The organism is Parabacteroides sp. 52, assembly GCF_010500925.1.
GTDB lineage: Bacteria > Bacteroidota > Bacteroidia > Bacteroidales > Tannerellaceae > QVMG01.
Window position 1 is genome coordinate 1 of sequence record NZ_QVMG01000013.1, and the last position, 57,671, is coordinate 57,671.

Annotated in this window: 42 protein-coding genes, 1 tRNA gene and 1 pseudogene (1 of these 44 running past the window's edge); 30 read left to right on the plus strand and 14 right to left on the minus strand. The window is 44.1% G+C overall.

All coding sequences use genetic code 11. From position 1 onward, the window contains the following. Together D0T51_RS12415 and D0T51_RS08685 are read right to left on the minus strand one after the other, a co-directional pair. Positions 1-157: pseudogene (locus tag D0T51_RS12415) on the minus strand (hypothetical protein); the annotation flags it as partial. A gap of 286 nt (positions 158-443) precedes the next feature. After that, positions 444-528 (minus strand) — tRNA-Ser (locus D0T51_RS08685). 220 nt (positions 529-748) lie between these two features. Between D0T51_RS08685 and trxA the strand changes: the two genes are divergently transcribed. Continuing rightward, complete coding sequence (trxA, locus tag D0T51_RS08690) at positions 749-1,222, plus strand: thioredoxin (protein ID WP_163728036.1); 474 nt, start codon at positions 749-751, stop codon at positions 1,220-1,222. Positions 1,223-1,301: 79 nt separating this feature from the next. Here the strand turns inward: trxA and D0T51_RS08695 are convergent, their stop codons facing one another. After that, positions 1,302-3,191 (minus strand): TonB-dependent siderophore receptor, encoded by a 1,890-nt coding sequence (locus tag D0T51_RS08695; RefSeq protein WP_163728039.1) that lies wholly within the window; start codon positions 3,189-3,191, stop codon positions 1,302-1,304. Between the two features lie 144 nt (positions 3,192-3,335). On the opposite strand from D0T51_RS08695, the gene D0T51_RS08700 reads away from it, so the two are divergent. Both D0T51_RS08700 and D0T51_RS08705 read left to right on the plus strand, forming a co-directional pair. Then, positions 3,336-3,716, plus strand: coding sequence for a CidA/LrgA family protein (locus D0T51_RS08700; RefSeq protein WP_163728042.1), 381 nt, complete (start codon positions 3,336-3,338; stop codon positions 3,714-3,716). Continuing rightward, positions 3,713-4,405 (plus strand): LrgB family protein, encoded by a 693-nt coding sequence (locus D0T51_RS08705; protein ID WP_373457014.1) that lies wholly within the window; start codon positions 3,713-3,715, stop codon positions 4,403-4,405. The genes D0T51_RS08700 and D0T51_RS08705 overlap by 4 nt, the downstream gene beginning before the upstream one ends. Positions 4,406-4,432: 27 nt before the next feature. Here the strand turns inward: D0T51_RS08705 and D0T51_RS08710 are convergent, their stop codons facing one another. Then, positions 4,433-5,014, minus strand: a complete 582-nt coding sequence (locus tag D0T51_RS08710; protein WP_163728047.1) for an HU family DNA-binding protein — start codon at positions 5,012-5,014, stop codon at positions 4,433-4,435. A gap of 447 nt (positions 5,015-5,461) precedes the next feature. Here D0T51_RS08710 and D0T51_RS08715 point away from each other — a divergent pair, with 447 nt between their 5' ends. The 16 genes from D0T51_RS08715 to D0T51_RS08790 all read left to right on the plus strand — a co-directional run bounded on the left by D0T51_RS08715 (position 5,462) and on the right by D0T51_RS08790 (position 30,303). Then, on the plus strand, positions 5,462-6,664 hold the full coding sequence (locus tag D0T51_RS08715) for a glycoside hydrolase family 88 protein (protein ID WP_163728050.1): 1,203 nt from the start codon (positions 5,462-5,464) through the stop codon (positions 6,662-6,664). Positions 6,665-6,927: 263 nt separating this feature from the next. Continuing rightward, complete coding sequence (locus D0T51_RS08720) at positions 6,928-7,818, plus strand: ABC transporter ATP-binding protein (protein WP_163728053.1); 891 nt, start codon at positions 6,928-6,930, stop codon at positions 7,816-7,818. Positions 7,819-7,834: 16 nt separating this feature from the next. Then, positions 7,835-11,146, plus strand: a complete 3,312-nt coding sequence (locus tag D0T51_RS08725) for a xanthan lyase (protein ID WP_163728057.1) — start codon at positions 7,835-7,837, stop codon at positions 11,144-11,146. Between the two features lie 18 nt (positions 11,147-11,164). Beyond that, a complete protein-coding gene (locus D0T51_RS08730) occupies positions 11,165-12,661 on the plus strand; it encodes a TolC family protein (RefSeq protein WP_163728060.1) in 1,497 nt (498 codons plus the stop codon). Positions 12,662-12,668: 7 nt separating this feature from the next. Further along, a complete protein-coding gene (locus tag D0T51_RS08735; protein WP_163728063.1) occupies positions 12,669-13,730 on the plus strand; it encodes an efflux RND transporter periplasmic adaptor subunit in 1,062 nt (353 codons plus the stop codon). A 30-nt stretch (positions 13,731-13,760) separates the two neighbouring features. After that, complete coding sequence (locus D0T51_RS08740; RefSeq protein WP_163728066.1) at positions 13,761-16,889, plus strand: efflux RND transporter permease subunit; 3,129 nt, start codon at positions 13,761-13,763, stop codon at positions 16,887-16,889. 59 nt (positions 16,890-16,948) lie between these two features. Then, positions 16,949-21,658 carry an efflux RND transporter permease subunit gene (locus D0T51_RS08745; RefSeq protein WP_163728069.1) on the plus strand — a complete coding sequence of 1,570 codons (4,710 nt, stop codon included), beginning with the start codon at positions 16,949-16,951 and terminating at the stop codon, positions 21,656-21,658. A 13-nt stretch (positions 21,659-21,671) separates the two neighbouring features. Beyond that, positions 21,672-22,388, plus strand: coding sequence for a hypothetical protein (locus D0T51_RS08750; protein WP_163728072.1), 717 nt, complete (start codon positions 21,672-21,674; stop codon positions 22,386-22,388). 304 nt (positions 22,389-22,692) lie between these two features. Next, positions 22,693-23,889, plus strand: a complete 1,197-nt coding sequence (gene trpB / locus D0T51_RS08755; protein WP_163728075.1) for a tryptophan synthase subunit beta — start codon at positions 22,693-22,695, stop codon at positions 23,887-23,889. 97 nt (positions 23,890-23,986) lie between these two features. Beyond that, on the plus strand, positions 23,987-25,372 hold the full coding sequence (locus tag D0T51_RS08760) for an anthranilate synthase component I family protein (protein WP_203583358.1): 1,386 nt from the start codon (positions 23,987-23,989) through the stop codon (positions 25,370-25,372). Positions 25,373-25,383: 11 nt separating this feature from the next. Next, positions 25,384-25,962 (plus strand): aminodeoxychorismate/anthranilate synthase component II, encoded by a 579-nt coding sequence (locus D0T51_RS08765; protein WP_163728078.1) that lies wholly within the window; start codon positions 25,384-25,386, stop codon positions 25,960-25,962. Beyond that, entirely contained in the window at positions 25,959-26,954 is a 996-nt protein-coding gene (gene trpD, locus D0T51_RS08770) for an anthranilate phosphoribosyltransferase (RefSeq protein WP_163728081.1), read from the plus strand. The genes D0T51_RS08765 and trpD overlap by 4 nt, the downstream gene beginning before the upstream one ends. A 17-nt stretch (positions 26,955-26,971) precedes the next feature. Next, positions 26,972-27,787 (plus strand): indole-3-glycerol phosphate synthase TrpC, encoded by an 816-nt coding sequence (trpC, locus tag D0T51_RS08775; protein WP_163728084.1) that lies wholly within the window; start codon positions 26,972-26,974, stop codon positions 27,785-27,787. Beyond that, positions 27,784-28,428, plus strand: a complete 645-nt coding sequence (locus D0T51_RS08780; RefSeq protein WP_163728087.1) for a phosphoribosylanthranilate isomerase — start codon at positions 27,784-27,786, stop codon at positions 28,426-28,428. The genes trpC and D0T51_RS08780 overlap by 4 nt, the downstream gene beginning before the upstream one ends. A gap of 65 nt (positions 28,429-28,493) precedes the next feature. Then, a complete protein-coding gene (gene trpA / locus D0T51_RS08785) occupies positions 28,494-29,273 on the plus strand; it encodes a tryptophan synthase subunit alpha (protein ID WP_163728090.1) in 780 nt (259 codons plus the stop codon). A 592-nt stretch (positions 29,274-29,865) separates the two neighbouring features. Beyond that, the gene (locus D0T51_RS08790; protein WP_163728093.1) at positions 29,866-30,303 is read left to right on the plus strand and encodes a DNA-binding protein; all 438 of its coding nucleotides are present in this window, start codon (positions 29,866-29,868) and stop codon (positions 30,301-30,303) included. Positions 30,304-30,432: 129 nt separating this feature from the next. On the opposite strand, the gene uxuA is transcribed toward D0T51_RS08790, so the two are convergent. After that, entirely contained in the window at positions 30,433-31,605 is a 1,173-nt protein-coding gene (gene uxuA, locus D0T51_RS08795; protein WP_163728096.1) for a mannonate dehydratase, read from the minus strand. A gap of 194 nt (positions 31,606-31,799) precedes the next feature. Between uxuA and aspT the strand changes: the two genes are divergently transcribed. From aspT to D0T51_RS08820, 5 genes are all read left to right on the plus strand, one after another. After that, positions 31,800-33,500 carry an aspartate-alanine antiporter gene (gene aspT, locus D0T51_RS08800; RefSeq protein ID WP_163728100.1) on the plus strand — a complete coding sequence of 567 codons (1,701 nt, stop codon included), beginning with the start codon at positions 31,800-31,802 and terminating at the stop codon, positions 33,498-33,500. 36 nt (positions 33,501-33,536) lie between these two features. After that, complete coding sequence (locus D0T51_RS08805) at positions 33,537-35,180, plus strand: bifunctional aspartate transaminase/aspartate 4-decarboxylase (RefSeq protein WP_163728101.1); 1,644 nt, start codon at positions 33,537-33,539, stop codon at positions 35,178-35,180. A 44-nt stretch (positions 35,181-35,224) separates the two neighbouring features. Continuing rightward, the gene (locus tag D0T51_RS08810) at positions 35,225-36,283 is read left to right on the plus strand and encodes a type II asparaginase (RefSeq protein WP_163728166.1); all 1,059 of its coding nucleotides are present in this window, start codon (positions 35,225-35,227) and stop codon (positions 36,281-36,283) included. A 17-nt stretch (positions 36,284-36,300) separates the two neighbouring features. Further along, entirely contained in the window at positions 36,301-37,386 is a 1,086-nt protein-coding gene (locus D0T51_RS08815) for a porin (RefSeq protein ID WP_163728104.1), read from the plus strand. Positions 37,387-37,557: 171 nt separating this feature from the next. Beyond that, complete coding sequence (locus D0T51_RS08820) at positions 37,558-38,442, plus strand: NAD(P)-dependent oxidoreductase (protein ID WP_163728107.1); 885 nt, start codon at positions 37,558-37,560, stop codon at positions 38,440-38,442. On the opposite strand, the gene D0T51_RS08825 is transcribed toward D0T51_RS08820, so the two are convergent. After that, the gene (locus tag D0T51_RS08825; RefSeq protein WP_163728109.1) at positions 38,425-39,213 is read right to left on the minus strand and encodes an aspartate dehydrogenase domain-containing protein; all 789 of its coding nucleotides are present in this window, start codon (positions 39,211-39,213) and stop codon (positions 38,425-38,427) included. The two genes, D0T51_RS08820 and D0T51_RS08825, sit on opposite strands and share 18 nt — an antisense overlap. Before the next feature lie 127 nt (positions 39,214-39,340). On the opposite strand from D0T51_RS08825, the gene D0T51_RS08830 reads away from it, so the two are divergent. From D0T51_RS08830 to D0T51_RS08845, 4 genes are all read left to right on the plus strand, one after another. After that, positions 39,341-40,243, plus strand: a complete 903-nt coding sequence (locus D0T51_RS08830; protein WP_163728111.1) for a nucleotidyltransferase — start codon at positions 39,341-39,343, stop codon at positions 40,241-40,243. 18 nt (positions 40,244-40,261) lie between these two features. After that, positions 40,262-41,542 carry a serine hydroxymethyltransferase gene (glyA, locus tag D0T51_RS08835; RefSeq protein ID WP_163728114.1) on the plus strand — a complete coding sequence of 427 codons (1,281 nt, stop codon included), beginning with the start codon at positions 40,262-40,264 and terminating at the stop codon, positions 41,540-41,542. A gap of 89 nt (positions 41,543-41,631) precedes the next feature. Then, a complete protein-coding gene (locus D0T51_RS08840; protein WP_163728115.1) occupies positions 41,632-43,983 on the plus strand; it encodes a family 20 glycosylhydrolase in 2,352 nt (783 codons plus the stop codon). 251 nt (positions 43,984-44,234) lie between these two features. Further along, positions 44,235-45,356 carry a hybrid sensor histidine kinase/response regulator gene (locus D0T51_RS08845; protein WP_163728117.1) on the plus strand — a complete coding sequence of 374 codons (1,122 nt, stop codon included), beginning with the start codon at positions 44,235-44,237 and terminating at the stop codon, positions 45,354-45,356. Between the two features lie 50 nt (positions 45,357-45,406). Here D0T51_RS08845 and nhaA read toward each other — a convergent pair whose 3' ends face one another. From nhaA to D0T51_RS08875, 6 genes are all read right to left on the minus strand, one after another. Beyond that, positions 45,407-46,756 (minus strand): Na+/H+ antiporter NhaA, encoded by a 1,350-nt coding sequence (gene nhaA, locus D0T51_RS08850; RefSeq protein WP_163728119.1) that lies wholly within the window; start codon positions 46,754-46,756, stop codon positions 45,407-45,409. 182 nt (positions 46,757-46,938) lie between these two features. Further along, positions 46,939-47,553, minus strand: a complete 615-nt coding sequence (locus D0T51_RS08855; protein WP_163728121.1) for a YigZ family protein — start codon at positions 47,551-47,553, stop codon at positions 46,939-46,941. Between the two features lie 5 nt (positions 47,554-47,558). Continuing rightward, complete coding sequence (locus D0T51_RS08860; protein ID WP_163728123.1) at positions 47,559-47,780, minus strand: hypothetical protein; 222 nt, start codon at positions 47,778-47,780, stop codon at positions 47,559-47,561. Between the two features lie 27 nt (positions 47,781-47,807). Next, a complete protein-coding gene (gene uvrA / locus D0T51_RS08865) occupies positions 47,808-50,657 on the minus strand; it encodes an excinuclease ABC subunit UvrA (RefSeq protein WP_163728125.1) in 2,850 nt (949 codons plus the stop codon). A gap of 58 nt (positions 50,658-50,715) precedes the next feature. Next, positions 50,716-51,687, minus strand: coding sequence for a lytic transglycosylase domain-containing protein (locus D0T51_RS08870; protein ID WP_163728127.1), 972 nt, complete (start codon positions 51,685-51,687; stop codon positions 50,716-50,718). Next, the gene (locus D0T51_RS08875) at positions 51,674-53,017 is read right to left on the minus strand and encodes a gliding motility-associated C-terminal domain-containing protein (RefSeq protein ID WP_163728130.1); all 1,344 of its coding nucleotides are present in this window, start codon (positions 53,015-53,017) and stop codon (positions 51,674-51,676) included. Before D0T51_RS08875 ends, D0T51_RS08870 begins: the two co-directional genes overlap by 14 nt. An 80-nt stretch (positions 53,018-53,097) precedes the next feature. Here D0T51_RS08875 and D0T51_RS08880 point away from each other — a divergent pair, with 80 nt between their 5' ends. Both D0T51_RS08880 and D0T51_RS08885 read left to right on the plus strand, forming a co-directional pair. After that, positions 53,098-54,900 (plus strand): LysM peptidoglycan-binding domain-containing protein, encoded by a 1,803-nt coding sequence (locus D0T51_RS08880; RefSeq protein WP_163728133.1) that lies wholly within the window; start codon positions 53,098-53,100, stop codon positions 54,898-54,900. Then, positions 54,897-55,619 (plus strand): porin family protein, encoded by a 723-nt coding sequence (locus tag D0T51_RS08885; protein WP_163728137.1) that lies wholly within the window; start codon positions 54,897-54,899, stop codon positions 55,617-55,619. The genes D0T51_RS08880 and D0T51_RS08885 overlap by 4 nt, the downstream gene beginning before the upstream one ends. Before the next feature lie 146 nt (positions 55,620-55,765). Here D0T51_RS08885 and D0T51_RS08890 read toward each other — a convergent pair whose 3' ends face one another. Together D0T51_RS08890 and D0T51_RS08895 are read right to left on the minus strand one after the other, a co-directional pair. After that, complete coding sequence (locus D0T51_RS08890) at positions 55,766-56,764, minus strand: malate dehydrogenase (protein WP_163728140.1); 999 nt, start codon at positions 56,762-56,764, stop codon at positions 55,766-55,768. A gap of 479 nt (positions 56,765-57,243) precedes the next feature. Further along, positions 57,244-57,671: the 3' portion of a hypothetical protein gene (locus D0T51_RS08895; RefSeq protein WP_203583357.1), read on the minus strand. It continues 334 nt past the right edge of the window; only the last 428 of its 762 coding nucleotides appear in the window; its start codon lies beyond the right edge, outside the window; it ends in the stop codon at positions 57,244-57,246.

Here is a 57,671-nt window from a genome sequence, read left to right on the forward strand (position 1 = left end):
CAGAGAGGATCAGTTTTGATTGGCGAACAGGGGTCAACGAGGAGAGGATTTTCCACCTTGTTCCGTTAATGGAAAGGCGTACCATAATGGTGCATTTTCCATTCTTGTTTACTTGATTTTTCTTGATGTAGAAAAGAATCTTAAATGAACTACTCATAATTTTTTAATTTTTGCACCTAAATCTCATCGAGACAAAGGTAGGGTGAATAATAAAATTACAAGCTATTGAATCGCGGACAATATGCGACAGTTCAAGGACTTATGCGGAAATTGGTTACTATTTTTTCGGCCTGATTTTGAGTAACCTTTTAGTAACCCGACGGTGTCTATTTTTGTCCTTTTCGGGTCTTTCAGGCGACTTGGTTATAAAAGAAAAAGTCCTGTAAAACCTTGATTTTACAGGACTTGTCTCCTTTTGTCTGTTAGAAGTCTTTGCTTCTCAGCGGAGAGAGAGGGATTCGAACCCCCGGAACCTCGCAGTTCAACGGTTTTCAAGACCGCCGCAATCGACCACTCTGCCATCTCTCCTTAGTCTAAAAAAGTATCATAGATACGAAGTAGTTGTTCTATGATTAGGGCGTTTTCTCTCAAACGCGGTGCAAATGTAGGGATTTTTTTGATACTTCCTAATAGTTGGGGGATATTTTTTTCTTTTTTCTTTATTATTTTTCTTTTAGAAAATATGTGTGAGGCGCTAATCTATTTATTACTACTTTTGTAGTTCTATTAATTATTGCATAGAAAACATATGAAAAACTGTAAAGACTTATTGCTGATCGCCCTGTTACTCCTGTCTGTGAGTTGTTCCCTCTCTGCCAAATCAGATACGGATAAAAAGGAAACGGACAAAGCAGCTGCCGGTGAAGTGATCACGCTGAACAAATCAGAATTCCTTGCGAAAGTATATAATTACGAAAAAAATCAGGAAAAGTGGATATACGAAGGGAATAAACCTTGCATTGTTGACTTTTACGCCGACTGGTGCCCCCCCTGCAAAAAGATTGCTCCTATCCTGAAAGAGTTAGCTGCCGACTTTAAAAACGATATCATCATCTATAAAGTAAACGTAGACAACGAAAAAGAATTAGCCGCTTTATTCGGCATACAAAGCATCCCGTCTTTGTTGTTTGTACCTCAAGAAGGACAACCGACAATGGCCCAGGGAGCTCTTTCCAAAGAACAGTTTAACGAACAAATAAAAAGTTTGTTATTGAAGAAATAAAATCTGCCTTCTGACACGAAAAAAATAAGCTACCTCCCATGAGATAGCTTATTTTTTTGTCTATACCCTTCCCCTCACATCAGAAGGTAAAATCAATACCTCCCATAAGCGTTGCCTTAGGCATGGGAAAGCCATCGTTGATCATATACCGGGCAGCCGTCAGGTTTTCGCCTTTCACAAAGAAGTTCACAAAACGTTTGTCATCTCCTAATTTGTAGGCCAAACGGGCATTCAGTAAAGTATAATTTTCCTTTTCCGGTGTTTCAACCGAGGTATTCGGGTACAACCCATAGATTGATTGCAGATTTACGGTTGCCGTAAATCGCCCGACAGAACAAATACCTTCGATAAAAAATGCATGTTTGGGTGCTGCTATTATCACTTTATTGGTATGCAAGTAGCTGTAATTCGCTGTAAAAACGAAGTTTCTCAACGGATGATAAGAAGCCTCCACCTCTACCCCTTTATGATAGAACTTTCCTATATTTGTCAATTCTCCCTTGACTGGCTGAATCATATCTTTTCCATCCATATAAAAACCGGTTATTTCCCCATGAAACCGGTTTTCAAAGAAGTATTGCCCCACCGAAACTTCATAATTCACCATATTCTCCGGTGTCAAATCGGGATTTGCTTTGGAATAGGGCAAATACGATATATAAAGTTCACGCAAGGTAGGGCTTCTGAAGCCTTTCGAAAAAGAAGCTTTTATCGCATTGCCATCAAACAGACGAAAGGTGATACCCGCCTGAGGTATCCATTGATTTCCATAAGCGCTATTGTATTCATAACGCATACCGGCATGCAGGCTCACCTTCCCGAACAATTCCTGTTGCAGGATAAGATAAAGAGCCAGTTCATCCACCGTTTTATCTACGATTTCCTCTGCAGTCCCTTGGATCGTATCGTTCCAGGCATGTCCTCCCCAATTTTTATAATCAACCCCTGCCGTAAAACTATTGCCTTCAAACGGACGGAAGGATTGATACAGAAGAACACCCCGATTATGGTCATCGGAACGAAAAAGATAAGAACGCGGTTGCCCTCCCATCGGATAGCCATCGTTTATTTTATGATTTCCCCAGTTGTAAAAAGCCTGTACAGCCCCACTGGATTTATCAAACGTATTTTCAAACCCCAAAGAAGCTGTTCCGCGCAAGATATGCATCACATGTTCCTGCATCGGACTCTCCACCGTTCCCGGATTTTGAGTTTTATACTTTGCCAGACTGATATCTCCTTTTACTTTGTACTTTTCATTGAAACGGTATCCCAGGTTTGCAAAACCATTCGTAATATGAAAAGCCGAATGAGGGCGGTGCCCATCTGTCCGATCATGGTTGACCGAAACAAAGCTACGAAAGCCTCCTACGTTATACCCATTGTTTATCATGTACTTCTGCGTATTATAGGAGCCATACATCATGCGCACCTGGGTACGTCGCCCCACACGATCCTGCTGCCGGGTTATGATATTGACCACTCCTCCCATCGCATTCGAACCATAAAGCAAAGACCCCGGGCCTCGGATGACCTCTACCCGTTCCACATCCGATGCCACATAAGTATCCGGCAAAGCATGTCCGAATACTCCTGCCCACTGCGGTTGTCCATCGAAAAGCATCAACACCTTATTACCTTGCCCTACCCCACGAATATTAACGGTTCCTGCCGATCCACCCGAAACGCCGAAACCAGTAATCCCTTTTTGCGTGACAAATAATCCAGGTACCCTATGAGACAATACCGGCAACAAAGCCGATTCACTGCTGCCTTCTATTTCATTACGTTCAATTACAGAAATTGATAATGGAACACTGTTTCTATTTACCTTGATTCTGTTTGCAGAGACAACCACACCTTTCAAATTCACCAAACTGTCAACCACCTCCGGCTCATTTTCTGTTGCATAGATTGAAAAAGAAAGACACAGAAAAGCCATACAGGCGACACACAACCCTCTCTTCATTTTAAACTTATTTGTGATTATATATAAGAATGCCGCAAAAGTAATACAATTGCTTATAAGTGTAACACATTCGTAAAAGTACAACTCATTTTCATCTATTGCATGCATCCTTTTTATACCTTTGTGCGGTTTTTAATAGATGTCATGATAAAAGGTCTATTTTTTATTCTTCTGTTTTACTTCCTAGGGGAAGTATGCAGCATCGGTATCGACGGGTTTATCCCCGGCAGTGTGATCGGCATGATCCTCCTTTTCCTGAGTTTATTCTTTAAACTGATCGCCCCCGAGAGCGTAAAAGACGCGGCGACTGTCATTACTAAAAACATGGCAGTCTTTTTTGTACCTCCCGCCGTCGGATTGATGGCATATGCCGAACTAATTTCTCAATCTATCTGGGCCATCTCTTTGGCAATTATTGTCAGCACGGTACTGACGATCATTGTTGTAGCCGTGATCCAAGAAAGTTTTGAAAAAAGAAAAGAACGAACAAAAACGAAAAACAAATGGAAAAGTTCGAAAAAATAACCGCCTTACTTTCCGGAGAAGTGTTCCTTCTTTGCCTGGTGCTCGGCTCCTTTTTGTTAGGGGTTTACCTTTACAAACGGTTAAAATTCCCATTACTCCAACCCTTATTGATCTCGGTAGTGATTATTATCCCATTCCTAAAGATTGCGGATATCGAATATAATACCTTTTACCAGCAGACCAAGATCCTGAATTTCATGCTCGGTCCCAGTGTCGTGGCATTGGGATATATCCTGTACGAGCAAATCGAATACATCAAAGGCAATGTCATGTCGATGTTGATTGCCGTCTTTGCAGGTAGCCTGGTCGGCATTGTAACGGTTATCGGAACAGCCAAACTCATGGGTGCCGATAAAATCCTGCAAATGTCCCTGGCTCCCAAATCAGTAACTACCCCTATTGCCATCAGTATAGCCCAGAACACCGGGGGCGTCCCGGAGTTAGCCGTTGCTTTTGTGGTGATCTGCGGCATCTTCGGTGGTTTGGTCGGCCCCCTGATCCTGCGTTATCTCGGCATCCAAAGCAAGATCGCCAAAGGCCTGGCTATCGGATCCGCCTCCCACGCCTTAGGCACCACGCGTGCCCTTGAAATGGGAGCCCTCGAAGGTGCCATCAGCGGACTGGCCATCGGCATTATGGGAGTGATGACAGCGATCTTGATTCCTTTTGTGGAGAGATTCATTTTGTAACAACTCACTGAATCAATAAGTTCATTTTCAAAGAAGTACATACACCTTATGCGTCTTCATCCCCGAAGAAGTTATCAGTCCTTCTTTTTCAAAATATTCAATATCTTTTGTAGCCTGATAGCGGGAACAATTATTCAGAAGGGCATATTTAGAAATATTAATATATCCATAGGTTTCTATATAGCCAATCATCTGCCTTTTTCGTTTTGTCAAAGAGGCATGAACCGGAGATTGTTTGATTAATTCGAATTGAGCTTCATTTATTTTTTCTTTCAGAGACGGGCTGTATCTGAAATTCACCCCATGCGCTTCCACCTGTACGCTCTCTCCCTTCTCTGTCTCGACGAGCGTACTATGCAAAGACAAAGAGAAAGAGCCAATACCTTCCAATTCAAAATTATAGCCATTGACTAAAGCTTTACCCATATACTTTGCGGTTGCATCCAATACGGCCTTGATCTGGGCGGAATTCACACCCAACTCACGTAATTCACTACAAATCTCTTCCAAACGAATAGTGCCTTTGCTTTGCACACGTGCCTGTGGACGGCTTGTTTCTGCATGTACTCCGGGAAGAGGGATCTCATAAAGACTAAATTTCACTTTCATAGTTCGTCGTTTTTAATGGTAAATCATAAAGAGAATTCTATTGCCGATGCGCTTCGACAATATTACCGATCATGTTCGGCAATATTGCTGAAGGCGTTCGTCAATGTTGCCGATGCGCATCGGCAATAGAATCACCCGGAACAAATATAGGATAAATCGTTCTATTTCAACAACAAAACACCTATAAAATCCGGTTAATTTATCGACATTTTCCAGAGGCTTTGAAAATCAAAGGATAGAAATCCACTTCGGAGAAAAAAAATAAAATATAATTCTATCACATTTTATTAACTCTTTTTATTGAGTGGTTTTTAGGCAGTTTTGCAACTTCATTATATCTTTGCATCTTTGATTTTAACTTATTAACGTCATAATTTAATAATGAAAAAAACGGGATCACGCACCTTTCTAAGGAAACAATCTGCATTTATCGTAACATTACTTTGTATGGCTTCATTGACAGCCTGTAATTCGGAAGTAAAAGAAGAAAAAAAGTTCATCGAAGAAAACACCACCTTTGCTTCGGCTCAAACAGTAAAAATGTTGGAAACAACCGGAGAGCCCAACGGTAAAAACTTTCCCCGGCGAATAAACAAAGAAGGCAAACTATCCGTAACCAACAAATGGGACTGGACTCCCGGCTTCTTCCCCGGTACTCTATGGTATCTGTACGAACTGACCGGCGACACAGTCTGGCAGCAGGAAGCAGAGAAATGGACCTGGCAAATGGAAGAAGTGCAACACTTCAGCGCCCATCACGATATTGGCTTTATGATGTATTGCAGCTACGGTAATGCCGAACGATTGGCATCCCGTCCGGAATACAAAGATATTTTGGTGCAAAGTGCCAACTCGCTCTGTACCCGTTTCAGCGACACCACCCAGGTTATCGAATCATGGAACTACCGGAAAGCATGGGATGGAACAGAATGGTTCTACCCGGTGATCATTGATAATATGATGAACCTCGAATTGCTTTTTTATGCTTCAAAGGTAACCGGTGACCCGAAATATTACGATGTGGCAGTCACCCACGCCAATACAACCCTGAAAAATCATTTCCGCGAGGATTACAGCAGTTACCATGTTGTCAACTATGACGAGACAACCGGTGAAGCTCTCCACCGGCAAACCTGCCAGGGATATAGCGACAACTCCACCTGGTCACGCGGACAAGCCTGGGCTATTTACGGATATACCATGAGTTACCGGGAAACCAAAGACCCGGCTTACCTGGAAGCAGCCAAGAACTTTGCCCAATATTACATCGATCATCTACCGGAAGACCTCGTTCCGTTGTGGGATTTCAATGTAGGAGAAGAAGGATATATCCCTCAGGGAAATTCATATGCCGTACAATACCCAGCCAAAGTAAAAGACGCTTCAGCTGCAGCGATCACCTGTTCGGCCTTCTTTGAACTGGGCGAAATCACCCAGGATCCTCAATATACCGATCTGGCCATCCGCATGTTAAAAAGCCTGGCTTCTCCAGCATACCGTGCGCCATTGGGTGAAAATGCCAACTTCATCATCATGCACTGCACAGGCAGTCTGCCACACAGATCGGAGATCGACAGCCCGTTGGTATATGCAGATTATTATTTCTTGGAAGCATTGATCAGATACAAACGTTACTTATCCACTTTATAAAAAAAAGTTTTATCAAAGTGTAACCTATAAGGAAAAACAACGTCTATATAAATAAAGGAAGGGTGTAGCAAATAACATTTGACACACCCTTCTTCGGTTTTAAATGTTTCAGGTTCCTTTCTCGACGTAGTATTATTAGTAGAAGTTCGCCACAACATTTCAGGCAGACCTGCGTTTTATCGTAAAGATATAAAAACCACAATCAAATAAAATATATCTTTACGCTCTCTAAGGACCTATTAACTTTGTGAACAGATGTATAGATGAGTATATTGATAAAAGGGCTTAATAAAGTATATCCTAACGGAAACCACGCACTAAAAGATGTTGATCTGGAAATACCGACCGGCATGTTCGGCTTATTGGGACCCAATGGCGCCGGGAAATCTACATTGATGCGTATCCTGGTAGCCTTGATGGAACCCACCTCCGGCAAAGTAGACATATTCGGATACGACCTACACAAACAGCGCAAGGAGATCCGGCGTATCTTAGGCTATCTGCCCCAGGATTTTCGTTTCTTTGCCAAATATAAGACCTATGAATTCCTGGATTATGCCGCACGTTTATCGGGTATGAACAGCCACAAACAGCGCAAACAGGCAGTAGATGCCATGCTGGAGAATGTCGGTTTGTTTGATGTACGCGAACGCTATGCCAACAAACTTTCGGGAGGTATGAAACGCCGTTTGGGTATTGCCCAGGCATTGATACACGAGCCCAAAGTTATCATTGTGGACGAACCCACCACAGGCTTGGACCCGGAAGAGCGTATCCGTTTCCGTAACCTTCTCTCGGAAGTGAGCAAAAACGATGTGACAATCATACTGTCTACCCATATTGTCGGGGATATATCCAGTACCTGTAAATGCATGGCTTTGATGAACAAAGGAGAAGTATCCTTTTACGGTTCGCCGGAAGACATGCTAAAACGGACAGAAGGCAAAGTCTGGCGCATACAGGTCAACAGCGATGAATTACATGAGGTAGACAAACGTTATCCGGTGATATCGACTATTCCTTCTGGAGCGGGATGGGAAGTACAGGTCGTAGCCGATGAGATTACAGGCTATCAGGCAGAAGCCTACCCCCCCAACCTGGAGCACGCCTATGTCTATTATATGGAAAACCTGAATGCAAGGGGTAATTATTAATTATAAATTGTATCCCATGTCTTTTATAAACAATATACAATCCGTCTCGAAATACGAAAGTAAATTACTGATCCGTAGCTGGTTCTTTAAGGTATTTTCCTTGTTGGCGATTGTCATACTCACATTCTTCAACTGGATGATGTTAATGAGTGAAGACGGCGGAGGCTTCTGGGCGGCAAAAGCTATTCCCTCCAATATTCCTTATATCAACCTGTTATTATTGAACACCGGACAGGCTATCATTGCTATTTTCCTGGCCTCCGACTTCCTCAAGCGGGATAAAAAATTGGACACCTCCGAGGTTTTTTACGTCCGGCCCTTAAGCAATGCGGAGTACGTGATAGGCAAGATATGGGGGAACCTGCGGGTATTCCTTCTCCTGAACCTGATTATTATGGCTATCTCCCTCTTATTTACCTTTATGGCTTCGGGCATAACGGTAGACTGGTCAGCCTATCTCATTTATTTCTTTTTGATCAGCATTCCCACCTTGGTATACATCATAGGCCTTTCGATCTTTTTGATGTTGATTCTAAAAAACCAAGCACTTACATTCATTCTATTATTGGGGTATATCGGACTGACACTCTTTTATATAAGCGACAAATATTATTACCTGTTCGATTATATGGCCTATTATCTTCCGATGTTGAAATCGACAATCATTGGTTTCACTAACCTGGAGGCTATACTCACTCACCGGGCCATTTACTTCTTTGCCGGAATAGCCTTTATAGGCATCACCATCTCTTTATTCCGCAGATTACCCAATGCGTCGAGAAATAATTACCCCTGGTTGATATTCGCTGTATGTATGTTGACAATCAGCGGACTGGCAGGCTACAGACATATTCACTCCATCGTAGAGAAAGAGAAGATGCGGACGATGTATACCCAAATCAATAATACATACGTACATACGCCCAAAATGGTTATCGATCAATACGACCTGTCGATAGAACAACAACCCGCTTCGCTCCATGCGACTGCTACGATGAAAGGTATCGCCCTGGAGACAGCTTCCGTTTTCACCTTTTGCCTGAACCCTGGATTAGACATAGAAGAAATCAAAAGCGGAGATAAAACATTGTCTTTTGAACGAGACCAGCAAATCTTTCGGGTGGCTTTCGGAAGACAACTCATAAAAGGAGACACGGCTTCACTGAGCGTACGGTATACAGGGCATATAAACAACGCCTTTTGTTACCTGGATATACCCGCCGAAATCATACAAAAAGAATACAGAAGTGCACTTTTCAATGCGGATAAGGCATATAGCTTCCTGACACCGGAGTATATGTTACTGACACCGGAAACCTATTGGTATCCACGGCCGGGTACAGCTTACAGCAATGAGAGTCCGGACTGGCAACAGAGTTATTTCAGTCGTTTCCACTTGCAGGTCACCCCCCTGCCCGGCTTACAACCTCTCTCCCAGGGAGAAGCCGTAAAGAACGAAGATGGCTCCTATATATTCCATCCCGAATACCCAGCCCAGGCGATTACCCTTATTGCCGGGAAATACAAACAGCAACGTATCGAAAAAGACAATATAGCGTATAGTGTATGGCATATCGAAGGGAATGACTTTTATACCTCTTCCTTCGACTCGATCCGGGATACCATACCGACACTGGTGACGCATCTGAAAGAAAACCTGGAACGGACATATAAGTTGACATATCCTTTCAACCGTTTTTCTGTCGTTGAAGTGCCGGCTCAATTCTATTCTTATCCCCATGCCTGGTCACAAGCACAGGAAGTGATACAACCGGAGATGGTATTGTTCACCGAAAAAGCCTGGAGATACGATCAGTTCGACGTGAAAAGACAAATCAAGAATCAAAAGAAATGGGCCAAATGGAGGGGACAGGAGATCAATGACGAAGAGGCAGCAATCCTTACTTTTAACGGGATGATACGACTCTTTGAACGTATCGAAGGCAATTACAATTACACCTCCGCCAACAGAGGCGAATACAATCTTACGACACAGGCCAATCCCTATTTCCTGTTTCCTTTGCTCTATAATTTCCGTTACAATATCTACTCCCCCGAATGGCCTATTTCCAACCGGATAGTCGAGCTCTATCTGCAAAACAAAGAGGACGACAACAATTGGCAAAGGGAAGTGAACGGGATCAGTAACAATGAAAAGGCAAACCTCCTGTTGGAAAAACAAACCTTTAAAGAGTTACTGGCTGATGTTTCACAAAGAGACCTTTTAAATAATATTGTCGGTATCAAAGCCAATGCTTTATTCGCTCCGGCAGAGATACAATTAGGCGTGAACCGGTTCAGGGATTCTGTTTACTCCTTACTGGAGCGAAATACTTTCCGCAATATACAATTGGAGAATCTGTTGGATACATTGGGACAGATCAGTCAGACCGATATCCGGTCGACCCTGCCGGAATGGGAAAAACCGACGCCTCTGCCCTATTATATCATCAGCCAACCGGAAGTGACCAAGGTCAGCCATCGGGGACAAGAGACCTTTGTTATGAAGATACAGGTAGCGAACGATTCCGATTATGATGGCATCATTCATCTGCATATCCAGGAAGGTAACCGCCAGGATATGCAAACGATCGACCCACGCACGAACCGGAAGATCGCATTGGGAGCACATCAGAGTAAAGAATTTGTCTCTCTCTGGGAGAATGCTCCCCGGGAAGTAACAATCAATACGATGACCTCTAAAAATCTGCCTAACCGGATGGTATTACCTATCGGAAACAATAAACAAGACCGGAGAAGTATCACCGAAAAAGAAGGCGATTATGTTATCCCGAAGCTACAGGAGGGGCTTTGGGGTGAAATCATCGTAGACAATGAAGACTCTTTATTCTTCTTGTCTGAGACTGCCATCATGGGCTTATTGCCTCAATGGCTGGAAAAGACGGAAGACACTTCTTTCAAATATGCAGGTATTCACTGGTGGCGTCCTCCTTTGCAATGGACGGCAACGACCAATGCCGGTTATTACGGGAAATACGTCCGCTCGGCCTATGTGATAAAAAGCGGTAGCGGCAAACAGACGGCTACCTGGAAAATACCGGTTCCCACAGAAGGAAGCTACGAGTTGTATTATTACGTATACAAAGGAAATGAGATGCGACAAAACAATCGTTCGGATGCGGAGTATCATTTCAGGATTCGATATAATGAAGAAACGGAAGATGCCTATCTGAATCTGCGCAGGGCGAATGACGGATGGGAACAAATCGGAGTTTATTATGTGTCGGATACGATCAGCGTCACCCTTACCGATGCATGTAAATTACGCAGTGTATCCGCCGACGCGGTGAAAGTTGTAAAAAGATAATAAATAAATCAGAATCATATGCGAAGAGATTTTTTACCACTCAAAAAACTATTCCTGGCAGCAGTAATCTGGGCTGGTTCGATAACGACAGGTCATGGCCAATTATTGCTCACGATAGACGACGCTTTAGACATTGCGCAGGAGAACAGTCCGGATATCCGGAAGTCGCTGATGGAGTTGGACCGGTATCAACAGATGCTTATTGCCCAAAAGGCATCACTCAAATCAAAGTTCTCACTCGATCTGGCTCCTTTAAGCTACAATAAAAACAGAAGGTTCGATAATCGTTTGTCGCAATGGTATACGAACGAGGCTTTAAGCACAAGTGGTACTTTCCGGGTAGATCAACCGCTTCTATGGACAGACGGGGTGGTTTCATTGATAAATACATTTGGCTGGCAAGACAATAAGTCGGAGCTGGAGAATACACAGAATAAGAATAAAGCATTTAGCAACGACTTATACCTGCAAATATCTCAACCCATCTTCACATACAACACCCGTAAGATGGCGCTGAAACGCATCGAACATGATTATGAAAATGCAAATATCAGTTATGCCCTGCAACGGTTAAATACGGAGAGATTGATCACTGAACAATTCTACCGGGTGTATATGTCGCAAAGCAACTTAGCTATCAACAAAGAAGAATTGGCTAACGCACAGCAGAGCTATGACATTATAAAGAATAAGGTCGAAGCGGATCTAGCGGCAAAAGATGAACTCTTCCAGGCGGAACTGAACTTAGCTACAGCTCGTTCTACAGTAGAAGATGGCTTGGCATCTTTGGAAAATGCCAAAGATCTATTGAAACAAACATTGGGACTTCCATTGATTGAAGAGATAACCGTCATGACCGAAATCGACATCAAACCGATTGACATCAATATGGAACAGGCTATTCGTCACGGACTCGACTCGCGCTTGGAATTACGCCAGCGTGAAATAGAGAGTGAAGATCTTGCCTTTGCGATGGTCGAAACAAAGGCATTGAATGAGTTTAAGGGGAATGTATCCCTTTCTTTTGGGTTGATGGGGGATAATAAAGAATTTGGTAAGATCTATGACAATCCCACACAAAACCCTCGTGTGGCTGTCACTTTCAGTGTTCCTCTATTTGACTGGGGAGAGAAAAAGGCACGCATAAAAGCACAGAAAGTAGCACAGAGTATCAACCGCTTAAATTATCAGGAAGACAAGATTGCAATTGAACTAAACATACGTCAGGAATGGCGTGAACTGGAAAAGCTACGTACACAGATCAAAATAGCCGAACAGAATGTCACGAATGCTCAATTAACTTATGATCTCAACCTGACGAGATACCGTGAAGGGGATATTACCGGTATGGAAATGAATCAGTTCCAAACACAGTTGTCCGGAAAAAAGACGGCTTATACCCAATCGCTGATCGATTACAAAATCCGTCTATTGAACCTGAAGATACTCTCTTTATACGACTTCGAAAAAAAGACAGCCATTGTGCCATTAAAAGATTATACAGATAAAAATTAAGTAAACCATGAAATACGCTAACTCTCTTTTCGCATCCTTATTTCTGTCCGCATTCGTTTTTACGGGTTGCAACGACCAACCCCAGGGAGGACAGAACGACATCTCCACTCCTGTATCCGTCACCGAGCTCAAAAAAGGGTCTATCAGTAAGTTGATAAACACTACCGGCACGGCTCAACCCACCTATGGAGTAGAGTTGACAGCTCAGATGAGCGGAAACTATAGCCTGCAACAAAATCCCCGAACAGGTAAAGCATTCAAACTGGGGGATAAGGTTTCTAAAAACCAGTTGATTATCCGCCTCAACGACAAAGAATATGAAAACGGAATCGCCATAGATGCCAAAGAACTGAGCCTGGAGATTGCCGAGCAGGAACAAAACAAACAAAAAGCATTGTACGAAAAAGGAGGGGTCACCTTAAGTGAAATGCGTAATACGGAAGTAAAAGTGACCAATGCCCGTTACGATGTAGAGAACGCCAAACTAAACCTGGATAAAATGGAAATCCGGGCTCCTTTCGATGGTGTAATAGTAAATCTCCCCCACTACACCACCGATGTAAAGGTAGAACAAGGCAAAGTCATGGTCGGACTGATGGAGTATGCTAAAATGTATATGGACATAAACCTGCCGGAAAGTGCCATCAGTTATGTAAAAGAAAACCAATCGGTATATATCACCCATTATACTTTACCGGAAGATACACTCACCGGAACAATCAGCGAACTATCTCCCGCCATCAGTACCGAGACGCGGACGTTTAAGGGGAAGATACTTATTCAGAATAATGAATTGAAGATTCGTCCGGGTATGTTTGTAAAAGCAGATATCATTGTAGATAAAGCAGATAGCTCCATTATCATTCCTAAAAACGTGATCCAGTCAAACCGTCGCCGTAAATATGTCTATATCGTAGAAAAGAATACGGCCATCCTGCGAGATATCCAAACCGGCCTGGAAGATGAGAATAATGTAGAGGTATTGGAAGGGTTGAAAGAGAACGACAACCTGGTTATCCGCGGATTCGAGACATTACGCGAAAACAGTAAAGTGAAAGTACAGCGATAAAACCAACCGCTTAGAACAAACAAATCGGATATGAGAAATATTGTCAAATTTGCGGTTAACAATCCGGTCACAATCTGTATGATTGTACTGGCACTGTTGTTGCTCGGTAAGATCTCTTACGACCAATTGAGTGTCGACCTGTTACCCGATCTGAATAATCCCCGGCTCTTTATCGAAATCAAAGCCGGTGAACGCCCGCCCGAAGAGATCGAAAAACAATTCGTCAAGAATATAGAAGCAATGGCTATACGCCAGAGCGATGTAACCCAGGTATCATCCGTGATCAAGGCTGGCTCAGCACGTATTACGGTGGAGTATACCTGGACAAAGGATATGGACGAGGCCTTTCTTGATTTACAAAAGGCCATGAATCCTTTTGCTCAAAACAAAGATATCACGGAACTTAAAATCACACAGCACGACCCGAATATGTCACCGGTAATCCTGATCGGTATGTCTCATCAGCAGATCACAGATATGGCTGAACTGCGCAAAGTGGCAGAAAGTTACGTGCGCAATGAACTGATCCGGTTGGAAGGGGTAGCGGAAGTGGAATTATCCGGACAAGAGATATCCACACTTACCATTGAGACCGACCCTTATCGTCTGAATGCGTTTCAATTGAAGATCGAAGATATTGCCTCTAAAATAGAAACCAACAACCAGAATATATCCGGAGGAAGGGTTAGTGAACTGGGGCTGCAATACCTGGTAAAAAGTGCTAGTATGTTTGCCTCGGAAGCTGATTTCGAAAACCTGATCGTGGGATACAAACCGACTACGGAACAACAGGAAAACACCTCTCTTTCAACAAATAATACAGTAGACAATGCGCCCCTTTTTCTTCGCGAAGTGGCCACCGTCAAATTTGAAAATGAGAGACCGGAGAATATTGTGCGTATCAATGGAGAACGAAGCCTGGGTCTATCGGTTTATAAAGAAATGCGGTATAATACGGTAAAGGTCGTCGATCAGGTCAATAAACAATTGGCCGTGATCGGGCAAGCCCTGCCCGGGTATAAGTTTCAGGTAGTAAGTAACCAGGGTACATTTATCAAAAAAGCAATCGATGAAGTAAAAGAGAGTGCGATTTTCGGCATTATCCTGGCCGTTATCGTCTTATTTGTTTTCCTGCGCCGGTTGGGTACGACGTTGATCGTGAGTTTAGCCATTCCTATCTCGATCATAGCCACTTTCAATCTGATGTTCTTTAATGGGCTTACACTCAACATCATGACATTGGGAGGACTGGCACTTGGTGCCGGGATGTTAGTAGACAATGCCATTGTCGTGATCGAAAGTATCTTCCGGAATCAGGAGAAAGGATTAAATATCCGGGAAGCAGCTATCAAAGGAACATCGGAAGTAGGAGGTGCTGTTATAGCCTCGACCCTGACCACCATCGTGGTATTCCTTCCGATCGTATACCTGCACGGAGCAACCGGGGAGTTATTCAAAGACCAGGCCTGGACAGTGACCTTTTCACTGGTTTCCTCTCTGTTTGTCGCTATTTTGGTTATTCCGATGTTATATCACCGGATAGCAGGCAAAGCGAAAAAGAATCTGAGCGAGGTGAAATCGATTCAGATGACCGGATATAGTAATATGCTTCGCCGGTTGATACGCCACCGCTGGGTGGTTATCGGCATGGCTATTCTTCTCCTTGTTGTGGCCGGATTACTGACTCCCTTTATCGGCACAGAATTTATGCCACGGGCAGAAAGCAAATCTTTTACCGTTTGGGTAAAAATGCCAGAGGGCACACAGCTCGAACGTACATCGGCGGCTGTCGGCAACCTCGAGGAGCTCTTATATTCCCTCACGGAGGATCCTCAAATAACTGTATACAGCCATATCGGTGAAGGCAGCGGATCGGAGAATGCCATTTTCGAAGGAGAGAATACAGCCATGATGAAAGTCATCCTTTCTCCCGCATGTAAACATGCACCGGAAACGGTCATTGCCCAGTTTATACAAACCGCAGAAAACCCGGATGGGTTGGAACTATCCATTCAGCAGGAAGAAAATTCGTTGAGCTCCGTATTGGGAAGTGAAGGTGCCCCTATTTTAGTGGAGGTAAAAGGCGAAGAGCTGGACGAAATAACCGATATAACCGAAGATGTAAAAAATAGGCTATTGGATATAAAGGGACTCTACAATGTAACATCTTCCATAGAAGACGGAGCACCGGAGATCACTCTCTCTATTAATCGTACCGTTGCAGGTATCAACAACCTGAGTGTGGCAACTGTCATCGAGCAATTAAAGCAACAATTGAGTGGCCGGGAAGCCGGACAAATGGAATACAGGGGAGAGATGCGCAATATCGTAATCAAAGTACCCGACATTAGTCTTCATGCTTTGGGTAGCTTGATCATCAAAAACGGAGAGAAAGAGTTTCGCTTACAGGAGATCGCCACCATTCAACAAACCCAGGCTCCCAAAGAGATATTCCGCAGAAATCAAAACCGCATCAGCAAGGTGATGGCTCAAATGGATGCCGGTAAGTCCCTGGATAAGATGGCTCAGGAGGTACGAAGCGCCCTGAAAGAAATCGATCTCCCCTTGAATTACTCTGTAACGGTAACAGGCGAAGAGGAAAAGAGACAAGAATCCATGAATAATCTGCTGTTTGCCTTATTGCTTTCCGTAATACTGGTTTATATGGTATTGGCTTCTCAGTTTGAATCCTTACTTCATCCGTTTACGATCTTATTGACTATTCCACTGGCTGTCGTAGGAGCTGTTTTATTGTTCTTTATCACCGGTATGACTATCAATATGATGGGAGTTATCGGTATGGTGATGCTGGTAGGTATTGCCGTAAACAACTCCATTATATTAGTAGATAGGATCAACCAACTGAAAGACAACGGAATCGAATTATCAGAAGCTATCGTAGAAGCCGGACAGCAACGTATCCGCCCGATAATAATGACCAGTCTGACAACGATTTTGGCTTTGCTTCCGATGACATTCAGTTTCGGAGAAGGCAGTTCGTTGCGTTCTCCCATGGCGATTGCCGTAGTCGGTGGTTTGGTGACATCCACCCTGATGAGTCTACTGGTTATCCCTTGTGTGTATTATATCCTGGAGCAAGCCTCCTCCAAGCTCTCGCAAAGAAATAGACAAAAGAAGGCTACAAAACTTAATGAATAAAACTATCTCCTTTTAACCTCTCCTTTGGGGAGAGGTTGGAGGGGGCCGACACATATATTATGAACTTTTTACTACATAGAAGAATAACGATCTGTATGCTGTTTATAGCACTCTCCCTATTGGGTTATGTGTCTTACAAACAGCTACCGGTAGAGTTATTGCCTAATGCTGAACTCCCGATGTTGTTTGTACAGGTATCTTCCCAACAGGATATGGATCCTTCCTATGTGGAATCGGAGGTTATTATTCCGTTGGAAGGTGCCATCACCTCTATTGGAGGGATAGATAAACTACAATCGACCGTAGACAGCCGTCAGTCCTATATACAGATAGATTTCAAAAAAAACATCAACTTCAAGATCACCTCTCTGCGCCTGCAGGAAAAAGTAAATGAAGTAGCCGCCTCTTTCCCTACAGGATTCAATGTACAGGTCCATAAAGTGGATATGAAGCAGATGGCCAACAACTTTATGGTTTTACAGGTACGGGGATCGGGAGGTACCGACCGGGTACGGAACCTGGTAGATAAAGAGATCCGTCCCGACCTGGAGAATATCGACGGAGTAGCAGCCGTAAACATTTACGGAGGACGGGAAAAGGCTATTGAAATACAACTTAACCCGGATGCCTGTCAGGCATTGAACCTGCCCCCGGCACAAATCAGCAGTATCTTATCCCAGAACACACAAGAAAAAGAATTCATCGGTTTTGTGAACGAACCCGACAGTAAGTATTTTGTACATGTAAACGCGATGTACACCCAGGTGTCCGATCTGGAAAATATCGTAGTTGCTCCCGGCCCTATCCTGTTGAAAGATATTGCAACGATCTTTTTCGACCTGAAAGAAGAAACCTCTTATAGCCGGGTAAACGGTAAAGATGCCGTATCTGTTGCCCTGACCAATGACTCACAAACCAATCTCATCCAACTATCCCACCGGACAACGGAGGTGATCGAGAAGCTGAATGCAAAAATGGCGGCATTCGACATAGAGATCGTCGTACAGCAAAATACGGCCGAGATCATGGAAAACAATATCAACCAGATCATCGAGCTGGCCCTGGTGGGCGGCTTATTGGCTATACTTATACTATGGATCTTCCTAAAAAATATCCGACTAGTGCTTTTTATAGCCCTCTCCATTCCGATCTCCATTTATACGGCTTTCAACTTTTTCTATGCCTTTGGTATCACGATCAATAGCCTGACATTGGTAGGTATGGCACTGGCTGTCGGTATGTTGTTGGACAATAGTGTCGTCGTGTTAGAGAATATATACCGTCTTTCCGGTGCCGGCTGTTCCCCCGAACGATCAGTCACTCAAGGTACCCGAGAGGTATGGCGCTCCATCGTGGCTGCCACCCTCACCACTGTCACGGTATTCCTGCCTTTTGTCTTTTCAGATAATTTTCTGATCAAACTGATCGGGCACCATGTCGGAGTATCTATTATATCGACACTGACGATTTCTCTGTTCGTCGCCCTTCTTTTCATTCCCATGGCGACCTATATGATTCTGAAAAAGAAAACAGGAAACAGTGTATTCTATGAAAAAGTATCCATCACCCAACGACCGGTACAGGTCTATCTCGTATTCCTGAAAATGTGTATGCGTAATCCCGGAATAACGGTATTGGGGGCTGTTGTACTTCTGTTTGTGACACTCATCCTCTCCCTCACCCTGAATATGCAGCAGATGAAAGACGTCGATTCAGACCGCTTCAATATATATGTCACCATGCAAACGGGAAATACACTGGAGACCACCGACAAAGCCGTGCAAGTAATGGAAGACCGACTGGCCGAATTTCCGGAGAAGAAAGAGCTTATCTGTCGCATACAAGAAAAAGAAGCCGTTCTGACCCTGGTATTGAAAGAGGACTTTGAGAAGATTGGCAAAAGAAAAATAACAGACATCAAAGCAGATGTGCAACGTCTTTTGTCCCATATTAACGGGGCAGAGATCTCTATTACGGAGGCTTCCGGAGGCAGCGGCGGTGGGGGTGCCGGTTCTGTCATGGGCGGAATGTCTAACTTCATGCGTTTACTGGGCATCGGGGATAACCGGGAACGTATCGTGATAAAAGGTTCCGATTTCGATGTGATGCAGTTGGTTGCCGAAGATATCCGTTATTATATCAACGAACAGGAGTTTATACGTAACTCACGGATATCGACCAACAGGCGGCAGCCGGAGATATTATTGCACTTTGACCCTATCCTGCTCACCTCTTATGATATCACAAGAGCGAATATTTCCTCCGGACTGATGGCGCTGAACCCAGACTTCTCCTCTGGCAGTTCCTTTAAGGTGGGAGAAGACACCTACGATATCATCATCCGCAACAATATACCCAATGAAGAAACGGAAGAAGAAGAAACGACTAAAAGGGAGAAAACAATAGATGACCTTCGCCAGATACAAATAGCCAGTGGCAAAGGCGGGCTGCATGAGTTGGAAGACATAGCAGCCATCGACTACGGCCGGGGAAGATCACAGATCCAGCGTGTCAACCAGGACAAACAGATTGAAGTCTTTTACAGCTTCTCCCGCGATGTAGAATCATCCAAGTCCTTATTGGAGGGATACAGGGCAGATATAGACAATCTGATTGCCGATTACAACCTTCCCGCAGGAGTTGCCGTAGAAGTATTCCACGAAGAAGATGAGTTTGCAGACTTTAAGTTCCTCATACTGGCCGCTTTCATCCTGATATTTATGATATTGGCATCCATCTTTGAATCCTTACTTACTCCGTTCGTACTCTTGTTTGCCATTCCATTGGCGGCGATCGGTTCCTTGTTGGCACTGCTTCTGACCAATAACAGCCTGATGAATGCCAATTCACTGACTGGTTTCCTGATTCTGTTGGGGGTAGTCGTGAATAACAGTATCATACTGATCGACTATGCCCATATCCTGCGAAAAGAAGGCTACCGGAGAAACCGCTCTTTGATGATGGCCGGTCTCTCCCGTATCCGCCCGATTCTGATTACATCCATCACCACCATTATCGCCATGTTCCCTCTGGCTATGGGAGATTCCGAATATGCCGGAGCCATTGGTGCCCCTTTTGCTATTACCGTAATTGGTGGGTTGACATTCTCTGCCCTGTTGACATTGATACTTGTGCCCACAGCTTGTATGGGATTGGAAAATACGCTGCAATGGTACAAATCCCTCTCGCGTAAACTATGGTTCACCCATCTTATCCTGTTTATCACCGGAGTACTTTGTATCTATTTCTATGCCGAAGGACTGTTATGGCAATCCATTTACCTGGTTGCCCTGATCATTCTGATTCCGGGCTTGACCTATTTTGCACAGAATAGTTTGCGGCGTGCCAAGGCCAAAGTGATCGACCCGAAGGATGAAATAAAGATTACTGTGCGCAACCTGGTGAAAATCTATGATTGGCCGGGACGTATCAGTCGCGAATGGAACAGCGGACTATATATCCGTCGACGCTTGGGCTTGAGTAATGAATACCATAGTCTGAAAGATCTAGCGAATATCTTCTGGCAGTTTGCCTTACTCGGATTTGGCATTTATTTCACCTATTTCTATCTAAACAGTAAGATATGGGTATTCCTATTCTCGATCGCTATTTACGTCTCCTCGTTGTACCTGTGGCGCAAAGTACGTCAATACCTTTTCTTCCGGTTCGAAAAAAACAAAGGCGTAAAATATATCAACCGTTTTATCTTCTGGAGTATTCCCCTACTGATACTGTTCGGTATGTTCCACAAAATGGACAATATAAACCTCACTGTTGTTATCGCCATCCTATGGGGTATTATTATCTCCATTTATATCTCTTCGCATTACCTATACGATAACAACATCAATATCGAACGCATAAAAGGACGTTTTGCCGGTACCAGACGTTTTTGGTTCCGCCTGGTGAAAAGTATTCCGCTGATCGGTAAACAACGCAAACCCTTTAAAGCCTTACGCGGGGTTTCTTTTGAGATACGCACAGGTATGTTCGGTCTTTTAGGACCTAACGGAGCCGGTAAATCAACACTCATGCGGATTGTCTGCGGCATCCTGGAACAAAGTTACGGAAGCATCTGGATAAACGGCATGGATACCCGTATATACCGGGAGGAACTGCAAAGCCTCATTGGTTTCCTCCCCCAGGAATTCGGCACCTATGAGAATATGTCCTCCTGGGAATTTCTTGACTACCAAGCTATCTTAAAAGGTGTTACCGACGAAGATACCCGAAAAGAGCGGTTGGAATACGTATTAAAGGCCGTGCATATGTACGAACGCAAAGACGATACGATCGGATCTTTCTCGGGCGGTATGAAGCAACGAATCGGTATTGCCCTTATCCTCTTGCATCTGCCTCGCATTCTGATCGTCGACGAGCCAACTGCCGGACTAGACCCGCGCGAACGCATCCGTTTCCGCAACCTATTGGTCGAACTGAGTAAAGAACGTATTGTGATCTTCTCCACCCATATCATTGAAGACATATCCAGCTCCTGCAATCAAGTGGTTGTGATCAACAAAGGGGACTTGAAATACTTTGGCGATCCGAGCCAAATGGTCCATATGGCTGCTGGTAAGGTATGGCATTTCCAGATCCACCAAACAGCCTTTGAAGAGACATTGGATAAATCCAAAGTCATTCATCATATACAGGACGGAGAAAACATTCAGGTGCGCTACCTATCCTCCGAGAAACCCTCTCCGGATGCCGTACCGGCAGAACCCAACCTAGAAGATGCCTATCTCTGTCTATTAAAAAATATGTAGAAAAAGTAAAACTATGACATTCAAACAGTTCCTGAAATTATTACCCAAACTGGCAAGGTACAACCTCAAAATCATCTTTGCCGGCAAATTCATATGGTTCCTACTCGCTGCCCTGGCTTTCTTCTGTCTCTTTATGTTCGAAGCAGCCTGGAACAGAAGTGAGATCAATGAGGGTTTTATCTATGAACTTCTATTATTCCCCTGTGTATTGCTTATCTTCTACCCGGCAGTCTTCGGTATTCAAAACGACGAGGACGCCCGCATCCTGGAATTATTATTCGGCATACCGGATTACAAATACAAAGTCTGGGCAGTACGGCTGGTCATGATCTATGTCGCGGTATTCTTTATCCTGATCGCCTTTTCCTACCTGGCGGTGATCCTCATTTACCCTGTCAATCCCTTCGAGATGTCCATACAGTTGATGTTTCCGGTATTCTTTTACGGCAACCTGGCTTTTATGTTCTCCACCCTTACACGAAGCGGTAACGGCACGGCAGTCGTTATGATCATCCTAAGCATCTTATTGCTTTTCCTGAGTAATACCGATTTGATTGAACGCTCTTTCTGGAATATCCTGCTCAACCCCTTTAGTGTGCCGCGCAATTTCCTGCCGGTCATATGGGAAAATACTATCCTGAAAAGTAGAATCTTCCTGTTTATTGGCAGTATTCTCTGGATGATGATCGGTTTATTAAACCTACAAAAGAGAGAGAAATTCATCGGATAAGACAGTCTCTTTTCCGTCCATCCATAAAAAAATATCAAAAAAAAGACTGTTTTATTTGTTTCTTGTCAGACAATCTCTATATTTGCTGTCGAAATATCAAAAAAGAAATGCATACAATTTTAGTAAATACATTTTGGTGGTGGCGCTTCTTACAACTCAAAAGTCGTAAGGAACGAAGACTCCTGTGTATAAACTAAAAGAGAATATACAAAGAATAAAGAGGTCTGTCGCACTTGCGGCAGGCCTCTTTTTTTGTCCCCTGCCTTTATAAAAACAATGAACAACAATTTATAATTTACAATTCATGAAAACCTATCAAGTAAACAAAAACGGGTATTACGGCGAGTTCGGTGGAGCATACATCCCCGAGATACTGCATCGATGCGTGGAAGATTTAAAAAACAACTATCTGAAAGTGATGGAAAGTAAAAGCTTTCAAGAAGAATTCAATCAACTGTTACGAGATTATGTAGGTCGCCCCTCTCCGCTTTATCATGCCAAACGTTTGAGTGCACGTTACGGTGTAAAGATCTACCTGAAACGGGAAGACCTCAACCATACGGGAGCACATAAGATCAACAATACCATCGGGCAGATCCTATTGGCACGCCGGATGGGTAAAACACGTATTATTGCAGAAACAGGTGCCGGACAACACGGAGTGGCAACAGCAACCGTTTGTGCCCTGATGCATATGGAATGTATCGTTTATATGGGAAAAACCGATGTAGAACGACAGGCTGTCAATGTAGAGAAAATGAAAATGTTAGGTGCCACCGTTATTCCTGTTACTTCGGGGAATATGACATTGAAAGATGCCACCAATGAGGCGATTCGCGACTGGTGTTGTCACCCACAGGACACCTATTATATCATCGGCTCTACCGTAGGACCACATCCCTATCCCGATATGGTAGCCCGCCTGCAATCCGTTATCAGTGAAGAGATCAAAAAACAATTGATGGAGAAGGAAGGCAGGGACTATCCCGACTACCTGATCGCCTGTGTAGGCGGAGGAAGCAATGCCGCCGGAACCATATATCATTATATCGATGATGAACGTATACATATCATTCTTTCGGAAGCAGGAGGTAAAGGTATCGATACTGGCATGAGTGCAGCAACGATCCAATTAGGCAAAAAAGGAATCCTTCACGGTGCCCGCACCCTGGTGATGCAAACAGAAGACGGACAGATCGAAGAACCTTATTCTATCTCTGCCGGATTGGATTATCCGGGCATCGGCCCGATACATGCCAACTTATATACCACCCGACGGGCCACCATCCTGGCAGTTGATGACGATGAAGCGGTGGAGGCTGCCTTTGAACTGACCCAACTGGAAGGAATCATTCCGGCACTTGAAAGCGCACACGCCCTGGGTGCCCTGAAAAAAATAAACTTCAAACCGGAAGATATTGTCGTTCTTACCGTTTCCGGTAGAGGAGACAAAGATTTGCAGACCTATAAGTCTTTCCATGCGCAGGAAGAAAAGAACTGAAAATTGCTTAACGAAACAGTAAACAAAGTGAAAAATGAAAACAACAAAATCTATGCATACGCCCTATTCCCTTGGGGACAAACAATTCTCTTTTCACATGGTCCACAAACCTATGCTTGCCGACCTGCATACTCCCGTCAGCATCTACCTGAAGGTAAGAGACATATACCCCGAATCGGTATTGCTTGAAAGTTCGGATTTCCATAGTCATGAGAATAGTCATTCCTATATTGCATTGTGTCCGATAGCTCATATAAGTATAAATAAAGGAGAGAGTACGGTGGTTTATCCGGATGGAGAAAGAGAGGTGGAAGCACTCACAACTAACAACACCGTAGCCCAAGCAATGCAGAGGTTTTTAGACCGTTTCCATGTGACGGGAGATACTAAAAAAACAGGGGGGCTTTTCGGATATACGGCATTCGACGCAGTACGTTATTTCGAACCCATCCCCGTAATGGATGCCCATCATGAAGAGAACGATGCCCCCGATATATTCTATCTATTGTATAAGTACACACTCGTATTCGATCATTTCAAAAACGAATTGACTCTCGTTGAGCTTCTTCAACCGGGAGAGGAAAGCAGGATACAGGAGATTGAAACAATAATCGAAAACCGTAATTTTGCCTCTTACAACTTCCATACAGACGGACCGGAGACCTCTCCTATCACCGATGACGAATACAAGGCAATGGTACGCCAGGGAGTCAAACACTGCCTGCGTGGCGATGTGTTCCAGATCGTCTTGAGCCGACGTTTCGAGCAAGCATTCAAAGGGGATGATTTCAAAGTATACCGTGCCTTGCGCCATATCAATCCTTCGCCTTATCTCTTTTACTTCGACTTCGGGGGTTTCCGTATCTTCGGCTCCTCTCCCGAAACACACTGCAAAGTGACAAACGGCACAGCCTCTATCGATCCGATTGCCGGCACAGCCTTTCGTACAGGTAATACCGAGATCGACAAACAACGTACCGAAGCCCTACTCGCCGATCCGAAAGAAAATGCAGAACATGTCATGCTGGTCGACTTGGCGCGCAACGACCTCAGCCGGAATGCACAGAATGTCAGAGTCGACTTCTACAAAGAGGTACAACATTACAGCCATGTCACCCACCTTGTCTCGCGGGTAAGCGGGGATATACGGGCAACCAGCAATCCCATGCAAACATATATCGATACCTTCCCCGCCGGCACACTCAGTGGGGCTCCCAAAGTACGCGCCATGCAACTGATCAGCGAACTGGAAAAACACAACCGGGGAAGCTATGGAGGATGCATCGGGTTCATCGGGTTCGATGGCGACCTGAACCAGGCCATTACCATCCGTTCCTTTGTCAGCCGGGGCAATATACTTTCTTATCAGGCGGGAGCCGGTATTGTTTCCCAAAGCAAAGACGAACGGGAATTACAGGAAGTAAACAATAAACTGGCAGCATTGAAAAAAGCGATAACATTAGCAGAAGAATTGATTCATTAGTGATTAAAAAGATGAAAATTTTACTTTTAGACAATTACGACTCCTTCACTTATAACCTATTACATATAATGGAGGAACTAGGTGCCGATGTAGAAGTGCACCGTAACGATAAGATATCCCTCGATGAAGTGGAGCGTTTCGATAAAATACTGCTCTCACCCGGTCCGGGCATTCCGCAAGAAGCAGGTATTCTCCTGCCATTGATCCAACATTATGCAGCAACGAAAAGCATCCTGGGCGTATGTCTGGGGGAACAGGCCATCGGACAAGCTTTTGGAGCCCAACTGAGTAATCTGGAGCATGTCCATCATGGGGTCTGTTCGGATATCCGGGTCGTATGCCGGGAGGAAACACTCTTCGATGGCCTTCGTCCGGCTTTTCGTGCCGGAAGATACCATTCCTGGGTTATCTCCCGGGAACAATTCCCCGCCTGTCTCGAAATCACAGCGGAAGATCAGGAGGAAAAACAAATCATGGCTGTACGCCATCGCACATATGACGTACGCGGCATACAGTTTCACCCCGAATCCATTCTTACTCCCCAGGGGAAAACAATCATAATAAACTGGTTAAAAACAAACAACAGATGAAACAGATATTATACCGCTTATTCGAACACCAGTATCTCGGGCGGGAGGAAGCCCGGCAGATATTACAAAACATAGCCGAAGGAAAATATACCGATGCCCAGATAGCCAGCCTGACAACTGTCTTCCTCATGCGTAATATATCCGTCGAGGAGTTGACCGGATTCCGGGAAGCCTTATTGGAGATGCGCATACCCATTGACCTATCTGCCTATCAACCTATTGATATTGTCGGAACCGGAGGGGATGGAAAAAATACATTCAATATCAGCACGGCCTCCTGTTTTACGGTTGCCGGGGCAGGATACAATGTAGTAAAACATGGGAACTACGGGGCTACCTCCGTCAGTGGAGCCAGCAATGTGATGGAACAACATGGGGTGAAGTTCACCACCTCTACCTCCCTCTTGCAAGAGTCTATGGAAAAATGCCATATCGCTTATCTCCATGCCCCTTTATTCAACCCCGCCCTCAAAGCCGTGGCCCCGGTGCGTAAATCCCTGGGGGTACGTAGTTTCTTTAATATGCTTGGCCCTTTGGTGAACCCCGCACTTCCCACCTATCAGTTATTGGGCGTATATAACTTATCCTTATTGCGCCTTTACAACTATACCTACCAGGAGAGTGGCACACAGTTTGCCGTTGTTCATAGCCTCGATGGGTTCGATGAAATATCCTTAACGGCCGATTTCAAAGTAGCCATGCCCGAGAAAGAGAAATTATATACCCCGGAAATGTTAGGCTTCCCACGTTATAAGGAGAAGGATCTCGATGGAGGAAGTACCCCCCAGGAGGCCGCCCGCCTATTCGATGCCGTCCTGAATAATACAGCAAGCGAGGCACAAAAAAACTGTGTCATTGTCAACTCCGCCTTTGCCATCCAGGTAATTTGTCCGGAGAAAAAGATTGAGACCTGTATAACAGAGGCGCGTGAGTCTTTGGAAAGTGGAAAGGCTCTGGATACTTTCAAACGTTTTCTTACTCTAAACAGCTAACTTATTCCTATAATCCGATGAAAGATATAATACACGATATCGTTCTAAACAAACGCATAGAGATAGCCCGGCAGAAAGAGGCTATCCCTTTACAGACCTTACTCGCATTGGGGGGCAACCGCTTGGAGCGCGACACCTATTCTATGCGGGAAGCCCTCGCCGCCTCTTCTTCCGGTATCATTGCCGAATTCAAGCGCAAGAGCCCCTCCAAGGGATGGCTACACCCCGATGCAGACGTGAACCACATCGTCCCTGCGTACGAAAAGGCGGGGGCTGCTGCCTGTTCGATCCTGACTGACAGTACATTCTTTGGAGGGTCTTTGGGTGATTTACAAAATGCCCGCAAACGGGTCGACCTGCCCCTGCTGCGGAAAGACTTTATCATCGATACCTACCAATTATTCCAGGCACGCGTCATGGGAGCTGATGCCATCCTATTGATCGCCGCCTGCCTCAGCCCGGAAGAATGCAGGTTCTTGGCTGAGACTGCCCATACACTGCAACTCGAAGTATTGTTGGAGATCCACAACGAAGCTGAACTCAGCCATTTGAACCCCTACATTGACATGCTCGGAGTAAACAACCGGAATCTGGGAACCTTCCATACCGATTTAAAACACTCTTTCCGCCTTGTGGAACATATAAAAGAATATACAGAAAAACAAACACAGGGCAAGTCTCCTTTATGGGTGGCCGAAAGCGGCATCTCACAGCCTGAGGCTGTCATCGAACTACGCCAGGCCGGTTTCCGTGGCTTCCTTATAGGAGAGACCTTTATGAAAACGCAAAACCCGGGACATACATTGTCTACATTTATAGGAGGATTAATATGATTATCAAAGTATGCGGTATGCGTGAAACGGAGAATATCCGACAAGTAAGCCAAACTGGGATCCATTGGATCGGTTTTATCTTTTACGATAAATCCCCCAGACTATTCACCACCGAGGAGGAGGGAAAAGAAATACCTCTTACCCAGGCTTCCCGCGTCGGTGTATTCGTCAATGCCAGCCTGGAGCAAATGATAGAAACAGCAACGAAATACCAATTGCATTACCTGCAACTGCATGGAGACGAAACACCTGAAGTATGCCATCAGTTACAAAAACGTGGCTTCTCACTTATCAAAGCATTCGCCATTGCGACCCAACAGGATCTGCAAAAAACAGGGGCCTATGAAGGACGTGTCGACTATTTCCTTTTCGACACCGCCTGTGACAATTACGGAGGATCCGGTAAACTGTTCGACTGGTCTGTGTTGGAGAATTATAAAGGAAACACCCCTTTCATTCTCAGTGGCGGTATAAAGCCTGAAACCGCAGAGGCCATCAACCGGTTCACGCACCCGCAATTCGCCGGAATCGACCTCAACAGTGGTTTCGAGAGCGCAGTGGGAAAGAAAGACATAGAGAAACTCCAACACTTTCTCTCCTCCCTTACCTGCCGAACATTTTCGGACGACTCCAACAACTGAGAAATAGGTACACTCTATTTTCTAAAATTCAAAACAGCTTCTTAAACAAAATAATTAATAATAATATGAATCGTATAAATCATCTATTTCAGACAAAGAAAGAAGGAATCCTTTCCGTTTATTTCACAGCCGGTTACCCGCAACTGGATGCTACCGTAAAAGTGCTCAGCGAATTACAAAACAAAGGTATTGACATGGTCGAAGTGGGCATCCCTTTCTCCGACCCGATGGCAGATGGACCCGTGATACAGGAATCTGCTACAGAGGCCTTGCGTAACGGTATGTCACTCAAACTGCTTTTCGAACAACTGCGTGACATACGCCCGGCTATTACCCTGCCGGTTCTCCTGATGGGCTATCTCAATCCAATCATGCAATATGGATTCGAACGTTTCTGTCAGGACTGTGTGCGCACAGGCATAGACGGTATGATCATTCCCGACCTGCCCTATGCCGATTATATGAAAGACTACAAAGCTACTGCCGAACGTTATCAGCTCAAGATAATCATGCTTATCACTCCCGAAACATCCGAAGAACGTATCCGCCGGATCGATGAAAACACAGACGGATTCATCTATATGGTCTCCAGCGCTGCCACCACAGGGGCACAAAACAACTTCGACGAAGAGAAACAAGCCTATTTCCGCCGGATCAACAATATGCATCTACGCAATCCCCGGTTGGTGGGCTTCGGCATCAGTAACAAAGCAACTTTCGACGCTGCCATTACCCATTCTTCCGGAGCCATTATAGGCAGTAAGTTCATTCAACTATTGAAAAGTGAATCCTGCCCGGCCGAGGCCATTGATAAATTAAGGCAAATGATAGATGCTGTTGAATAAATCAAGGGTTTATTCTATTGTCGATGGGCATCGACAGTATTGCCGATGCTCTTCAACAATATTGCCGATGCGCATGGACAATGTTGCCGATGCGCATCGGCAACAGAATTCCCCCCCCAAAAAGAGGTATTGCCTGTACGGGCAATACCTCTTTTTTAATTGAAAATTGAAAATGGAGAATGGGAAATTAGTTGAAGAGGAGTTTCAACACGGAGGCACGGAGTTTAGAGAAGATAGAAAAAATATATAATAAAATGAAACACAGCAAAATTGGATGTCACAAGACAGAACACAGTGAGATAGAAAGAAACCCTGAAAGGGTTTTAGGTGAATAAGTATTAAAAAGTAAAGGAAAGCGGTACACGTAATAAGTACGGGTTCCGGATAGGTATATATAAGAGGAATACATAAATAAGGGATTAGGTGTTCGAACTCCGCTTATTACCGGTATTTGGCCTTTGACAGAGGTTATACTTTTGCTTGCGTAAGCTTACAGACGTATTGTCAATTGACAAGAAGAGAGAATGAATCATTTATTATTAACAAGCGCTGATCGCTCAATAGGGTGTGAAGCCATTAAAAAAGAAACATTATGTCAGTAAAATTTAAATTATTAAAGCAAAAGAATCTGGGCAACGACAAGGATACTGTTCCTGAAAAAGTATATGCCCGGGAAGTGACAACCGACAAGATCGATTTTAATTATTTATTGGAAGAGATTGCCGCCTCCGGTATTCCGTCCAACCAGGTAAAAGGGGTACTCGATCGTATGAATTTCCTGATCCGTCAGCACCTTTCAGCAGGACATATCGTACAATTTGGGGAGCTGGGTAATTTCCGGTATGCTTTGGGATCGACCGGTGCAATGAGTGAAGAAGAGTTTGACGCTGACCTGATCAAGAATCCGAGAATCGTTTTTTATCCGGGATCGACCTTGCAAAAGGCGCGTAAAGCGAGTGAATTCGAACGCCTGGAACTGAAAAAGGAGGAGAAGCAGGATCCGGAGGATGAAGAAGAAGGGGGCATTTAAGCTCTAAACTGAAATGACGAGGCTGTCCCCATTTATCAGGGAGACAGCCTCGTCTCTTTGAAAAAAGAAGAACCGCACATACGATCCTTCTTTGCTTGCGTACGTTTACTGCAGCGAGGCGTTCCGGATTCAGGTGGTCAATTCGTCCTTCACAACGGCCATCATGCCATCCACCTGTGCCAGGGCATACATACGTCCCAGGAAAGAATAACCGGGGTTATACTCTTTATCCCCATCACCAAGCATCAGTTTGCCATGATCCACACGCATAGGAAGCGCCGGATTTTCTTTTTCGAAGATACGGATCAAGTCTATCAGACGTCCACGCCCTCCCAAATGAGAAGCCTCTATAAAGTTCCCATTCTCATACACATCGGTACTCCTCAAATGCACAAAGTGGGTACGTTGAGCAAAACGTTCGGCCAAGACAGGCACATCATTATGCAGGCCGGCACTCAAAGAGCCGGCACAAAAGGTCAATCCATTGTTCGGACTATCCACCGCCTTTAGAAACCAATCGATATCCTCTGCCGAGGTGACAATCCGGGGCAATCCCAATACCGGAAAAGGAGGATCATCCGGATGCACACATAGATTGACCCCGTATTCTTCCGCTGTGGGTATAACCTGTTTCAGAAAATATTTCATATGCGCACGCAACTGCATTTTATCGATTCCTTTATACAACGTTAACAGGCGGTTAAAGAGAGCTACCGGGGCTTTATCACCTTCTTGGATGTTTCCATTAATAAACCCTTGGGTCTTCACAATAATGGTATGTATCAACTCTTCTTTTTCAGCTGTCGTAATGACTTTATCCAGGGCATATACATCCTCCATTTCTTCTTTTGTATAATCCTTTTCTGCCCCTTCCCGCTGGAGGATAAAGCAGTCAAAATACGCAAAACGGATCTTATCAAAATACAGGGTATAGGTTCCGTCCGGGTTCTTCTTGTTCAGGTCTGTCCGGATCCAATCGATAACAGGCATGAAGTTATAACAAACCGTTTTTATACCGGCTTTTCCCAGGTTGGCTAAGCTGATCTTATAGTTTTCAATGAGTTGATCTCTTTCTTCTCCTCCATATTTGATTGCCTCAGAGACAGGCAGGCTTTCCACTACCGACCAACGCAAGCCGGCCTTTTCTATATATCCTTTTAAATCGAGGATGGCCTCCGATGGCCAGATCTCCCCATTCGGTATATCGTGTAAAGCGGTAACTATGCCTTCTACACCTATTTGGCGGAGCATATCCAGTGTTATTTTATCTTTCTTTCCAAACCAGCGCCATGTCTTTTCCATTCTCGTTGTATTATGAATTAAGTTTTTACGGGGGTAAATATAGTGAAAGCTGAGCGCAGCGCCAAACTTGTTTAAGCAGCATCCTATATTACCGAAGCGCATCCTATATTCTACAAATAGATGGAAAGCTCAACTAATTCAAAACAGTTATTGTTGTATATACATTATGAAAATCATATTATAAACAATAAATCATGGAATGGATAGTAAACACAATGCAAAATGCGCCGGAGTTAGCCATATTTCTTACATTGGCATTAGGATTTGCTGTTGGTAAAATAAAAATCAAAGGCTTCAGTCTGGGCTCCGTCACCGGGGTATTGTTGATGGGGGTATTGGTTGGACAATTCGGTTTTAATATTTCCCCTACTGTCAAATCGACATTCTTTTTAATCTTCCTCTTTGCGGTGGGTTACAGTGTAGGACCCCAGTTTGTGCATTCACTGAAAAAAGAAGGATTGCCTCAGATAGCATTTTCCATACTCGTGTGTGCAGCCTGCCTATTGACAGCCTGGGGAGCGGCTGTTATTGCCGGATTCGATATCGGAAATACGGTCGGACTACTGGCCGGAGCCAATACGATCTCTGCCGTTATCGGGGTAGCGACCGACACCATCAATCAATTAGGCATCAGCGCCGAACAGAAACAAACGTATCTGAATCAGATCCCTGTGGCCTATGCCGTCACCTACATCTTCGGCACCGCCGGAACGGCTTGGTTCCTGGCTTCTATCGGCCCCAAACTGCTCGGCAAAGATATTATCCGGCAAACCAAAGAATATGAGGCCTCTCTGGGAGGTAGCCTCCAGGAAGAAGATGCCAGTATGGAATATGCTTACGATGGTACCACCTTCCGGGTGATCGAAGCAGACAGTGAGTTTTTCCAACAACCACGTACGGTGGAGGAAGTGGAAAAGATACTGTTAAAAAAAGGATGGCCTGTATATATTGAACGCATCCGCCCCGTAAAAGGAGATATCCTCCAGGAGCCGACTGCCCAAGACAGGATCCGTAAAGGAGACAGATTGGTTCTGAATGGCCCTATCGACAGCTTACTCGCTGATGCCTCTTTTATCGGAAAAGAAGTGGCCGACATCGAATTATTGGACTTTAGAGCCGAAGCATTAAAGGTCATTGTCTCCCAAAAAGAAGTCATAGGTATGACATTACAGAAATTGAAAACCTGTAAACAACGCCACGGGGTTATTATCCGCAAAATTCACCGGGGAAAAGCGAACCTGCCTCTCCTAAGAAATGTAAGACTTCAGCGGGGGGATGTTGTTGAGATGGAAGGACGTAAAGCGGATGTAGATCGTTTTGCCCAATATATGGGGTATGCCGAACGTCCGACCCATGCCACTGATATATTATATGTCGGAACAGGTATTTTCCTGGGAGGATTATTGGGTTCACTGGCTATACGCACAGGTAATATTCCTTTGAGTTTAAGTGCCAGCGGCGGGGTATTGATTATGGGTATTGTCTTCGGATGGTTACGTTCTCTCAAACCGACATTCGGAGCTGTTCCCGAACCTGCCATATGGCTAATGAATAACCTGGGATTAAATGTCTTCATTGCCGTGGTAGGATTAACCGCTGGACCGGATTTTATTGCCGGGCTGAAGGCTTCCGGTATTTCTTTATTTGTAGCCGGTATTTTTGTCAGTATCATTCCTATGTTTATTGGCCTTTTATTGGGGCGTTTTGTCTTCAAGTTTCATCCGGCCATAACCCTGGGAGCCTGTGCCGGAGCACGTACCACCACAGCAGCCTTAGGGGCTATTGAAGATGCAATCCAAAGCAAAGTGCCAGCCCTCTCCTACACAACAACCTATGCTATCGGTAATACGTTATTGATTATCTGGGGGGTGGTGATTGTTTTCCTCATGCATTAATACCTTTTATATGTCTCACAATTAATAATTACAACTATGGATATAGCTAAATTAAAGACCACCCGTCGCCGGGAACAGCAACTGGAGCAATTAAGTCCTTTTGAGTTAAAAGACAACCTGATAAAGCTGGCTTCCGACCAGCAAAAATCGCAGGTCAAAACCATGTTAAATGCCGGGCGTGGCAATCCAAACTGGACAGCCACCGTTCCGCGGGAAGCCTTCTTCACCCTCGGACAGTTCGGTATTGAAGAATGCAAACGCAGTCTGTCCGACACAAGTGGCTTGTCCGGTACACCTCAACTCAAAGACATTGCCGAACGATTCGAGCTTTTCTTACGTCAAAACAAGAATCTTCCCGGCATCGACCTATTGAAAAATATGTATACATATGGTATTGAAAAGCATCACTTCAATCCGGATGAATGGGTATTCGAACTGGCAGAAGGAATTATCGGTGACCAATACCCCAGCCCTGTACGTATGCTCAAACATACGGAGATCATCGTGCACGATTACCTGATACAGGAGATGTGTAACAACAATCCCCTACGCAGTGGAAAATATAATCTCTTCGCTGTAGAAGGAGGTACGGCCGCAATGTGTTATATATTCGATTCATTGGTTGAAAACCGTCTGTTAAAGAAAGGAGATCGCATAGCCTTAGGCGTGCCGGCCTTTACACCTTATCTGGAAATCCCGCAGTTGGAACGGTATCAGTTTAAGGTGACCTATATCTATGGTTCGGCTAAAGACGAAGAAGGCAACTCCAATTTCCAATATCCCAAATCCGAACTGGATAAACTGGGAGATAAATCCATTAAAGCCTTTTTTATTATCAATCCAAGTAATCCGACATCGGTTGAGATATGCGACAGCTGCCGCAAATACCTGGTCAAGGTTGTCAAGAACCTGAATCCCAACCTGATGATTCTTACCGATGATGTATATGGCACTTTCGTAGAAGGATTCAACTCACTCATGAATGAGTTACCGCAAAATACCTTATGTGTCTATTCGTTTTCCAAATATTTCGGGGCCACCGGATGGCGTTTAGGTGTTATTGCCTTGTACGAAGACAATATCTATGACGATATGTTATCAGCTCTTCCGGAGAAGGACAAGCAGAAAATGGCGAAGTTGTATGAAAGCTTGACCCTCTATCCTTCCAAATTGAAATTCATCGATCGTCTTGTGGCAGACAGCCGCCAGGTGGCCTTGAACCATACAGCCGGATTGTCTCTGCCGCAACAGATGCAGATGTTACTCTTTGCAGCATTTGCCTTACTGGATACGGAGAACAGGTATAAAAATGCATGTAACACCTTGATACATCATCGTTTTGATCTTCTGTGGGAAGGCTTGAACATTCCCGTTCAACCGGATCCGGAACGGGCCGGTTATTACAGTGAAATAGATATTCAGGAATGGGCCTTCAAGAACCATGGAAAAGAATTTGTGGCTTTCCTGGAAAAGAACTTCGAACCGGTGGATATCGTATTCCGTCTGGCAGAAAAATCATCGATCGTCTTATTGAACGGAGGAGGTTTTGCCGGTCCTGAGTGGTCGGTACGTGTTTCCCTGGCTAACCTCAAGGATGAAGACTATAGTATAATCGGTAAGGAACTGGCCGAAACCATGCAAGAATATGTCGAAGCCTGGAAAAGTACACAACAGAATTAATATTCATTTTACCAATCACTTAAATAAAAAATCATATGAAAACAATGCATTTAAAACGATTCTACAGTCTATTGATTGTGGTTTTATTTATTGCTGTTGCCGGACAGGCACAAGAGAAATCGACTGTATATATATTAGCTACCGGGGGCACAATCGCCGGACAAGGTGCCAGCAGTACTTCATCCGGATACAAATCCGGTGTGATCACCGTAGAGCAATTGTTAAGCGCAGTACCCGGACTGGATCAGGTCGCAACCATTCAGGCGGAACAGGTAGCCAATATTGGTAGTCAGGATATGAATGACCAGGTATGGTTGACATTGGCAAAACGCTGCAACGAGTTGTTGAGTCAACCGGATGTAGATGCCATCGTCATCACACACGGGACAGATACACAAGAAGAAACAGCGTATTTCCTGAATCTGACGATAAAAAGTGAAAAACCGGTAATCCTGGTTGGCTCCATGCGCCCTTCTACGGCTATCAGTGCCGATGGACCACGGAACATCTACAACGCTGTTGCCTGTGCTGTCGACAAAGAGTCCAGAAACAAAGGAGTAATGGTCGTTATGGATGATAAAATACTGGGAGCTGATGACCTGACAAAAACCAATACATTGTATGTAGAAACTTTTCAAAACCCCAATTACGGCCCTTTAGGTATCGTCTATAATGGTAAGCCTATTTATAGCCGTGAATCAATCAAACGCCATACGGTAAATTCCGAGTTTGATGTGACTCACCTGGATACATTACCTCCCGTGGAAATCATACTCAGTTATTCCAATGCCTCGGCATTATTTATAAACGCGGCTATCTATGCCGGAGCCAAAGGCATTGTGACGGCTGGCGTAGGTAACGGAAACGTGACAACGGTTATGCAAAACGCCATGGCGGATGCAGTCAAAAAAGGGGTGGCTGTCGTCCGGTCTTCCCGTATCATGACAGGACCGACAACCCAATGGGATGAAGTAGACGATGACACATATGGCTTTGCCACTTCCTGGTTTATTAACCCCTATCGCTCGCGCGTCCTACTGATGCTTGCATTGACAAAGACGAACGATCCGAAAGAGATCCAACGTATGTTTGCTGAATACTAAATAAAAAAACAATGGTTATGAAACGATTTCATCTATTTATAGGCATATGCCTGTTTGGCATCCCAATATATGCCCAACACAAAGACAGTGAGACAATCCTGCAACGTATCATTTGGGATGACAAGATGTTGAACATTATGGTAGATACACGTGTCGATTACCAAATGGATGGGGAGAAAGACAAACTGGAGGATGCTTTCTTTCATGGACATACACTCAAACTCTGGGTGGCAGGTGAAATCATTCCGGGTATTCGTTACCGGATAAGACACCGATTAAACAAACCACAAACGCCTCTGCGGGAAGGGTTTTCAGGAGCTACCGACCATGCCTGGATCGCCTTCGACGCCGGTAAAAGATGGACCTTTACCATCGGTAAACAATCGGTTCAGTTGGGTACCTTCGAATACGATTACAATCCGGCAGATATTTATCTGCCAACGATGGTATATAACGACTTCGATGGATATAAACTCGGTCTGAATGTGGCTTATCATTTCCTGGGGCAAACATTGAATGTGCAATTCGTCAACTCGGATGCTCCTCAATTTGCCTCGGAAGAGTACAAAAACAAATCATTGGGCATAAATACGTTATGGGAAGGAAATCTGTTTAATGGCTTATTGAAGACCCGATGGGGATATGGCGCTTTTCAACACAAGAAAACGAAGTTCTACAACTGGATTACGGCCGGTACCCAAGTCAACGTAGGTAAAATAACGGCTGAATTGGATTATTACTACGGAAACCGCAATATGGATTACGGAGCCGATGTAAATGATACCGACCTGGGTACCCGCTATGTAAACGACCAGTCTGCCGCTGTGAACATAAAATACAATGCCGGCAAATGGAAACCTTTTATCAAAGGGACCTGGGATCAACGCCGTGACAAGGTATATGCAAGTAATGCCTATGAAACTCTGGGCATACAGGCAGCGGTAGAATTTTATCCTTTCACGAATCAATACATAAAAGACCTGCGTTTTCATGTCTTATACGGCTATTCTTCCATGAATTTTCAGGGACATTTCAGTCTACAGGATACTAAAAACAAACATACGGCACTCATTGGTACCCGTTGGTTATTTAAAGCCAAATAACAGTTGCCTCTACACTTTTGTTAGAGATATTTTAGTGTTGATAGCTATCGTCAGTACTGATGATAACTATCGTTACTACTGACGATAGCTATCGTTACTACTGACGATAGCTATCAACACTAAAATTGTCCCGACTTTTTCTTATCTTTAGGCCTTTAAATTGAAAAAAATATGTTCCGTAAACTTGTAGCTATAGAACCCATAAGCCTGACACCTTCGGCAGAGAAAGAATTGTATTCTTTTGCAAATGAAGTAATTATACACACAGACATACCAGCAGACGACGACGAAATAGCCGCCCGCATAGGAGATGCAGACGCAGTACTTTTGAGTTATACCTCGCACATCAACCGTTCGGTCTTGGAAAAATGTCCGTATGTCCAATACATTGGTATGTGCTGTTCCCTCTATTCACCGGAAAGTGCCAATGTGGATATCCATTATGCCAACGAACAAGGCATTACCGTTACAGGGATCCGCGACTACGGCGATGAAGGGGTGGTCGAGTATGTCATCAGTGAATTGGTACGCTGCCTGCACGGCTTTCAACAAGAACCATGGGAAGGTATGCCGCGTGAGATTACCGGATTGAAGGCCGGCATTATCGGACTGGGCAAGTCCGGTGGCATGATAGGAGACGCTCTGAGGTTCTTTGGTGCCGACATTTCCTATTTTGCCCGGAGCGAAAAAGAGGATGCCCGGGCCAAAGGGTATCGTTTTTTACCCCTGGACGAATTACTTTCCACCAGTGAAGTAGTCTGCTGTTGCCTCAATAAAAACACCGTTTTACTACACGAGGCCGAGTTTAAACGATTAGGGAATAAGAAGATACTATTCAACACAGGACTGTCACCGGCATGGGACGAGTCCGCTTTTACCCAATGGTTGGAAGGGGATAATCTTTGTTTTTGCGATACGGTCGGAGCATTAGGCGGCACACACCTACTCCACCACCCTCATGTACGCTGCATGCAGGTATCGACCGGCCGTACCCTGCAGGCGTTTGACCGCCTGAGTGAAAAGGTATTGGCCAATCTATCAGAATACAATCGGTGAGGTGATATTAATCAGGGTATTCACAACCGACCATCCGGCGATATCCGCGGTGGCACTATAGACGTCTACAACAGCATGTACCTGCTCGTTCTTGATCTCTACCCGTTGGGTGTCGCCCACAAATCCGGGGGTAGACTGCATACGCACCTGCATATTTTCCGGGCCAACCGACGCCAGGGAAGCGGCAACGGCTACATTGACCTTGGTGGGAAACATCTGTATGGCTTCGGTCGCATTTCCTGAGAAGACGATGCGTTGTTCCGTCTGCAAAGCATCGTCATAAACGGCTGTCCCTTTCAAAGCGTTCGGTCCTTTCTCATTGAAGAAACGGGCAGAGGCATTGCCCATCAAAAAGGCTGTTCTCAACACATCAAACCCGCCGGTAGCCCCCGACACAGGGTATACCCTCTTTCCGTTTGCCCGGGCAGCCTCCTGTACCTCCTGGTAAAAGGCCGCATCGGCCAAAGCGCCTATCGACAAGGTGATGATAGAGGTACCATTCTGCAACGCAGGCAAAGCTATTTCTCGCATCGCTGCCGGAGAAGCGGATTCTACCAGATAGTCAGGCTTTAATGCCAACAACTCCTGCCAGCTTCCACAGGCCACACAAGATCTTCCGTGTTGCTGCATCTTCATCACTATACGCTCTGCTTTTGCAACTGTACGCGAATAAACACCAATCAAATCATATTCAGGCAACAAGCCTTTGACAACTGCATCCGCTACAATATCGGCCAGTCGTCCACATCCGACAATAACTAACTTATTCATGCGGGCAAAGGTAATAATTGAACCCTAAATTAAAAACATCGTTGGTTTTATCTTTCTTTCTTCAACAATATAAGGTATTTTTTTACCTTTGTGATTCAATTTAAAAACACTATTAAAGAAAGAAACTATGAAACCTACTTTGTTTGTTTTGGCCGCCGGAATGGGTAGCCGTTACGGAGGATTAAAACAATTGGATGGATTGGGTCCAAACGGTGAAACAATTATGGACTATTCCATCTACGATGCAATCCGTGGTGGATTCGGAAAACTGGTATTTGTTATCCGTGAATATTTTGAAAAAGATTTTCGTGAAAAGATCGTTTCAAAGTATGAGAATCATATTCCGGTAGAAGTTGTATTCCAGGAACTGGATAAACTGCCGGCAGGATTTACGGTACCTGAAGGACGGGAAAAACCCTGGGGAACCAACCATGCCGTACTGATGGGAAAAGACGTGATCAACGAACCTTTTGCTGTAATCAATGCAGACGACTTTTACGGACGCGACAGCTTCGCCGTCTTGGGCAAACAACTCTCCCAGATGGAAGGAACTAAAAATGATTATTGCATGATTGGATACCGTGTTGGAAACACCTTGAGTGAAAGCGGTTCCGTTGCCCGGGGTGTTTGCGAAACCAATACTGAAGGGTATCTGACAGGCGTAGTGGAACGTACGGCTATCGAAAAGATTGATGACGAAATCCAGTTCATCGACGAAAACGGTCAAAAGGTCGTTCTTACTCCCAATACACCCGTTTCGATGAATATGTGGGGATTCACTCCCGACTATTTCAAGTATTCGGAAGACTACTTCATTCACTTCTTGCAAGCGAATATGGGTAATCTGAAAAGCGAATACTTCATTCCATTGATGGTCAATGAGCTCATCACCAAAGGAACTGCCAAAGTAAAAGTACTGGACACCACTTCCAAATGGTTCGGTGTAACCTATGCGGACGACCGTCAGGGGGTAGTAGATAAGATCCAAGCCTTGGTAGACGCCGGTGAATATCCGAATAAATTATTCTAATAACCAATTTTAGAGGTAATGAAAAGAGATACTATCATTTTTGACATTATTGAGAAAGAAAAGCAACGCCAATTGAAAGGGATTGAGTTGATTGCTTCAGAGAACTTTGTGAGTGACCAGGTGATGGAAGCCATGGGCAGCGTTCTAACCAACAAATATGCGGAAGGGTATCCCGGGAAGCGTTATTATGGGGGATGTGAAGTAGTCGACCAAAGTGAAACCATCGCTATTGAGCGATTGAAAGAACTCTTCCATGCAGAATGGGCCAACGTACAACCTCACTCAGGGGCACAAGCGAACGCAGCCGTATTCTTAGCCTTGATGAATCCGGGAGATACCTTCCTCGGATTGAATCTCTCCCATGGCGGGCACTTATCTCACGGTTCACCTGTAAACAGTTCCGGTATTCTTTATCACGCCACGGAATACAATGTAAAAGAAGATACAGGTCGGGTCGATTATGATCAGATGGAAGAAGTAGCTCTGCGTGAAAAACCGAAATTAATTGTAGGAGGAGGTTCGGCTTACTCCCGCGAATGGGATTACAAACGGATGCGTGAAATAGCGGATAAGGTAGGTGCTTTATTGATGATTGACATGGCTCACCCGGCCGGGTTGATTGCAGCAGGCCTACTGAACAATCCGTTAGAGTATGCCCATGTGGTCACTTCGACTACACACAAAACCTTACGCGGCCCGCGCGGAGGTATCATCCTATTGGGTAAAGACTTTGAAAACCCCTGGGGTAAAAAGACTCCCAAAGGAGAGATTAAGATGATGTCTCAGTTATTGGATTCCGCCGTATTCCCTGGTATCCAGGGAGGACCACTGGAACATGTGATCGCAGCGAAAGCGGTTTCTTTTGGAGAAGCATTAGAGCCGGGTTATAAAACCTATCAATCCCAAGTAAAAGCCAATGCTGCCGCATTAGCAAAGGCGTTTATGGACAAAGGATATAAAATCATTTCCGATGGAACAGACAATCACAGTATGCTGATCGACCTGCGCACCAAGTTCCCAGAACTTACAGGTAAAGTAGCCGAGAAAGCATTGGTTGCTGCCGACATTACCGTAAATAAAAATATGGTACCCTTCGACAGTCGCTCTGCTTTCCAAACATCCGGTATCCGGGTCGGTACACCGGCTATCACAACACGGGGTGCCAAAGAACCTTTAATGGGTGAGATTGTAGAACTTATGGATACAGTCTTGGCGGCACCTGCATGTGATAAGACGATTCAGTCTGTGCATGAGAAGGTGAACAACATCATGAAAGACTATCCTCTTTTTGCCTGGTAAGAATCAAAACAGAATTGAATAAGGGGGTGACCTCCCGGTCGCCCTCTTTCTTTTACTTCACACGTCAAACAATCAAAAAACAATAAAACATGAAAAAACTCTTTGTTACACTCTGTGCCGGCATGGCACTCTGCCTGTTGCCTTCCTGTGAGGAAGTCCCAACCAAACAAATGTCTTACAACCAAGGCATCAACATCATTCCGGCTCCTGTCAGCCTGGTGCAAAACGAGGGCAGTTATAAACTGAAGAAAAACACAACCTTCTTCGCAACAACAGATGAAGCAACAACAGTTGCCAAGTACTTTGCTTCACGTATGCAGACAGCTACCGGTTACTCTTTTCAGATAGACAACACGGAAGATTTAAAAGATATATCTTTACTAATTGATAAAACCCTGGAAGTAAACGAAGAAGGATATACATTGGAGGTTACTCCTAAAGGGGTTATCATTAAAGCACAAACAGCCCAGGGTCTATTCTACGGTATGCAAACATTTTTGCAATTATTGCCGGCAGAGATCGAGAGCCCTTCTGTGGTAAAAGGCATTGCCTGGACCGCCCCTGCCGTAACAATAAAAGATGAACCTCGCTTCGGATACCGGGGTATAATGCTGGATCCCTGTCGTCACTTTATGCCTTTGGAATATGTAAAGAAACACCTGGATGTATTGGCGTTATTCAAGATAAATCGTATGCACTGGCACCTCACCGATGACCAGGGATGGCGTATTGAAATAAAAAAATACCCCAAATTGACCGAAGTGGGTGCCAAACGTATCGAAGGAGAAGGGTTTGAACACGGTGGATATTATACGCAGGAAGAGATAAAAGAAATCGTTCAATACGCTGCGGATCGTTTTATCACAGTGATCCCTGAAATAGAATTACCGGGACACGAGATGGCTGCTATTGCCGCTTATCCGGAACTGTCTTGCAAAGGAGAGCCGGGAACCCCTCGTATCATCTGGGGCGTGGAAGACATCGTCTTATGTGCCGGCAAAGAAAGTACGTTTGAATTTCTGGAAGATATATTTGCCGAAGTCGTTCCACTTTTCCCCAGCGAATATATTCATATTGGTGGGGACGAATGTCCTAAAAAAGAATGGGCTAAATGTCCTTTATGCCAGAAACGCATCAAAGAAGAAGGATTAAAAGCAGAACACGGTCACAGTGCGGAAGAACGTCTGCAAAGTTATTTCGTACAACGGATGGAAAAGTTCCTGGCAGAGAAATACAATAAAAAAATTATTGGCTGGGATGAAATATTAGAAGGCGGTCTGGCTCCTACGGCTACGGTGATGTCCTGGCGCGGAGAAGCCGGAGGTATTGCTGCAGCGAGCATGAATCATGAAGTTATTATGACTCCGGCAGGAAACGGAATGTATATTGACACTTTCCAAGGAGATCCCAAGATCGAGCCGGTATCTATCGGAGGATATAACTTATTGGAGAAAGTATATAACTACAACCCGGTACCGGACACTTTGATGAAACAGGACAAAGGACATTTCGTCAAAGGAGTACAGGCGAACACCTGGTCTGAATATATGTACAACGAAGACATCCGCGAATATCGTATCTATCCCCGTGCCTTGGCCCTGGCAGAAATAGCCTGGACTGCTCTGGACAGAAAAGATTATAAAGATTTTGAACGTCGCATCGAGAATGCCTATGTACGTTTGGACGGGCATGCCATCAATTACCATATTCCACAGCCGGAACAGCCCAACGGTTCATGCAACTTTGTAGCTTTCACAGATAAAACATCCCTGACTTTCAAAACAACCCGCCCGATCAAGATGGTATATACATTGGACGAAAGCGAACCGACACCGGAATCTACTATTTATGAGAGTCCGATCGAATTCACAGAGTCAGCAATCCTAAAGATTCGTTCCGTCCTGCCTTCCGGCAAGATGAGCCCTACCCGTACAATCGCAGTGGAAAAACAAACGTTGCTACCTGCAAAAGAGGTAGAGAAGGTAAATCCGGGATTAAAGATGGAAGTCACCTATGGGTATTTCCTGGATGTGGAACCACTCAAAGAGGCTAAAGAATGGAAAACATCTACAATCAAGTCTCTGCGGGAAATCAGATCCGTTGAAAAGACAGACGAATCCATGCGTGGCGTTAAGCAATATGCATCTGTAGCTACCGGTTATGTGAATATACCCGAAGACGGCGTCTATTTCATTTCGTCAGATAATGAAGAGGTATGGATCGACGGTAAGTTATTAGTGAACAACAAAGGAGAAACGAAACGTTTCTCCCGGCATGACAATTCGATAGCCCTGGCGAAAGGATTGCACGAAATAAAAGTCGTATTCCTGGGACATATTATCGGAGGATGGCCTTCAAACTGGAACACCGGACAAGTATCTTTGCGTAAGTCTGATGCAGAGAAGTTTAGCCGGATTACACCTGAAATGTTATTCTATTAATAGAATAGAAACAAAATAAAAAAGGCGTTAAACATACGGACGTATTTATACTTCCGTATGTTTAACGCCTTTTTCATTCCCTATCCTCTTCCTAAGGCCTATGTATTTTATATACAAAGAAGAAAACATCGATTCATTAAAACAGGCTTTTCATTAAAATAAACTTAAATTGACTGAGAAAAACTTCTCCTGTTTGAACTTTATTAATACATTTGTCTAATAAACATATTTAAGAAAAGCATAGTCGCCTAATGGACAATTTAGCCTCTGATTATAAAGTATTAATCGTTGATGATGTGCCCACAAATGTGATGTTGGTACAGGCCATTCTGAAAAAAGAAGGATATACCATTCTTACTGCCGACAATGGGGCAAAGGCTTTAACCTTAGCCAAAGAGCAACATCCCAATCTTGTATTATTGGACATTATGATGCCTGAAATGGATGGTTATGAGGTCTTGCAACATCTGAAAAGTAATCCGGAGACGAATGATATTCCTGTCATCATCATGTCGGCTTTAAGTGATATGCAAAGTATTGTCAAAGGATACCAATTAGGAGCAATTGAATATGTTACCAAACCTTTCCAACGAGAAGAATTATTAAAGCGTGTATCTCATCGTTTTGAGCTCTTTAGCATCAAACGAATCAAACAGGAACTGGAAAATACGATTGAGTCGCGTGATACCCTTTATTCCGTAGTGGCACACGATCTACGCTCACCTCTTGGTTCTTTAAAAATGATGATCAATGCAATCCTGCTGATGGTTGATAAGCGAACTGTCGGAGAGGAGGTATACGATATGTTGCAGATGATCAATAAAACATCGGAAGAGATCTACCTTTTATTGGACAACTTATTGAAATGGGCCAAAAACCGACTGAAAAGACAAAGTATATACAAACAACAAATAGATGTTAACAGCATCATATCCAGTACAGCCGATATCTATACATCCATGGCGCAACAAAAAGGAGTCTCTTTAATACAAGAAGGGCTTGAATGCAAATTGGAAGGGGAAGTCGATATAGATATGTTGAAAACCATCGTAAGAAACTTGATCTCCAATGCCATAAAATTCAGCTTTACTGGAGGAACCATCACAATCAGTTCCCGCACCGAAGGGGATTATATAATTGTCAGTATAAAAGATACCGGAAAAGGCATCAAAGCAGAAGATCAAAACAAACTGTTAAAACAGAATACACATTTTACTACCTACGGCACAGACAACGAGAAAGGCTCCGGATTGGGCCTGATGCTAATAAAAGACTTTATTGAGTTACACAGAGGCAAACTTTGGTTTGAATCAGAAGAAGGAAAAGGTTCTACCTTTTTCTTTTCAATCAAAGCATTGAATTCGGAAGAATAAGAAAATGACAATTCTTCGTTTATGCCTTTCGTAAAAAAGGCACTACACCCCTATTCTACTTTCGGAAGTATCTTATTCAAGAGATAATATCCGCATACACCGGAAATAAAAGAACCGGCAAACACACCCAGTTTGGCTTGATTCAATAGGTCTGTGCCCGAAGGGGTTGTAACATCGAAAGATAGATTCGCAATAAACAAGGCAACCGTAAAACCAATACCTCCTAACATAGAGACTCCAAACAGGCTTTTCTTCGTCATGCCCAACGGCATATTCGCCCAGCGATAACGCACAAAGAGATAAGAGAAAGAGAATATACCCAGAGACTTACCCAGAAACAATCCCAGGAATACAGCCAGAGGCACATTCAATAAAGAAGCCATCGGAATATCCCCGAAAGTCACACCTGCATTCACAAAAGCAAAGAGGGGAAGTATCAGATAATTAACCAACGGATGTAATTTATCGGCAATACTTTGAAGCGGACTGATCGTCCGGTCTGCCAGGGAATGAATACTGTTGAGTACATGTATTTGCGTCGTCGTCAGAACAGCCGCATTGCGTGAATGTCGCACTTCTGTAAAATCAAGCATATCCAGATGCCCTTTCATATTCTGGGTGAAATGATTCAGATTGATAACCGGTCGGGCAGGCACCATAAAAGCAATTAACACACCGGCAATGGTCGGATGAATGCCGGATTCCAGAAAAAACATCCACACCAAAAAGCCTACGGCATAATAAAAGAAACTATTGTTAATCCGCATCTTCCCTCCTATATACAACACCAACAAAAGAGCCGCCGATATAAGTAAGGCTTCATAAGCAATATGACCGCTATAAAACAAAGCGATAACAATAATCCCCCCTATATCATCGACCACAGCCAAGGCAGTCAGGAAGATACGCATGCTTAAAGGTACCCGTTTGCCTAGCGCTCCCAACACAGCCAGGGCAAAAGCTATATCAGTTGCCATAGGTATAGCTGCTCCCCGGATCTCCGGCAAAGAGTGGCACACAAGCATATAAAAAAGAACCGGGACAATCATGCCTCCAAAAGCTGCAACCACCGGCAAGATAGACTTGCGGACAGAACTTAATTCACCTATCAGGATCTCCTGTTTTATCTCCAGACCTATTAAAAAAAAGAAAACAGCCATCAAGGCATCATTGACAAACGCCAGCATAGACATTGGTTCGCCATGATGGGTAAAAAGTGTAATATTCCCTATATGGAAGTTTATCGGAAAAGCCAAAAGGTCATGATAGACAGATGCCCAAGGCGAATTGGCAAGAATCATTGCCAAAAGGGTGGCAGCAAACAAAAGTAGACTCGCATTTGGCTTTTGGATAGCAAAACGGCGAAGCGGTTTAAGAATAACTCGAATCTTTCTTTCCATAAATAAATTAGATTACCAAAAGGTTCATTTTTCTACCTCTTCCTTATATGTTTCATAGCTTTGGTATTTTACCTCTTCCATAAGGGTAAAGGCTCACCACATATAAGTTCTATTTTTGCAGTAAAGATATTAGTTTTCTCTAAAAAAGTCACTATACACAACCTAAAAACGAACGAAAACCTTTACTGTAAAGACTCTGGATCCTTCAAATAAGCTGTTTCGACCTTTAGTAAGCGATTCTTTAACTTTTCAGCTTCTCCTTTACGAATGCGCAGGGTCATCTCGCAATTCATATCAAAAGATTGGGATACAATCTGGGGATTATCCTCTTTTACGATTCGCATAATACCATTCAGATAAGGATATTCAAAAGAAACGGTTATATCCTCATCCACCGTTCGCTCTTCTATCTCCGCATGGGCAATCGCATCAGCCGCTGCCGCCCGATACGCCACGATCAAACCACTGGTACCTAATTCTATTCCTCCAAAATAACGAATCACCAAAATCAAGACATCTGTCAATTCGTTGGAGTTAATCTGTCCCAATATCGGTTTGCCGGCCGTAGATGAAGGTTCGCCATCATCATTTGCCCGGAAGACAGCCCGCTCCGGACCTAACATATAGGCCCAACACACATGCCGGGCGTCAAAATATCGTTTCCGGTATTTATCCACCTCTGCCTTCACCTCTTCTACCGAACGGACCGGTATGATATAAGAAATAAAACGACTTCGCTTCTCCGAATAAAACCCTTCGGCAAGGGATTTGACGGTCTTGTAACTATCTTCTATCATACAAATTAATCCGGGATCTTGGTTTTATCGACCTCCTCCCGGTAAGCCCGGAAGTCTTTCATTATCTCTTCAATCTCTTCGATAAAATACGGATCTTTTACTTTTTCCTTTACCGCTTTAGAGTATGCTTCAATTGCCGCCAGGGCACAAATATCCTGACCACGCAAGACGAAATAGGGTTCTTCCTTTTCGAAGCATTGCTTAATCATCTGAATGGGATTCTTCATCTACTTCTTTTTTGTTTAATTATCCTTTTATTTTCCGCCTAATTCCTCTTTCAGGAAGGAAGATGTAAAGCCGACACCACTCACAGCCAATGCCTCCGGTGTACCGGCAAACAACAATTCTCCGCCCCGGCGGCCACCCTCCGGTCCCATATCAATAATGTAATCGGCACTTTTTATAACATCTAGATTATGCTCTATCACAAGAATGGTATTGCCTTTCTCTACCAATTTATTCAAAACACCCAATAAGACACGGATATCCTCAAAGTGAAGCCCGGTGGTTGGTTCATCCAATACATACAATGTTTTGCCCGTATCCCGCTTGGCTAATTCCGTAGCTAATTTCACACGCTGGCTTTCTCCTCCGGACAAAGTGGTCGAAGGTTGTCCCAGTTTGATATACCCTAACCCGACATCCTGCAACACTTTTATCTTAGCCAATATATTCGGCTGATTCTCAAAGAACTCAACAGCCATATTGATGGTCATATCCAATATGTCAGCAATCGACTTCCCTCTAAACCGGACCTCCAGCGTTTCCCGGTTGTACCTCTTTCCATGACATTCTTCACAGGGCACCAGTACATCCGGCAGGAAATTCATCTCTATCGTCTTATAACCATTGCCTTTACATGTCTCACAACGTCCACCGGATACATTAAAAGAAAAACGACCAGGCTTATATCCCCGTATTTTAGACTCGGGAAGTTCCACAAACAGGTTACGGATATCGGAAAAGACACCAGTATAGGTTGCCGGATTGCTCCGGGGAGAACGTCCGATAGGAGATTGATCCACGTTCACAATCTTATCCACATATTCGATGCCTTCGATAGAAGCATAAGGCAAAGGATCTTCCAGGGAGCGGTAGAAATGCTGACTCAGTATCGGTTGTAATGTCTGATTTATCAACGTCGACTTACCACTACCCGACACCCCGGTTATACAAGTCAGGGTACCCAATGGAAAGGTAACATCCACATTTTGCAGGTTATTCCCCGATGCCCCTTTGAGGGTTATTTTTTTCCCATTTCCTTTTCTACGTTCGGCCGGCAGGGCTATCTCCTGTACTCCGTTCAGGTATTCGGAAGTGAGTGTTTTTGCTTGCAACATCTCTTCCGGCGTTCCCACAAAGACCACCTCCCCTCCCAGACGGCCAGCTTTCGGTCCCATATCTACGACATAATCGGCATGGAGCATCATATCTTTGTCGTGCTCCACCACCACTACGGAGTTACCGGTATCCCGCAACTGTTTAAGGGACTTTATCAACCGTATATTATCCCGTTGATGCAGACCGATACTCGGCTCATCCAATATATACAGGACATTCACCAATTGGCTACCTATCTGCGTTGCCAGGCGAATACGTTGACTTTCTCCCCCTGATAAAGTAGCCGAAGCCCGGTTCAGAGAAAGATAATCCAACCCGACATCCAATAGGAAGCTGAGACGGGAACGAATCTCTTTCAATATCTCAACAGCAATTTGTTTTTGTTTGACATCCATCTTATCCTCTACCCCCTCTAACCATTCATAGAGTTCGGATATATCCATGGCGGCCAGTTCGGCTATATTCTTTCCTGCCACGAGATAATGGAGTGCTTCTTTGTTCAGTCGTTGCCCCTTACATTCGGGACAGGTCGACATTTTGATAAATTGTCCGGCCCATTTCTGTGCAGAAGCAGAAGCCTCTCCTTCCTGTTGCATCATAATGTATTTGGCCACCCCTTCATAGGTCAGGAAATAATTAGATCTTCCCAACGATTCGTTCTTTATCTGTAAACGCTCATCCGTTCCATGCATGATCTCCTCCATCGCTTCTTCAGGGATCTCTTGAACAGGAGTCTTAATCGTCACACCATATTTCTCGCAGATCGCTTCAATCTGCCAAAAGAGAAGGGCGTTGCGGTATTTCCCCAAAGCCACGATTCCTCCGTTGTAAATACTCACCGACGGATCCGGCACGATCTTCTCCATATCCAGGATATTCACTTGCCCCAACCCTTTACATTTCGGACAAGCTCCTTGCGGAGAATTAAAAGAAAAATTATGGGGTGCTGGTTCACTGTAAGAAAGTCCGGTTTGGGGATCCATCAAACGGCGACTGTAATGGCGTACTTCCCCTACCTCAGCATCTAAGATCATCACCAGCCCGTCTCCCTGCTTCATACCGACTTTCAGACTCTCTTTCAACCGGCGTTCATCCGAGCGGGCTACTTTCAATTTATCAATGACCACCTCGATACTGTGCATCTTATACCGATCCAGTTTCATACCATGATGCACTTCTTTCAATTCACCATCCACCCGGACATTCAGATAACCTTTCTTTCTTACCTGTTCGAACAATTCTTTATAATGTCCTTTCCGGTTGCGTACCAAGGGGGCTAACAAATAGATCTTTTCCCCTTCGTATTCATCCAGAATCAGCTTTAAGACCTGTTCCTCCGTATATTTCACCATCTTTTCTCCACTCAGGTAGGAATAGGCCTCTCCCGCTCTTGCATACAACAAACGGAAAAAGTCGTATACCTCTGTTGTCGTTCCTACTGTGGAACGTGGATTCCGGTTGGTCGTTTTCTGTTCAATAGAGATGACAGGACTCAGTCCGGTTATCTTATCCACATCAGGACGTTCCATATTACCCAGGAAATTACGGGCATACGCAGAAAAGGTTTCTACATAACGCCGCTGCCCTTCCGCAAATATCGTATCGAAAGCCAAAGAAGACTTACCGCTTCCACTCATCCCCGTGATTACAGTCAGTTTATTTCGGGGAATGGTTACATCTATATTTTTTAAGTTATGCACACGGGCACCCAGAACAACAATCCGGCCTCCCTCAATCTTCTCTATTTCTTTCTCTTCGTTCATTTATTTATTCATTGTCTGTTGGCAACCGAAGGTCGCTTGGCAAAACATAAAATATTTCTTAATTGCCTACCACCCAAGCCGGGTTATGCACCTTGGTATTAGGCGTTTTATAATACATATCTTCTTCTTGCGGGATCAATAGCTTATAGGACTTGCCGGCCGTCTGTAACTTCCGGTCACGCAACCAAGGGTTGAAACGCTTCAAGTCGGCATAAGTGACTCCTTGCTTTTGGGCATAATCCGCCAAATCCATTATATCCCTACTGACTGTAACCTCTTTACAATCGACCGGTTTATACAAATCACGTGCCCGCAATACAAAACCATATTTATAAGGATGTTCGAATATCTGCTTAATAGCGATAATCCGGTACACATAACGGGTCGTTTCTTCTACCAACCATAAATCCAAGGAATGGTCTACATGTTGCTTTTCCAACTCCCCCGATATACGCCCCATGCCTGCATTATACGAAGAGGCCACCACTGCCCAATCCTTGTATTTGGCATAAGCGTCTTTCAGGTATTTACAAGCTGCCACTGTCGATTTATACACATCACAACGCTCATCGACTGTCGGTGTAATCGTTAATCCGTATTGTTTTCCCGTGGCTTCCAAAAACTGCCAGGTACCGACCGCACGAGCGGGCGAAGAAACACGCGGGTCCAGATGACTTTCTATAACTGCCAGGTATTTAAAATCATCCGGAATACCATATTCTTTCAGGATAGGTTCAATGAGAGGGAAATAACGGTTCGCCCGTTTAAACAAAAGCAATGTCGTTGAATGGAAATAAGTAAAACTGGATAATTCACGATCCAATCCTTCATGCATATTATACCGTGTCAGATCTATCGTCTTTCCACAAAACACAACAGTCGTGGGTACCTCTGGGGTGACAGTCATAGCCGAAACAACCGGACGCTCTTCCCGCACCTGTTCCGTATCCCGTGAACCCAATAAGAGGAATATACTTACACAAAAAACGACACCTACAAGAAAACTAAATATATAATTATAAAACCGCATCGTGTATTGTTTTGGATCTTACCACATTTACATCTCCCTTCTTCACCCTTTTCTTACCTCTTGAATCGGTATACTCAATCACATAATAGTAAGCACCGGGGGGGACATATTTCCCGCCTTTCTTTCCGTCCCATCCTTGTTCCGGATCTGTCCATTTAAAGACTTCCACCCCCCATCGGTTGAAGATCCATCCTTTGAAATTATTGACCGAACGATAAACAACCTTGAACACATCATTCTCTCCCGGCGTGGTGCCTGGAGAAAAGACATTGGGAGCATCCAGGTAGGTTTGATCGATCTGTATACTATAGGTCTCGGAAGTAACAGCACAAGCCGTTAACGACGTTGGCCCGCTTACTTCTACCTCTGCTTTATAGTTTCCTTCTCTGTCAAACGTGTATTCTATCTCCTCTCCCTGACGTACTAAGGGGTTTTGCACACTGTCTTCATCTTCTTCATTCCATATTTTCCAACGAAACATGGTGGCGACCGGATTGGCATAAGCCCTAAATTGCACAGTCGCCGGCGACGACAAAGAGGCTCCGCTACCGCTAATACCCGGAGTCTCCCGCGAAATTACAGTCGTGTCGGTATGCACTTCTATGGCCACGGCTAAATACCTGTCGGTAACGGCCGGGCGTTCTATCTTGAAATGTTCGGCAAACTGATCGCCCCTTAAGGTAAACTCCGTATCCATCAAAGGCGCAGGCAGTAAATCATTGAATGGATTATGCACTTCCTCCTGGTGGGTTATCTGCACAAAACGTTTCTCAGCTTCGACCCATTGCAGGGTAGTATAGGACACGACAAAATGGCGTTTGATTGTATGAAGCCTGCCGTCCGGATCATAATATTGCATAGCTTTCATCGGTTCCTCTCCGGTCAGTTGCACCTTCGTACAAGAGATCGTGCTTTCTGCTACCCGTAAAGGATTGGCTTCGAATAGGTATTTACTATAATCCATCAACCATACATACCGATAAAGAATCGGACCTCCCGGCTCTTCTACATAATAACCGTATCCTTCTTCTATATTGCGTACGGTCGATGTCGTCGGACTATCCTGCGTACTGGCGACTTTCTCTTTCTGTGAAGTAGTCGCTTTATATCGATACCATTGATGCGTATCACCGGCAGTCGATGAGGTATAACTGATTTCTACATCGTTCATCCCATTTACCACATACACTTGCAGGCGATAAGGCGTATTCTCCTCCGCCATCATAGGTTCCCCGCTCCCTCCTCTTACGGTATACTGAGCCCAGCCTACCCATGTGATAAAAAGAAAAACGAACAATATCCCCAATCTTTTATAATCTTTCCTTAGCATATCTATAACCTAATTAGCTTCCAAAATTAGTATTTTATACCGACATACACTATCTTTGCCCCAAATATTCCAATCAACAAATGAACAAGTTTAGCCTATTTTTTCTATTGATATTACTCTTGTGCGGCAGTTGTTATTCTCTCCATTCACAAGAAAATAACCCACATATTACTCTTACAAACGCACAAGGAGATGATATATTTTATCATACTATCGAACGGGGACAAACAGTCTATGCCATCGCAACGATGTACGGAATAGGTGTAGAAGATATCTACCGGTTGAACCCCGAAAGCCGCGCTGGCATCAAAGCAGGAAAAACACTCAAGATACCCCAACGGGATATAGCCATCGCTCCTATTGAAACAGAAGAGCCGGCTTATACCTACCACACCATTTCTCCCAAAGAAAACTTATACTCCCTGTCAATCAAATACAAGGTTCTGCAAACCGATATTATCCGTGCCAATCCGGGACTCTCTGTCTCTACATTTACTATCGGTAAAAACATCCGTATCCCGGCGACCCGTATCGAGACACTTCCTACGACAGAGAAAAAAATACTTACCAAAGAAATCGAATACACGGCTGAACGCAAAGAGACAATCTATCGCATATCCCGGAAATTCAATATCTCCAGCACCGAACTCATCAAACACAATCCCCAGTTAAAAAACGGGCTGAAAGCCGGAATGGTTCTTAAAATCCCTGTTCAAACAGAAGAGATTGTCACAACAGACATACATATGCTACAGGAAGAGGCTCATGACTTGCTTGCCGAACCCAAAGAAATAGAACATGTAGACCGCATAAAAGTGGCTTTATTGTTGCCTTTCACAACCAAAAACGCGAGTCGGATCCCTCATTTTGTCGAATATTACGAAGGCATGTTAATGGCCGTCGACAGTTTACGCAATGCAGGTAAGTCATTCGAACTCTTTGTCTTCGACACAGGTGATGGCATGGAAAAGGTAGATCAGATATTAAAAAAGGAAGAACTCCTGCAAGCAAACCTGATCATCGGCGCTGTACAAAATGAACAAATCAAACCCGTAGCCGATTTCGCCCAAAAGCATCGTATCAAATACATAATACCTTTTACCTCTCAAAACGATGACGTACTCTCTAACGCCAGTGTTTTCCAGGTAAACACACCCCATTCATACCTATACTCAAACGCGGCACAAGCCGGGTGCAACCTCTTCCAAAAAGACAATATCGTATTGGTGCATATCAAAGACAATAAAGAGAAAAAAGATTTCATCCAAGCTTTGCAAACAGAGATGGAGCAACGCAACATATCTTATAAAGAATTGACATACAATGCGGAGACATTTGCTTCCGATATAAAGGAAAGACTGGATCCGGAAAAAAGAAACATTGTGATCCCCTCTTCTTCTTCTTTGGAAGCTCTTAACTACATCCGTCCGCACATACGCACCTTAGCCGAATTTTCACCGGAAGGAGAAACGCCGTACCGAATCAATCTCTTCGGTTATCCGGACTGGCAAACGTATACAGCCGAATGCCTGGACGACTTTTATGCGCTGAATACGTATATTTACAGCAACTTCTATACCGACCACCTGTCTGCAGAGGTACAAGACTTCTATAGAAAGTATAAAAACTGGTACAGCAAGAACCTTATCAACACTTTCCCCAAATATGGTATATTGGGATTCGACACGGCTATGTTCTTCTTTGAAGCCTTAAGCAAGTATGGTTCTAACTTCGAAAACAACCTGGACAAGATAGATTACAAAAGTCTTCAGACCGGATTCCATTTCGAGCGGGTGAATAACTGGGGAGGCTTTATCAACACCAACGTATTTATTGTTCAATATAAGAACGACCGAACCGTCTGTCGTAGCGATATCCAATGATGAAAAAATATATATATTTAATCGTTGCCGCCCTGGCATGGACCGCCGGATGCATGGCACAACAACCATTCAAAAGGGAATTAGCCGTAGGAGTGAATGGAGGAGTCAACTTCTCCTCAATCGGTTTTACGCCTAAAGTGGATCAGTCTATGCTGATGGGAATAACCGGGGGAGCGACACTGCGTTGGATCACCGAGAAGAACCTGGGCCTAAGTGTCGAACTAAACCTCAGCCAACAAGGGTGGAAAGAAAGCTTCCCGGATGATGAGATCAAAGAACAACCCGTAGGATATGCCTATAGCCGTACCCTCAGTTATATCGAAATGCCCTTTCTCACACATATCTATTTCGGAAGCCAGAAAGCCCGGTTCATTTTTAACTTAGGACCTAAGATTGGTTATATGTTCCAAGAGTCGTCCAAAGCCGATCTACATGGTGAATGGCCGAATTTCGACGGAGACGAAAACGAACAGAATAACGGGCCGAACCGTATCAACTACCAGCATGCTATGACGGTAGAAAACAAATTCGACTGGGGACTCTGTGGAGGTCCCGGATTGGAATTACGCACAGGCATAGGTTCCTTCCTACTCGAAGGACGCTATTACATGGCTTTAGGAAATATATACGGAAGTAAAAAGGTAGACAAATTCGCAAAATCCAACGGACAAACCCTCTCTGTCAAACTCACTTACCTCTTCACATTGAAAAAATGGTGAATCCTATTTGACGGCGTTTAATGGCGGATATTCTATTGCCGATGGGCATCGGCAATATTAACGATGCGCTTCAGCAATATTGCCGATGCGCTTCGGCAACACTGTCGATGCGCATCGGCAACAAAATACTCCAGACAATCGGATGATTATAAATTCGGATTGATGGAACTCCATTCATTCATAGGGGGAATAACACCGGATTGGATAAGCGAATCTCTCAAACGACACAAATGTCCATAGCTTTGTTTCAAAGCTTCCTGTTCATCAGGCGTACCTTCTACAATCTGATAATGTACGCCCTCCTTATCCAACCTTGTTTCCATAGCCATCATTATGTGTGAAAAGTCCTTATTCGAAACATACACACCCACAGGCCAGTCAAATTTCGGACCGCCCATCACGGCACGTATCATCTCTAACGATAAATAGGCCGGGCTTTGAAAAGAAGAACGTCCCCGTAACTCTATGATTCTTTTTCCACCCTGCACGACCCTTTCTTTTATTTCCTGCCAGATTGTATCCGCCAATACAGAGGTACCAATGAGGCTGTTTAAGGGCTGGCCGTCCACAGTCGCCGTAGAAGAAAAGACTGCCATTTGCTCGCCATGTCCTCCATACGTCCTGCAATTCATTATTTTATCCGGATGTATATATAAATGTTTGGCTAATTCATTGCGTAACCTTGTGCTGTCCAAGGCAGCAAGTGTAGACACCTGCGAGGGTTTCAAACCGGCATACAGAAGCACCAATAAGCCGGTTATATCAGCCGGGTTGAATACAACGACAATATGTTTGACATCCGGAGCATATTGTTTTATATCCTTCCCTAATTGAATAGCCACTTCGGCATTGCCTTTCAACAAATCTTCCCGGGTCATGCCTTCTTTGCGTGCCGCCCCTCCTGATGTGATAATATACTTGCTATCCTTAAGCGCCTCCTCTATACGATCGGTATAATTTATATCAACCCCGTTAAACCCACATTGCAGCAATTCTTCTGCCACACCTTCCAATCCTTTCTTATAAGGATCGTACAGACAAATATTCGACGACAAACCCATACTCACAGCTGATTGTGCCATATTAGACCCAATCATTCCTGCGGCTCCGATAATTGTTAATTTTTCCGATGTAAGAAATTTCATACCTGCATTGTTTTTGTTTGATAAACACTTTATTAAACAAACACAATAGAGACTCATTTGTTTAAAAGGATAAAGAAAAGGGAGGAAAGGGTAGGAGTTGATAAAAAAACAAAAAGCAGCTAACTCCGTAGAATTAACTGCTTTATTAGGGTGATCAGGATGGGATTCGAACCCATGACCCACAGCTTAGAAGGAAAAACAGCGGAAATTTCCGCAACTAATTACCTAATAGCGAATTAAGTCCACCTAATCAGCAGCAATTATCTCATTCGTTACTATTTTGTGACAGATTTGAAATCAGACAATGTTTATAATTACGTTAAATAACTCTCTAAATCACTCAAGTCAAAACCTTGTTTGAATAGTACAAAAGTAGTTTTTTGTTTTGATGTATTCTGAATAGAACGATATTTTTATGAGACAGCTTTTGAAGAAGGTATATAACCTGAATCTCACGAAAAGCTGTCTCAACTTCTTGTTCAATTTGCTTTTATGAATTGTACATAAAATTGTCGTATGACATGCACAAACTCATCTGGTAATCTTTTTAATACTTCTTGTTTTATATACTCTGGAATCTCCTTATAGTATCTTATAAAGCTAAAGAGTAAGAAAAAAGCAAGTATAAGCAATAGAAGAACTATTGGAAGCAAAGCTATTATAGTTATAAGTTTCCTATAAGATACCTTGTACTTTATCGCATATCCCATTGGCAATAATCCAAACAATATCCAAGTTGATATACATAAGAGGTTTTCAACATCTTCTGGGATTATCAGAAAGGGTATTTTAATAACAGAAAAAAGTTCAATCCACCTATATGCGCCAGAAAACGGAGAAAAAGAAGATGAAATGTAGATAAGTGTAAGTATTCCAAATAGTTCAGTAAAAACAAGAACCAATCCTG

Coding starts and splice junctions, on each gene's coding strand:
- D0T51_RS08820 (WP_163728107.1), top strand. CDS start 37,558: ATGTTCCGTAAACTTGTAGCTATAGAACCCATAAGCCTGACACCTTCG.
- D0T51_RS08830 (WP_163728111.1), top strand. CDS start 39,341: ATGAAACCTACTTTGTTTGTTTTGGCCGCCGGAATGGGTAGCCGTTAC.
- D0T51_RS08700 (WP_163728042.1), top strand. CDS start 3,336: ATGATAAAAGGTCTATTTTTTATTCTTCTGTTTTACTTCCTAGGGGAA.
- trpC (WP_163728084.1), top strand. CDS start 26,972: ATGAAAGATATAATACACGATATCGTTCTAAACAAACGCATAGAGATA.
- nhaA (WP_163728119.1), bottom strand. CDS start 46,756: ATGGAAAGAAAGATTCGAGTTATTCTTAAACCGCTTCGCCGTTTTGCT.
- D0T51_RS08730 (WP_163728060.1), top strand. CDS start 11,165: ATGCGAAGAGATTTTTTACCACTCAAAAAACTATTCCTGGCAGCAGTA.
- D0T51_RS08745 (WP_163728069.1), top strand. CDS start 16,949: ATGAACTTTTTACTACATAGAAGAATAACGATCTGTATGCTGTTTATA.
- D0T51_RS08860 (WP_163728123.1), bottom strand. CDS start 47,780: ATGAAGAATCCCATTCAGATGATTAAGCAATGCTTCGAAAAGGAAGAA.
- D0T51_RS08885 (WP_163728137.1), top strand. CDS start 54,897: ATGATGAAAAAATATATATATTTAATCGTTGCCGCCCTGGCATGGACC.
- D0T51_RS08855 (WP_163728121.1), bottom strand. CDS start 47,553: ATGATAGAAGATAGTTACAAGACCGTCAAATCCCTTGCCGAAGGGTTT.
- uvrA (WP_163728125.1), bottom strand. CDS start 50,657: ATGAACGAAGAGAAAGAAATAGAGAAGATTGAGGGAGGCCGGATTGTT.
- trpA (WP_163728090.1), top strand. CDS start 28,494: ATGAATCGTATAAATCATCTATTTCAGACAAAGAAAGAAGGAATCCTT.
- D0T51_RS08780 (WP_163728087.1), top strand. CDS start 27,784: ATGATTATCAAAGTATGCGGTATGCGTGAAACGGAGAATATCCGACAA.
- D0T51_RS08805 (WP_163728101.1), top strand. CDS start 33,537: ATGGATATAGCTAAATTAAAGACCACCCGTCGCCGGGAACAGCAACTG.
- trpD (WP_163728081.1), top strand. CDS start 25,959: ATGAAACAGATATTATACCGCTTATTCGAACACCAGTATCTCGGGCGG.
- D0T51_RS08735 (WP_163728063.1), top strand. CDS start 12,669: ATGAAATACGCTAACTCTCTTTTCGCATCCTTATTTCTGTCCGCATTC.
- D0T51_RS08715 (WP_163728050.1), top strand. CDS start 5,462: ATGGCTTCATTGACAGCCTGTAATTCGGAAGTAAAAGAAGAAAAAAAG.
- D0T51_RS08840 (WP_163728115.1), top strand. CDS start 41,632: ATGAAAAAACTCTTTGTTACACTCTGTGCCGGCATGGCACTCTGCCTG.
- glyA (WP_163728114.1), top strand. CDS start 40,262: ATGAAAAGAGATACTATCATTTTTGACATTATTGAGAAAGAAAAGCAA.
- D0T51_RS08810 (WP_163728166.1), top strand. CDS start 35,225: ATGCATTTAAAACGATTCTACAGTCTATTGATTGTGGTTTTATTTATT.
- D0T51_RS08740 (WP_163728066.1), top strand. CDS start 13,761: ATGAGAAATATTGTCAAATTTGCGGTTAACAATCCGGTCACAATCTGT.
- trxA (WP_163728036.1), top strand. CDS start 749: ATGAAAAACTGTAAAGACTTATTGCTGATCGCCCTGTTACTCCTGTCT.
- uxuA (WP_163728096.1), bottom strand. CDS start 31,605: ATGGAAAAGACATGGCGCTGGTTTGGAAAGAAAGATAAAATAACACTG.
- aspT (WP_163728100.1), top strand. CDS start 31,800: ATGGAATGGATAGTAAACACAATGCAAAATGCGCCGGAGTTAGCCATA.
- D0T51_RS08750 (WP_163728072.1), top strand. CDS start 21,672: ATGACATTCAAACAGTTCCTGAAATTATTACCCAAACTGGCAAGGTAC.
- D0T51_RS08880 (WP_163728133.1), top strand. CDS start 53,098: ATGAACAAGTTTAGCCTATTTTTTCTATTGATATTACTCTTGTGCGGC.
- D0T51_RS08815 (WP_163728104.1), top strand. CDS start 36,301: ATGAAACGATTTCATCTATTTATAGGCATATGCCTGTTTGGCATCCCA.
- trpB (WP_163728075.1), top strand. CDS start 22,693: ATGAAAACCTATCAAGTAAACAAAAACGGGTATTACGGCGAGTTCGGT.
- D0T51_RS08760 (WP_203583358.1), top strand. CDS start 23,987: ATGGTCCACAAACCTATGCTTGCCGACCTGCATACTCCCGTCAGCATC.
- D0T51_RS08710 (WP_163728047.1), bottom strand. CDS start 5,014: ATGAAAGTGAAATTTAGTCTTTATGAGATCCCTCTTCCCGGAGTACAT.
- D0T51_RS08890 (WP_163728140.1), bottom strand. CDS start 56,764: ATGAAATTTCTTACATCGGAAAAATTAACAATTATCGGAGCCGCAGGA.
- D0T51_RS08695 (WP_163728039.1), bottom strand. CDS start 3,191: ATGAAGAGAGGGTTGTGTGTCGCCTGTATGGCTTTTCTGTGTCTTTCT.
- D0T51_RS08720 (WP_163728053.1), top strand. CDS start 6,928: ATGAGTATATTGATAAAAGGGCTTAATAAAGTATATCCTAACGGAAAC.
- D0T51_RS08870 (WP_163728127.1), bottom strand. CDS start 51,687: ATGCGGTTTTATAATTATATATTTAGTTTTCTTGTAGGTGTCGTTTTT.
- D0T51_RS08875 (WP_163728130.1), bottom strand. CDS start 53,017: ATGCTAAGGAAAGATTATAAAAGATTGGGGATATTGTTCGTTTTTCTT.
- D0T51_RS08845 (WP_163728117.1), top strand. CDS start 44,235: ATGGACAATTTAGCCTCTGATTATAAAGTATTAATCGTTGATGATGTG.
- D0T51_RS08765 (WP_163728078.1), top strand. CDS start 25,384: ATGAAAATTTTACTTTTAGACAATTACGACTCCTTCACTTATAACCTA.
- D0T51_RS08825 (WP_163728109.1), bottom strand. CDS start 39,213: ATGAATAAGTTAGTTATTGTCGGATGTGGACGACTGGCCGATATTGTA.
- D0T51_RS08790 (WP_163728093.1), top strand. CDS start 29,866: ATGTCAGTAAAATTTAAATTATTAAAGCAAAAGAATCTGGGCAACGAC.
- D0T51_RS08725 (WP_163728057.1), top strand. CDS start 7,835: ATGTCTTTTATAAACAATATACAATCCGTCTCGAAATACGAAAGTAAA.